Raw genomic sequence first — 57,671 nt, forward strand, 5'->3', positions numbered from 1 at the left:
TCTTCTGCCAGTAGCCGTTCAATGATCTTTACTTTTTCTATCGGATCAATTTTGCTTTTCCTAGACATAGAAATACCCCCAAGTAGGTTTTATATTTCATTGTCCTACTTGGGGGTAGCATATCATTTCCAAATGGAAAGCAGGGGCGGCTTTTTGTCTGTAATCCGCTATCTTTCACTCGCTGACAGCTACACTGACAGCATTCACACACGAGCGTAAAACGAAAAAAATGATGACGAGCATCGCTTTTCCGTAGCTCCGTTTCGCACCTTATGCTAGTATTGGATCCGGAATTGCATGCATGTCTGAATGCATGCGTGAATTACTCATGTAATGAAAGGTGATGCCATCATGGCTTATACCTATATGCTCCGGTGCTTCGGTGGTTCTCTGTACACCGGATGGACGAATGATCTCGTGAAGCGGCTTGCAGCACACAGTTCTGGAAAAGGCGCTCGGTATACCCGAAGCCACCGTCCGGTTTCCCTAGCCTACTTCGAGTGCAGTGCCACAAAGGAGGATGCCATGCGCCGTGAATATCAGATCAAGCAGCTTACCCGGAAGGAAAAGGAAGCGTTGATCGCCGCTCTCCCAGACGACATTCTTCAGCAGATCGAAGCAATCAACACCCAATTACCTTCTCAAGATTAACAAATTAACAATCAAAATTTATTTGACTTCTCCGCCGAGAATCGCATCGACAGCAGCTTTTGTGACCTTGTATCCGTTCTCCATGGAGGTCGGGAAGATATCGAACGTCTCCGCAGAGTCTCCGGTAGGCGCCTTTTCATCACCCCAAAGGGTTCCAGGTGTATTTCCGCTCATGAAGGCATCCGTGTTGACGGAATCACGGATAATCAGGAAACGGTCGAGGAGTCCATAGCGGTCAGCCACATCTGCCAGCGCCACATCCTCCATCTCGGTCGTTGCGTACGGATCCGGGCAATCATAGGTCTTCGCAATCAGGATCGCATTGGCATGATCGTACTTTCCCTTCCAATAGTTATCTCCGGTGACTGTCGTGCCTTTCAGGACCTTCGGATCTCTGACCGCCCAGTCTGCGTCATCAAACTCATCCTTCATGAACTTCCGGGTCTGGTCAGTTGTCTCCAGCTTGACGTCCTTGGTCACTTCATAGACCTGATCTGTGAGGGCTGTGTTCAAATGCTTGAATGCAGAGCCATCGTAGCTTGCGTCATGGTACCAGGTCGTCTCGCTGTCAGAATTCGTCATCTCACGAATATCCGCCTTATGCCCGAGATCATAGTCAACTGCGGAAGTAATGATAAATACATCGCCCATCGTTCCGTACTCGATTGCGGAGCCTGCGCAACCAACGCTGATGATATAGGTATCAGAGAAGTCAAAGCGTGAATCATTCAGAATAGAAGTCAGACTGGTCGCGGCATTCACCTTACCCATCCCAGTGACATAAAGCGCCACGCCGTCTTTGACATAGAGCTTGGAGCCGCTGAGGCTTCCGGCAATATCATAAGCCTCTCCGCCTTCGCAGTATTCCTTGTAAAGAAGTTCACCCTCTCCTACCTTTCCGTCATCCAGGGTTCCGATCTCAAACTTTGGAAGCAGAAGAACCTTGATCTTTTCCTGCCCTGCGACAGCCTGGGCCGTAAACGGATTCTCCGTTTCCTCAGCATTTGCATTTGCCTCTGTCCCTGCTGCCTCCGTCGTCAGTTCTGTGCTCTCGGCCATCACGGACATCTGCGTCAGGCCAAGTGTCATCCCCAGCACCATCATAGCAGCCAGAAGTCTCTTTTTCATTCAGCTCTCCTCCCATTCCTTGTTGTCATTATGAACCTGTCATCGAGCTACAAATTACATGGTTCACATCATAATGTTTTGCAGAATCGGAGTCAATGCCAAAATAATTTTCTTGTCAAAAAACTTTATTTCTGTTGTATTCTGGAATGTGCCGTATTTTTTGCGTATTTTATGTTTTGAAAGCTCTGACCTGAACACGTCAATCCTTCCAGCATGACGACATTACGGCATTTTTTCTTTGTATATGTAACAACATCACAGAACTCCTCCTGCCCGGATGCTATAATAACCTCACAAAGCAGAAAACAACCCAGTCAACCGTCCCTCCCGGAACGGTCAGACCATCAGGCTCCGCCTGCAGGCGCCGCGTCCAGCGGCTCCCAGTGGCGGGTTCCATCAATATGAAGGAGGATTCACAGATGTCTGTTATCAATATCACTCAGAATACCTATCAGCAGGAAGTACTGAACAACGAGAAGCCCGTTCTTCTGGACTTCTGGGCGCCCTGGTGCGGATACTGCCGCAGAATCGCCCCTGCGTTCGACAAAATCGCAGAAGAGTATGCTGACACACTTGTCGCTGCAAAAGTGAATATCGACGATGAGCCAGGTCTTGCAGAGGCAGAGAAGGTCGAGGTTATCCCGACGCTCATTCTCTACAAGGGAGGTAAGGCAGTTGACTCTATCGTGGCTCCGGATTCAAAAGCTGCGATCGACCGGTTCCTCAAGGAAGCGCTTTCCAAATAACAGGAGGTCTGGAACATGAGTGAGAAGCATCTATATGATATGGTGGTGGTCGGCGGGGGCCCCGCCGGTTATACGACTGCCCTGTATGCGGCCAGAGCCGGCCTGGATGTCGTCGTACTCGAGAAGCTCTCTGCCGGCGGCCAGATGGCACTGACAACCCAGATTGATAACTATCCCGGCTTTGACGAAGGCGTTGATGGCTTTGAACTTGCCGAGAAGATGCAAAGACAGGCGGAACGATTCGGAAGCAAAAGCGAGTTTGCGGATGTGACCGGAATGGATCTGACTAGAAATCCATATGTGATTCAGACTGAGGATGGGGAATTCCATGCCCGGACGGTTGTCATCGCAACCGGCGCGGATCCCAGAGAACTTGGACTTCCAGGAGAAAAAGCGCTCGTTGGAAAAGGACTCGCTTACTGTGCGTCATGTGATGGCATGTTCTATAAAGACAAGGATGTTGCGGTTGTCGGCGGGGGCAATACGGCCGCTGCCGACGCACTTCTCCTGAGCCGTATTGCCAGAACAGTCACACTGATCCACCGCAGAGATACGCTCCGCGCCACAAAGGTCTACCATGAGCCGCTGATGAAGGCGGAAAATGTGAACTTTGTCTGGAACAGCACGGTCACAGAGCTTCTGCACAATGAAAAACTGACCGGTCTCCGTCTGAAAAATGTCCAGACCGGTGCGCTTAGTACGCTCTCGTGTGACGGCGTCTTTGTCAGCATTGGCCGGAAGCCCTCGACATCCTTTGTGAAGGGACAGCTTGCGCTCGATCCGGGCGGCTACATCATCGCCGGAGAGAATACCCAGACCAGCGTCCCCGGTGTCTTTGCCGTCGGAGATGTCCGGACCAAGTCTGTCCGTCAGATCGTGACGGCAGTAGCGGACGGGGCTGTGGCTGTTCACATGGCAGAAGAATATCTGGCTTCCCTGAAGCCTTGAGAATAAAGCATCCACATCACCGTACGAACCTGGAGCTGACATCGCTGTGAGTCCTGCCAGGCAGCTGCAGATAATTCCATCATACACTTACCCCGGCCAGAATAGAAAGGACAGATGCGGGAGGCGAGGAGCAGACAGCGAAAAACACTCCGCGGTACATCGGCCGGGGCAAGCGGCAGCTTGCGACAGAGCATCCTTCTCGATCAGCAGTAAAACTGAATTTGTTCAAAATATTGAATCCACTTTTGAAATACAATCTGATGCTGTGACTCTATGATGCGCATGATATTCCTTAGAGTCTTAGCCGGAATATCTGAATTGTTGTTTGCCAGAAGACACTTGCCTGTTCGGGTAAGCCATATCTTCGTTGCATTTGGCTGCGGGCTGCCCTCTGCCACGTGAACGTGTACCGGTTCAAGCGGATCATTTTCATTGGACCAAAAATACACCCAATACGATCCGATTTTAAAAACCTGAGGCATTCTGAAATCCCCCATCTTTGGCAAATTCGATAATCAGATTAGCTGAATTTTCAATTATTCTCTGGTATCTGGCAATATCCTCCTGCGTAAATCCAAAGACGTCTTCCCACCTATATTCAGGCAAGAAACAGGTCGCGTGATGAAATCCATCTTTGGCATCCGCTTTTTCAACATATACCTTTACTTTGCCTTGTTCTAATATCTGCGAGTGAACAATCTCGGTTCCATCATCCAAAGTTAAAAATGGATACATCACTGTTACCACCTCCATATATTCTCCAGAATGATTGTTCTGCCTGAATTATACAAATGAATTTATATAAACTCAAGAAAGCAACTGCTCTTACGAGCTGATATGGTTCAGATGGTTCAGAATAAGATTGTATTCACGCTTGTCGCTGTAATCATACAGCTTCCTTGTAGTATCTAATCCGTGTGGCTCTTCTGCCCAGATTTAAAGCTGTCATTCACGTTACCGCCCAGCAATGACCGGGGTGATGACTTTTTACAACAAAAACAAAAAGCTGAAAACCTTGAAAAATACAAGGCTTTCAGCTTCACTAAAAGCAGGGGATGAGAGAATCGAACTCCCGCCAAAGGTTTTGGAGACCCCTATCATACCATTTGACCAATCCCCTATCACGCCAACAAGCCTCACGGCTTTACGGCGACTTTTTATTTATAACATAGCAAGCTCTCAGATGTCAAGTATCGAGTTTTGACTGGACTTGTCCAAAAAACCTTCAAAATTTTTTGTTCTTTCATGATTCCCTCTTCCCAATCTGAATGATCTATGCTATATTGATTTTACGCAATATAATTTATATCAACTATAAGACAACTGATTTCACAGACTTTTTAATGGCTTTTCTGCAATGCAGAGAAAGGGGAACGTTATGAGCATCTATGATTACACCGTTACAGACCGCAGTGGTAACGAGGTTTCGCTGAAGCAGTTCGAAGGAAAGGTTCTCATCATTGTCAACACAGCAACCGGCTGCGGATTTACGCCGCACTACAAGCCACTGGAGGAAATGTACGAAAAGTACCATGATCAGGGTCTGGAGATTCTGGACATCCCCTGCAATCAGTTTGCAGACCAGACGCCCGGCTCAGATGATGAAGTGCACTCCATACACAATTTGATCAGATGCACAAGTCCGATGTCAATGGTCCGAATGCGCTTCCGCTCTACACCTACCTCAAGAGCTGCCAGCCGTTCCAGGGCTTCGGCAAGGGTCCGAAGGCACTGATGATGAGCACAATGCTCAAGAAGATCGACAAAGATTACAAGAACAATCCGGATATCAAATGGAACTTCACAAAATTCATCGTAGATCGCACGGGAAAAGTCACAGCACGCTTTGAACCGACCCAGAGCATGGAGGATGTCGAAAAATATGTCACTTCGCTTCTTTGAAAACAGCTGCTGCGTCCGGCATCACAAACCTCTGCCCGGCCAAGGAAAGACAATGCCCCTGTTTCAAAATATGCCGGGGATATAAATAAAAAAGGAAATAAAAAAGAGACCGCCGCAACGGTCTCTTTTTCGTGGAGACGGTAGGACTCGAACCTATGACCTACTACACGTCAAGCAGTTGCTCTCCCAGCTGAGCTACGTCTCCTTATGACTTCCTCGCCCTTTCGGCAAATCAGTACCTTCTTACTATGCCACAGACGGGGAATAATTGCAAGCTTTTTTTACACAAAAGATACAGCTTTCCCGATTTTTTTGACGCTGCTTCCGAAGGAAAGCGTTCCACTGACCTCGAATGTTCCTGGCGTGTAGAGTGTGCCCTCGATTTTTCGGACAAGCGTGGTGACAGCCTTCTCCGCGATTTCCTCCAGGTTCACTCTGCAGCTTGTCAGCTGCAGGCCGGAAAGATGATCCGGTAAAAAGTCTTCAAACCCGGCCAGAGAAACATCCTTCGGAACCGTCAGTCCATCCTGCTGAAGACGTGCCGCAAAGCAGCTGGCAGATGTATCGGTGCTGCAGAGATATGCCGTCGGCATGTCTTCTCTGTCGATATTGAAATATCGCTCCGGGTTGAAATCCCCGGTCTTCGGATCGCGGTCGTCGAGAACATAAGCCGGATTCACCTGCACGCCGTGTGCCATCAGTGACTTGATGTATCCTAAAAACCGGTCATCAACCGCATCTGTCAGAGTCCGCGTTCCGATAAACCCAATCTTCCTGTGTCCCATCGAAAACAGATAGTTGGTCAGCTGATACGCCATCCGGAGGTTGTCCGTAACGATGCTGTCCTTGCCATCCCCGATTCCCGGCGCATCAAGAAACAGATACGGAACCTTTGTTGCATCTACCATGGCCTTTCCGTACTTCTCACGGAACGATCCGAGAAATATGACGCCTCGTACCTGTCCGCCCTGAATCAATCCGGGAACCCTGCTTCCATCCTGTTCTTTCTCACTGACGACCTCCAGAACCGGAAGGTTTCCTCTGTCTCTTGCCTTTCTGGAGAGTTCCTGGAAGTATGCCCAGTAATAGGACTGTCTTCCGCTGAAAAGATTCTCCGGCACAACCACACCGATCGTATAGCTCTTCTTCTGGCCGGGAGCCACCATTGTCTTCTGGTAACCCATGTCCGCCGCAAGCTTTCTGATCTCATCACGCTTTCGCTCGCTGACACCCTTCTGCCCTGAAAGAGCCTTCGATACGGTTACTGTGCTGACTCCTGTCCTCTTTGCAATATCTGAGAGACGAACTGCCTTTCCCATGATGCCTTCTTTCTGTCTCCTGAAAATTTCCCCATATTCCCGGAAAATTATAAACCGCTACATAGTGATACTATGAAATCGGCTGATCACTGTCAAGAATAATTATGTACTGTTTGTGTATTTTGTGTATATTCAGACCTCTCCGCTTTATATATCGCCTGTCCGGAGTATGCATCCTGTCGGACATTCATTATTGTTTTATGACATCACAGGCGTTCACACCACCCGATGCTCACTTCAGTTTCACAATCGTCACGCCTGTGTCTCCTTCTCCATACTCGCCGAGCCGGTAAGACTGCACATGCTTGTTTTTTCGCAGGAAGTTCTGCACACCGGCGCGCAGCGCCCCTGTGCCCTTGCCGTGGACGACCCGCACCTCATCCAGGTGAGCGATCGCGGCATCGTCGAGGTACTTATCCAGGACGGAGACCGCCTCGTCCACCGTCATGCCGAGAAGATTGATCTCCGGCGAGACGCTCACAGACTTTGAGATTCGTACCTTCCCTGTAGCTGTATGCTCATACGACGGTCCCTTGATCGATACCTCATCGAGCAGTTCGATATCCTTCACATTGACAACCGAGTGCAGAATGCCCATCTGCACATCGATATTTCCCGATTTGTCCGGGAGTGATCGCACGATGCCCTTCAGGTTCAGCGACAGGACCTTCACCGAGTCGCCCACCTGCAGCTTTCTCGCATCGACTGCCTTGTGCGGCGTCTTCTCCTTCTCCTTTTTGCGGGAAGACTCCATCTTGTCCATTTTCCCGCGAAGGGCCGTCCGCCTGCGCTCCATGTCCCGGGCGGATATGGCGTTGCCGCTCATCTTGTTGAACGCGCGGATGGTCTCATCCGCATACTGCTTCGTGTCCCGCAGCAGATCGGCAGCCTGCTGTCTCGCCTTCTCCAGAATCTTATCCTTCGATTCCGCAAGCTTCTTCTCCTGCTCCTCCAGCGAACGTCTCAGCCGTCGGATCTCCGCCTGGTCCTTCGTCATCGCGCTCTCCGCCTTCTCCATGGAGACCCGGCGGCTCTCAAGGTCGGAGATCACGCTCTCGAAGCTCTCCTGCTCATCGGCTATCCGGCCCTTCGCATCCTCAATGATCTCGTCCGGAAGTCCTAGGCGCTTTGATATGGCGAAGGCATTGCTCTTCCCGGGCACGCCGATCAGCAGCCGGTAGGTCGGTCGCAGTGTCGCCACATCGAACTCGCAGCAGGCATTCTCCACGCCATCTGTGGACAGTGCATAGATCTTGACCTCGCTGTAGTGCGTCGTCGCGACCGTCCGGATGCCCCGGCTGTGCAGGTGCGCCAGGATGGAAATGGCCAGCGCCGCCCCCTCCTCCGGGTCTGTCCCGGCGCCAAGCTCATCGAAGAGCACAAGACTTTTCTCGTCTGCCGCCTCCCAGAAAGAGACGATGTTCGTCATGTGGCTTGAGAACGTCGACAGGCTTTGCTCAATCGACTGCTCATCTCCGATATCCGCATAGATCTCGGTGAACATTGAGAGCCTGGAATGCTCCTTCGCCGGGATATGGAGCCCGGACAACCCCATGATTTCCAGAAGCCCGATGGTCTTCAGGCTGACCGTCTTTCCGCCGGTGTTCGGTCCCGAGATCACCAGCTGGTCAAAGTCTTCCCCCAGCCGGATGTCGACCGGAACGACCCGCCTGCGGTCAATCAGCGGATGGCGTGCCCGGCGAATGTCCACGATCCCCTGTTCATTAAAATCCGGCTGCGTGGCGTTCATTTTCTTGGCAAGGACAGCCCGCGCAAAGATGAAGTCCAGCTCCGACAAAATCTGAATATCGGAAATGAGAGCGTCGCTCTGCTCCGCCGCCTTTTCGCTGAGCTCCTGAAGGATCTTCTCGATCTCCTTCTTCTCCTCCGCCTCGAGTGTCCGGATATCGTTGTTCAGCTTCACGACCGCCATCGGCTCGACGAAAATCGTCTGGCCGGATGCGCTCTGGTCGTGGATCATGCCCGGAACCTGGGAGCGGTACTCCGACCGGACCGGGAGGCAGTATCGGCCGTCCCGCTGGGTGATGACCGCATCCTGCAGAAATGCGCGGGCGGGTCCGTTCACCATCTGCTGCAGCTGAGAATGGATCCGCTCCTCCGACAGGCTGATCTGACGGCGGATCCTGCGAAGATTCACGGACGCATCGTCTGCAATCTCGTCCTCTGACAAGATGCAGCGGCGGATCTCCCGCACAAGCGACGGCACCGGCTCCAGATCGCAGAACAGCTCCGTCAGTGAATCCTTCTCCGGCTGATCGGCCTCCTCCCCGGATTCTCTCCGGCCTGCTCCCGCTCCGGCTTCTTCTGCCGCCATCTGGCGGTTCTTAGTCCAGTGTGCCGCCCCGTCCTCGACAACCGCCGGCTCCGGCTTCTTCTCGGATGGCTTGTCCTCCCAGGACTTCACCCTGGCTGCGGTCTCCAGAAGCTTTGCGATGTCCAGCAACTCTGTGATACTCAGGCTCCCGCCAATCTGAAGTCTTGCAATGTCTGCACGCATGTCCTTCACACCGGAAAAGCTCACGCTACCCTTTTCATAGATTCTGCGCAGGGCGTCCGCCGTCTCGGTCTGCATCCGCTGCACCTCTTGGAGATCCTGTGAAGGCAGGAGCGCCTGGCACTTCTGTCTGCCCGGGAAAGAGCCCGCGCAGGCCACCAGCATCTCTCTAATCTTCGGATATTCCAGAATTCTCAACGCTTTTTCGTTCATCTTGCTCCTCGTTCCGCTGCCACCGGATGGCAGTACGGCAGCACAGCCTGTCTCCACTGCCCATGTCCTCTTCCGCCGGCTCTTTCAACTGTTTTACGTAAATGGATTTTATCACATTATGAAATGCGCGCCAAAGGTATGCTATAATGTGACTGTTGTTTTCATTGCAGCAGATTTCCAGCATAATCACTTGAATTGTGGCACAGAAGGAAGAATTTTAGAAAGAAGTTTTCAGGATGAAATACATTCAATCATTTCAGGAAGGCGACCATATCGGCGATGTCTATCTCTGCAAGCACAGGCAGTGCGCGACCTCTCGGAACGGGAAAAGCTACGAGAACGTCACGCTCCAGGACAAAACCGGAACCATCGACTGCAAGGTCTGGGATCCGGGAGCTGCCGGCATCGAGGATTTCAAGCCGCTCGACTATGTCTATATCACGGGGGAAGTGACCAGCTTCAACAACAGCCTGCAGCTGAACATCAAGCGTGCCCGCCCGGCATCTGCAAACGAATACAAGGCTTCGGATTATCTCCCTGTCAGTGAGAAGGATCCGGAACAGATGTATCAGAAGCTCATGGCTTCTCTCGATGGGGTGAAGAACCCCTGGCTGAAGCAGCTCATCGCCAAATACTTCGGGGATGAGAACTTCAAGGCTGCCTTCATGAAGCACTCTGCCGCCAAGTCTGTCCACCACGGCTTTGTCGGCGGACTCCTTGAGCACACCTTGTCAGTTGTCACCATGTGCGAATTTTTCTGCACGCAGTATCCGTACCTCAACCATGACCTGCTGATCACGGCAGCCGCATTTCACGATGTCGGCAAGCTGAAGGAAATCTCTTCCTTTCCGGAGAACGACTACACCGACGACGGTCAGCTTCTGGGGCATATCGTGATGGGCAGCGAGCTGGTCGGCTACGGCTGCCGGACAATCAAGGGCTTCCCGCACCGCCTTCAGAGCGAACTGCAGCACTGCATCCTCGCCCACCATGGAGAACTGGAATACGGGAGTCCGAAAAAGCCGGCACTTCCCGAGGCGCTGGCACTCAACCTCGCGGACAATGCGGACGCGCGCCTTGAGACCATGAAGGAGCTCATGAAGACCGATGAGTCCTCCACCGCGCCAGGCGGCTGGCTCGGCTTCAACCGGCTGTTTGATTCGAACGTCAGAGCTTCCGGCGAGTGGTAACAGGCCGGGCTTATCCGGCGGATGATTGACAAACGAAGTCCTGCGGTGGACATACGGATAATAAGAGAAAGGAGAGGGACCGCTGCCCCTCTCCTTTCTCTTTTCGTATTGATCTATATGTTAAATCCAATTGTCGGCCTTGCATCCGTTCAACGAAACGATTTGTTCCGACGGATTGCCTGCATATGCTTCTTCAGCCCTGTTCTCCGTGGAACACACCATACTGCGCACGGCAGAGTACCTTCGCATAGCCATTGGCGTAGGTATCGTCGCTCGGTGCCGGCGGGCAGGTCAGCTCGAAGCCTGCCTTCTTCTCGAACAGCATCGCGCAGTCCGAGCCGCCGAACAGGAAGTATCCGAGCTCGTCGCCCTTCTTGATCTTCGCACCGGGAACGACTCCCTCTGCAAAATGAACACTCGACACCTGTCCCTGACCGACGGTGAAGACTGCAACGAGACCGTACTTGTCTGTCTCGATCAGCACACAGCCTCTGGTCTCGTATGCCTGCCAGCCCGCAAAGCAGGACTCCAGAACATACATCTGACGATCCGGCTCCCAGGTCGTGATGCCGCCGACCGCATTCGGATTCTTAATCACATAGGTAGCGATGACCGTCCCGGAAACCGGGCAGTGCGCCCTGTGATAATCGTCAAAATTGAAGAACGTGTGGGTCAGCATTCCGCCGTAGAAGTGCTTCGCATACGGCGCACCTGCCTCCCCGAGCAGCTTCTCCACACTGTAGAAAGTCGATGTCTTGATGACAACCCCATGCTCATCCGTCACATCCGGCGAGAAGAAACGTCCCTTTTCGTCGATCTCCCAGGTTCCCTGCGGAAGCGAGTCACCCGGAGCCGCGACAACCGAATCATCCTTCGCGCCTGCAAGCGGCCTGGACTCATCTGCGTTCTTCAGTCTCCTTGAGAAGAACTGGTTGAAGGTATGCCAGTTGGACGGATCCTCAAACCACCCCTGATCCAGATGCCAGCTCGGATCCTTGTAGAGCATCTCGTAATACTCCGGCTTCCAGGATTCCTCGGTATCGAGAAACTGCTTGAGCGCATTGTTATAGTGGCGAAGCCACACATAGATGGGTTCCAGAAACTGAACCGATGGTCTGAATTCCAGCTCTCCCTCCAGCTCCTTCAGCGGTCTGTCGAGCAGGAAATAGATATACAGGCAGCTCTGATCGACCTTCGTTACAAACCGTTCGTAGCGCTCTTCCGGCAGGAAGGTCCACGGCATCGCCGTCAGGGTAAAGTCGATATAGTCATAGAATTCGTCAAGGCTGCGGACCGGATTTGTCCCGTGATCCGGGTTTTCCTTCTCCGCCAGCGCAATCGACTTTTCGACAAGACGCTTCAGGCGTCCGTCTCTGTCCAGCAGTTCCATCAGTTCCAACGTCACTTCAGCATGGTTTTTCATAATTACAGATATCGACCTCTCTTCTGACCAGACTCGCAGGCGGACACAATCCGCTGCTGTTATATTCTGCAGGACTTCCTGCTGCTGCCTCGAATCCCCGGAAATGAGCCTCCCGTTTTTCCTCATGACAGCGAACCGATTTAATATACCACATATGTCAAGCCCCTGAAAGAGAGCGGACATAAAATCTTCTGTAACCCGGGATTTTTCAAAAATCTGCCTGAGAAACAGTCCAAACCGTCAAAGGGAGGATCTGAGAACTGCCATCAGGAGCGGGTGCTGGCGGGCTTCCACAGTCCGCACGATTACAAGGCTGGCCCGGAAACTGACAAATCAGATCAGGCTGAAACGCCCTCTTCTCTCCGCCTTCAGCGCACTGGAGAAGAACACCTTCATCACGCGGATCAGGGCACCCGTGTCATGGACACCTGCCGTCTCATACGGCGAGTGCATGGCCAGCTGCGGCAGACCGATGTCAACCGTATTAACGGAGACATGTGCATTCGAGATATTGCCAAGTGTGGATCCGCCCACCATGTCTGACCGGTTCGTGAAATCCTGGCAGGTTTCTCCTGCCGTCTCCGCGATCGCGCGGAACAGCGCCGCAGAATATGCGTCTGTCGTGTACTTCTGGTTGGCGCTGTACTTGATAACGATGCCATGGTTCATCCTCGGCCGGTTGACCGGGTCTGCCTTGCCTTCCGCGTTCGGGTGCACCGCATGAGCGTTGTCAGCAGAAACCATGAAGCTCGATGCCAGCTTTCTTCTCTGGTCCTCCTCTGTCAGGCCGAGCTCCTGCCCGATCCGTGCCAGCGTGTCTTGAAGGAATGTGGAATCTGCTCCCTGCTTCGTCCCGCTGCCGACCTCCTCATTGTCAAAGACTGCCAGCACAGGGATCGCGAAGCCTGATTCCTGAGAAGCATCTTCGGATACATCTTCGGATATCGTTGCAGCATCGGCTGCGTCCGGGGCGCCGCCAGCCTTCTCTCCCGACTCGACAAACCCCATCAGATCGCCATAGGTACACTGCAGATCGTCCAGGTGCCCCGACGAGACGAACTCTCTGTTTGCACCCCAGATCGTCCCCGGCACCCGGGCATAGAGAAACAGGTCATCCCCCGCAATCTGTTCCTTCGGAACCCCGGCTGCCTCCGCGATCAGCTCCGCAAATGCTCCTTCGGCTGTCTCATCTCCCAGCACCGGGAGCACATCTGTCTGAACATTGTAATGCATCCCGTCGTTGGCCTCGCGGTTCATATGGATGGCGACATTCGGGATCATGACCAGATCGCGGTCGATGTTCACAAGCTTCGTCCGGAAATGATTTCCTTCCTTAATTATTATGCGTCCTGCGACGGACAGCGGACGGTCAAACCACGGTGCGATCAGCATACCGCCGTACCGCTCCACATTCAGACGAACGTAAGCCCCGGCTGACTTCATTTCCGGATTTGCCTTGATCCGAAATGCCGGACTGTCGCTGTGCGAGGCTGCAATCATGTACCCGGTAAAATCCGCCACTTCCCTTCCGTCTTTCCGCTCGGGAATCCGGAACGCGATCAGGGACGAATCATTGCGGGTTACAAAGTATTTTCCGCCGGCCTCCAGGCCCCAGCTTTCCTCCTCAGGGCACTCCCTGTATCCGTGCTTCTCCAGAATCTGCCGGATACTGTCGACTGTGTGGAATGCTGTCGGGCACTGACCGATAAACGCCAGCAGCTTCCTGGTTATTTTTTCATCTGAGGTCATCTTTTCTCCTGCCTTTCTTCCTTTCTTCTTCGCCTCTGCGCGGTTGTTGTTTCTACTTCTTCAAGACACATGAGTCATCTTTCAGCGGGTATCTGTTTCATGCTCACGCGCTTTCCCCAGTATACACCCTTTCCGTCTCTCAGCATCCCTCACTGCTTTTCGCCCCTTTCAGATGTCCTGTATTTATCATTGCTTTTTGCTTTTTGCTTTTTGCTCTTTGCTTTTTTCTCTTTGCTTGTTTCTGACTCTTTGTTTTTGCTCTTTAATCTATGCTCTTTGCTTTTTGTCAAAGTACCGCCTGGTTTGTTTTGCTGTATTTACTGTTTTTCAGCCGGACATACGAAATTTTTGGTTGACACCTTCTTTGTTTCCCCATAAAATAAGCCCTATCAGACGAAGGCGTCCCGCACAAGCGGGGCGCCTGTTGTTTTTCTCCAGCAAAGGCGCTGTCGGTCTGCTCTCCAGCAGGCTGCGGCGCTTTTTTCATTGCAGGAGGAACAAGAACAAGGAGGAGGGAACTTATGGAATACAGTATGACTACCGTAATATGGGTGCTCGTCGGCGCAGCCCTGGTCTACTTCATGCAGGCGGGCTTTGCCCTCTGCGAGGCCGGCCTCACAAGAGCCAAGAACACCGGCAATATCCTGATGAAGAACATGATGGACTTCTGTATCGGGACACCCTGTTTCTGGCTCGTCGGCTTCGGTCTGATGTTCGGCGGAACCGGCGCCATCATCGGACACCTCGATCCGATGATCCTCGGAAGCTACACTGCCGAGAACAGCGTTGTGCCGCAGACCATGCCGCTCTGGGCATATGTGATCTTCCAGACCGTCTTCTGCGCAACCGCTGCGACCATCGTTTCCGGATCGATGGCTGAGCGCACAAACTTCAAGGCATACTGTGTATACTCTGCCGTCATCTCGCTGATTGTCTATCCGATCAGCGGCCACTGGATCTGGGGCGGTGGCTGGCTCTCGACGCTCGGCTTCCATGACTTTGCAGGTTCCACCTGCGTCCACATGGTCGGCGGCCTCATCGCCTGCCTCGGCGCATGGATGCTGGGCCCCCGCATCGGCAAATACGACAAGAACGGCAAGGCAAGGGCAATCCCCGGTCACAACATGACGGCGGCCGCGCTCGGTGTCTTCATCCTCTGGTTCTGCTGGTTCGGTTTCAACGGCGCCTCGACCGTTGCCATGGATTCCGATGCTGCCGCTGTCACTGCTTCTCTTGTATTCGTCAACACTAACCTGGCTGCCGCTGTCGCAACTGTGGTCGCGATGATCTTCACCTGGATCCGCTATGGCAAGCCTGACGTATCGATGACCTTCAATGCAGCGCTTGCAGGTCTTGTTGCCATCACAGCGCCCTGCGACTGTGTCTCTCCGCTCGGAGCCTTCTTCATCGGTCTCATCTCCGGCATTCTGGTCGTCCTGAGCGTCGAATTCTTCGATAACATCGCCAAGATCGACGATCCGGTCGGTGCTGTATCCGTACATATGGTCAATGGCATCTGGGGTACCATCGCTGTCGGCCTGTTCTCCACCGGCGACGACGGGGTCGGCAAGGGTCTCTTTTATGGCGGCGGCTTCCATCAGCTCGGTGTACAGCTCCTCGGCTTCATTTCCGTTGCCGTCTATGTGCTGATTGTCATGTTCATCGCCTTCAAGATCATCGACAAAACCATCGGGCTCCGTGTACCGGCACAGGTCGAGATTGACGGCCTTGATGTCCACGAGCATGGGCTGACAAGCGCTTACTCCGGCTTCGCCATCACAGATGTCACCGATATGGATGTCAACCCGAACGACAACACAGAGCTTGGCGAGGATGACTATGAAAAGGCAAGCGATGCACAGATCAATGCCGCTGTGAAGGTTACCCGCGAAGCACCGCTCGTCTCGTCCCTTGACACCGGTATCCACAAGGTCAGCATCATCTGCCGTCTGGCGAAGTTTGATGCCCTCAAGAAGGCCCTCAACGAGCTCGGCGTGACCGGCATGACCATGTACCAGGTTATGAGCAGCGGCATTGAGCGCGGCTCGTCCGAGCGCTATCGTGGTGCGGTCGTCGACTCGACCCTGATCCCGAAGGTCAAGGTAGAGGTCGTTGTCGGATCGATCCCGGTCGACAAAGTCATTGAAACCGCCAAGAAAGTCCTCTACACCGGCCGCATCGGCGATGGCAAGATCTTCGTCTACAACGTTGCGAAGGTCGTCAAGGTCCGCACCGGCGAGGAAGACCTCTCCGCTCTGAAAGATGTCGAATAAGTCCCAGTCGCAATGAGAAAGCTCCTGCAGCGTGTTGTTGCAGGGGCTTTCTCTGGGAAATGAAGATTGAAGAAACAGGTGTGCCTGTCAGCTGAAATATCTTGCAAGTCCTTCCATCAGGTACATGCCGGCAACGGCACCCTGGTCTTCCACACCTTTTGCGCGGGCTGCGAAGACGGCTGCCTTTCCATACTTCGGCGTCATCTCCTTGGTCGCCTCCACGCCCTCTTTGGCACCCTCGACTGCGGCATCCATGACAGCCTTCATGCCGCCGCCCTCCTCCAGTGCCTTCTTTCCTGCCTCAGCTGCCTTCGAGACAGAATCATAGATTGTCCGATCGCCAGGCTGGCACTTTCCTCTCTTCTGGATCCCTGCCGCGAAGCCTTCCAGAAATGCAGCCAGATCCTTTACGTCCATCTCCGGCTTATCCCCGACCGCTTTTCCGCCATACATAACGCCGGTGCTCATCAGGGTTCCCATTGTCGACGGGACAAGTCCCTGCATCTTCATGGCCGCCTTCATCAGCGTCTTCGCAACGCTGGACTCCTGCATCTGATCCTTGATCAGGCCTGGAAGGGCCCCGTAGCCCTTGCTCATGGTCAGGCCGAGATCCCCGTCGCCCATGGCTGCGTCCATCTCACAGAGATGATCCTTCTGTTCCTCAAAAATATCTGCCACTCCCTGAAAAAGCGCCGGGAGATCGCTCACGCGTACTGTGTCCATATTTCCAAGCTCCTTGTCTTCGCCCGTCTCCGCCGGTCTGCCTGCGCCTGCCGCCAGGCGTTTTTTCTGTCCGGCCTATTTGTCTGACAGGTCCATCCAGTCAACACCCGCTGGCTGGACAGCCCTGCGGTTTAATCGTTATACCTGCGTGTAGAACGGCGTATGAACCGGCATGTCAATCCACTGCTTCATCTCCTCGTCTGCAACCTTGCAGATCGAAATCGAGGCACCGGCCATCTCCATGGAGGTCGCATACTCGCCGACAAATGTACGGTAAACCTTGATGCCTTTCTCCTTCAGAATATCCTCCACATCCCCTGTCAGGATATAGAGCTCTTCCTGGGAGGTTGCCCCGAGGCCGTTGATCAGGACACAGACCTCCTCACCGGATGCAACCGACATATCGCCGAGGATTTCCTTCATGGACTCCTCCGCCAGCTCTCTGGAGGTCTTGACCGGTCCGTTCCAGACGCCCGGCTCGCCATGGATGCCCATACCGAACGCCATCTCATTGTCGCCGAGGGTGAAGTTGCTGTGGCCAAGCTCCGGGATGATGCAGGGCGTCAGGGCAAAGCCGACTGTGCGGGTGTTATCCTTGGCCTTCTGCGCTGCAGCCAGCACCTCGTCAAGCGTACCCATCTGAGCTGCCTTCGCGCCTGCGCACTTGTACATGAAGAAGATACCCGCGACACCACGGCGCGCATCCGGATTCTTGTTGGACAGCACGTCGTCTGCGCCGACGATGCTGCGGGTCTGAATGTCATCCATTTCCAGCATCTCAGAAGCCATATCGAAGTTCATGATATCCCCGGTATAGTTGCCGTACAGAAACAGGATGCCCGCTCCTGATTCGACTTCCTTCGATATGTTGTAGATCTGCTCCGCCGATGGAGACTGGAAGACCGATCCGACACCGCATCCATCCAGCATGTTCTCGCCGACATAGCCAAGGAACAGCGGAAGATGCCCTGTGCCGCCGCCGGTGATGATGGCAACCTTGCCCTCCTTCTTCTGCGCGGTGCAGTAGCAGCGAAGGTCATCCTCCACGTATTTGACCATATCAGGATGTGCCTGATAGATGCCATGCAACATGTCGTCTGTATAGTTTTCCGGTTTGTTGATAATCTTTTTCATGTCATTCTCCTTCCAGGCCACTTTCAAAGCCCGTCTTGCCGTCCTTCCTGTTTTTCCGCCTTCCGGCCAAAGCCGGAGACTTAGCTGTTCTTCTGCATTTCTCTCTTCTGCATAACCTTGTCCAGAATCAGAGCCGCCACCAGCAGGCATCCGTTCACCAGCGTCTTCAGCGTATCCGGAGCGTGCATGATCGTAAATGCATTTGCGATCAGCTGCAGCAGCACGATGGAGAAGGTCACGCCTGCGACCGTCCCGCCGCCGCCGTCCGGGTTGATCCCGCCCAGAACAACGATCAGTAGGCTCAGAAGCGTGTAAGTTGAGCCGTTCGACGACTTCGCCGAGTTCAGATGCGACGTGATGATGATGCCGGATATTCCCCCGAGAATACCGGACATCGTGTGCGCGAGAATCGTCGTCCGGAGCGTATTGATACCGGAATACCGTGCCGCCTGCTTGTTCGACCCGAGGAAATAAACCTCATGCCCGAAGACTGTGTGCTTCATGATGAACGCGACCACAATCAGCACACCGATGAATATGAACAGAACGTAAGGGATTGACCCGAAGGAACCGTTCGCAATGTTCTTGAAGCTGTCGGACATGCCGTTGATGGCCGGTCCTCCGGTGATAGCAAGTGCCAGACCTGAGTACACCTCAAGGCCGCACAGCGTCACGAGCATGGCTGGAATATCGAGCGAGCCGATGATCAGCCCGTTCAGCGCGCCGCAGCCTGCGCCAACGGCGACCGAAGCCAGGCAGGCCAGCGGAATCGGGACTCCCGCACTCTTGATCAGCAGTGCGCAGACCACGCCTCCCAGGTTCATGATCCCGACCAGCGACAGATCGATCCCTCCGGCGATCATGCAGACCATCATGCCGAATGACAACACGCCGTATTCCGGGAACTGGAAGATCATTGACCGGAAATTGTTGACGGAATAGTACACCGGTCCTTTCAGGACCGCCATCAGAATCAGCACAAATACCATCATCAGCATGAGGACTTTGATATGGTCATTCAGCTTTTTTGATGCTGTTTTTTTCTTCATCTCCAGACCCTCCTCACGCCTGACTCATTTTCATGGAGCGCTTTGTCTGCCATGAAGTGATGATCGTGCCAAGAAGCAGCACGATGCCAACTACGAACCGCTGCCAGCTGGTCGGGATACCCAGCATATTCAGGTTATTCTGAACCAGCGTGATCAGAATCACGCTCAGGACAACACCGCCGACTCCGCCGTGTCCGCCCGTGATGCGGACGCCGCCGATGACGCAGGCTGCAATCGTGATCATCTCGTCGCCCATCAGCGCGGAGGTCGTCGCCGAATGCATCAGGATGTTATAGATCATCGCTGCCACCCCGACGAACACGCCCGACCAGACGTAGGCTGCGAACTGAAGCTTTTTCACATTAAACCCTGCGACGCGGGCTGCCGTCTTGTTTCCGCCGATGACATAGAGCCCTCTCCCGAGCATCGTATACTTCAGCATCCACGCGATCAGAAGACAGACGATGATCGGCACCAGAACCAGGATATTCAGCACATACTGGAAACCAGTCTTCGGCGAGGTGTAGGTGATCAGATTCGTGTTGTAGATCGCCTGGAGGCTGGACGGAAGCACCGTGAACTCACGTGTTCCGAGGATCGTGACCACGCCGCCCGATGCGATGGAGCTGGTCGCCAGCGTTGCGATCAGCGGAGGCAGATTCAGGATCGCGACCAGAAAACCGTTCAGAAGCCCGAACGCCAGGCCGATCAGGATTGCCAGACCGAACGCAAACCACGCGTTGTCGATCGGCGCCACCCGGTTGATGATATACATCGGGACGTACATCGCGACACATCCGATTGCCGGAAATGAAACATCGATTCCTCCCGATATAATGACAATCATTTCACAGAGTGCGAAGCACATCGTGAAGATGGCCGCCCTCATCGTATTGAGAACCGTTGCAAAGTCCCAGAAAGCAGGCTGGCGGATCCCGACGATCAGGCTGAACACGGCAATGATATAGACCAGAATCATTTGGTTGCTGGTCAGCCAAGCATGTTTCTTTTTACTGTTCATAATCTCCTCCTGACCGGCACTTTACAGGCTGAGCTTGTCAATCTTGTTGTCGGTGACAAGCCGTACCTTTCCTTTGTTCATGATCACGATCTTGTTGCAGTTCTGAAGAAGCTCCGGAAGATCATCGGATATAATGATGATTCCGATTCCCTGCTTCGCAAGCCCTCTCAGAATCTCGTGGATCTCTGCCTTCGCGCCGACGTCGACACCGACGGTCGGCCCGTTGAGGATGAACAGCCTCGGATGTGTATTCAGCCACTTGGCGATGACAACCTTCTGCGCATTGCCGCCGGAAAGCGTCCGGACCGGCGGATCAATCGAAGGCGCCGCGATGGATAGATCCTTCAGCCATCTCTCTGAGGCTTCCCGCATCTCCTTCTCATTCAGACTCATGCCGTGGAAATAATCGCGGATGGAACTGGCGATCGTGTTGTCCTCGATCGAACGTTCCATGAAGAGTCCCTGTGTCAGTCTGTCTTCCGGGACATAACCGATCTTGTTCTTGATCGCATCCGCTACGGAGTGGATCTCAATCTTCTTTCCGTTCATGTAGATATCGCCCGATTCCGGCGGCGTGATGCCGAACAGCGCTTCGCCGATCTCGCCTCGCCCGGATCCAAGCAGACCGGTCAGACCCAGGATGTCTCCCTTGTTCATGCTGAAGCTGACGTCCTCAAAACGGCCCTTCAGCGTCAGATGGTCGACACGGAAAACCTCCTCGTCGGACAGCTCCGGATCATACTTGGTCTCGACCAGATCCCTGCCTGTCATATCCTTCATGAAACGGGCATCATTGTATTCGGATATTTTTCCGCTTGATATGTACTTTCCGTTTCTCAGAATCGTAAGGCTGTCCGCGATCTGGTAGATCTCATCCAGCTTATGATTGACGATCATGATCGCGATGCCCTTTTTCTTCAGCCCTCTGAGAACCTCCCAGAGCTTTCCGACCTCCTTCTCGGTCAGAGCTGTCGTCGGTTCGTCAAGAATCAGCAGCTTCGCGTCGTTGACAATCGCCCTGCAGATGGCAACCATCTGCTTGCCGGCAACCGGCAGCTGCTCCAGCGGCATATCCGGGTCCAGCTCCGCGCCGACCTGCGCCATGCCCCGCTCCGCGATCTGGTGAATCTCCTTCCAGTTCACAAATTTCTTCCGGTCCTTGACCTCCCCGTTCAGCGCGATGTTCTCCGCGACTGTCAGGTTCGGAAATACCGCAAAGTCCTGATAGATGACCTGGATACCGCGGTTGATGGCATCGATGGGCTTCATGTGCTCCACCTTCTCGCCATTGATCCAGATCTCACCCTCGTCCGGCTCATGAACCCCGGAGATCGCCTTGATCAGCGTGGACTTACCGCAGCCGTTCTCACCGGCCAGGCAGTGGATCTCGCCCTCCCTAATCTCCAGGTCAACGCCTCTGAGCGCATGGACGCCGCCGAAAGACTTCTTGATCCCCTTAAGTTTCAGAAATACCTTGTTCTCTTCATTTCCCATATTCTGACCAGGTCTTTCCTTTTTTACTGAAGAAACCCCATACGGTTTCTGAACCGTATGGGGTTTCAGACTCATTCATGCATTCGTGACTCCTGAAACCGCCTGCGGCTGATCAGAAGTTATAGTCTTTCATGTTGTCCTTCGTGACGTCGACACGAGCGTTTCCATAGTAGACACCGTCCTTATTGACGTTCTCGACGGTCTCATAACCGCTTGCTGCGAGATGCATTGTGCTGTCGTCAACCGTTCCGTCAAGCTCTGCGATGGCCATGCAGATCATCGCCTTGCCGGCCTCTGCCGGATCCCATACGGAGAAGGAAGCGATTGTCCCGTCCTCTACGTACTGCTGAGCGATCGATGTCATGGACGTTCCGACAATCGCAACCTTTCCTGCAAGTCCAAGTTCCTCAACTGCCTGTGCCGCGCCGACAACATCGGTGGAAGCGGAACCCTCAATTGCGGTGATGTCCGGATTTGCGGTCAGAAGCTCCTTCGTCTGGTTATAGGAAGAAGTCGTGTCATCACCTGTCTCATAGCGGCCGACACACTCCATATCCGGATATTCCTTCTCCTGAAGAGCCTTGGCTGCGTCGCACCACTCGTTATGGGATACAGAAGTGAGCGCACCGACAAACTGAATGTACTTTCCCTTGCCGCCTGTCAGCTCTCCGAGCTCTTTCATGAAGTTCTCGCCATAATCCGCATTCTGGAAAGCCTCGACATCGACATCCCGGACGCTTGCGTCCATGGAAGCTGCCTCATGTGTGATGACCTTGATGCCCTGATCCTTTGCCTTCTGAAGAACAGGAGCCAGTGCCTCTGAATCAAACGGGACCACGCAGATTGCATCCCAGTCCTCTGCGAGAAGTCCTTCGACATAGGAAGCCTGATCTGCACCCTCTGCAGAGCCGCCGTAGACGACATTGCTTCCGGTTTCCTTATTGTATTCGTCGACACCATCCTGCATTCTCTGGAACCATGCGATGTTGGTCATCTTCGGGACAACCGCGATCTTGTACTGCGTCCCCTTCGCTCCGATCAGATCACCCTCAGCCTCTGTTCCGGCCTCTGTGGAAGCTTCCGTCTCTCCCGCGAATGCCGGCGCCGCGAGCAGCGATGCTGCCATGGCAGCTGATGCCAGAACACTGACGACCTTATTGAACTTCATATCCGAATCCTCCTTTTGTTTAGTAAACGTTCTCGACGTTTTGCTTGTTGTTCATACAATACATCCACTCAAATAGATTGTCAATATGTTCAGACATGAAATTTATTGTTTAATTTTGTTTACTATGGTCAGCTATCTTTTTGATATTTCGTGAATATAACGGCCATGTTTCGAACACATTGAAGGAGTCACCCATTCTGAGCATAACAAAACCGGAACAGCGTTCCGTTTTTGTTTACTAAATATAATTCATTTTCAGCTTCGCACGCTTCTGCGCTCGACCAGTTTTCCGGTCACCAGCGTTTTCACCGGATCGAGCTGCGGATTCTCAATCCGGTTCAGAATCCCTCTGACCGCCTCATATCCGATAAACCGCCGCTGGACATGGATCGTCGTGAGCGTCGGAGAGCTCACCGCCGCATACGGGATATCATCAAATCCGATGACAGATACCTCCTCGGGTACACGGATCCCTCTCTCCCGAAGCGCTGTTATGGCTCCAAGCGCGATGATGTCATTCACCGCAAAGAAACACTCCGGAAGCTCTTTTGTCCCGCTGGCATCCAGATCTCGAAGCATGTCTGCCCGTGCCCCCTTCATGTCCGGGCGCAGCCGGTGCTCCGGTCCCCAGAAGGAAAAGCCGAGTGATTCCAGACTCCTGAAAAAAAACCTGTTCCGGATCTCAAAGTTTTCGAAGGGAATGCTGCTGGTCAGCAGGCCGATCTTCGAAAACCCCCGCTGTTTCAGAAAGTTCAACGCAATCCATACATTCTCCTCGTTGTTCATACAGAGGCAGGGGTAGTTATAATTCGGAACCGGATTGTCGATCACAAGAAATGGAATCCGGATTGAAGCGATGTCTCCGTACATCGACGGCGAGATTTCCGAGGCAATCAAAATCGCGCCGGAATAACTGTCATAGCTCATTGCCTCCAGCTCTTCCCTCAGATCGCCTGATATGTTGACAATGGACAGGCCATAGCCCTCATTCTTCAGATTTTTCTCTATTGCATCGATAATTGCCGATATAAATCCCTGGTTTTCCTCAACCAGATAACCGCTGCCCCGATACTGAATGAGCAAAATACGATTACGCAGAACGACTTTTCTGCGCTTCGGCGAATACCCATACCGCTCAACCGCCTCCAGCACCTTCGCTCTGGTCTGCTCGCTGATATCGCCCTTATCGTTCAACACCATCGATATGGTTGCAGGGGAGACCCCGATCTCCCCTGCCAGCTCTCTGATTGTCATCGCTGTGCACCGCCTGTCTCTGCTGCGTCATTCGCTCCGGGCGCTCCCGGCATGTTTCCGGCCTTTCAGCATTCCGGCCCCGGCGCCCTTTCGGAAAGCTTTCACGGCCAGCCGCCTTTCCGCGTTTTCCGCTTCCGTTCCCGTCCTGTCTTTCCACCCAGTAAGCTAACTCGAATTCAGACAGCGGTCAACCATCAGTTTATTCACCCTTCATACCGGCGGACCTTTCAGCCACCGGGATGCCGGTTTTCAGCTTTCCGACGAGACAGCTTCTCTGCCGTCAATCCAGACCTTCCGCACCTTCAGAGATTTGTCAAGTGCTACCATATCTGCGCGCTTTCCGGCCCGGATCGAGCCGATCTCATGATCCATCCGGATCGCCCGCGCAGGCGTACTGCTGGCTGCAAGAACCGCTTCCTCCAGCGGCATGCCAAAGTCCACGACACGGCGGACGCCCTCCATCAGGGATATGACAGACCCGGCGATGGTGTTCGTCCCCTTCAGCATTGCTCTTCCGTTCCGAAGCGTGATCATCTGGCCGCCGAACGGATAATCTCCCTCCGGCATTCCGGTGCACCGGAGCGAATCGGACACCAGAACCAGATTCCTTCCGAACAGCTTCTCGGCCATTCTCATGACAGAGGGCTCTACATGCATGCCGTCACAGATCAGCTCTGCCGTCGCCCCGGCATCGTACGCTGCCGCAATCAGCCCCGGCTTTCTGTGGTGGATCGGCTGCATCGCATTGAACAGGTGCGTGACATGGCTGGCTCCGGCAAAAAAGGCCCGCATCGCTGTATCGTAATCGGCCATTGTATGTCCAAGCGAGACCGCGCAGAGCCTCGACGCTTCCCGCACAAATGCAATTCCGCCCTCGGTCTCCGGCGCCATGGTTACCAGGCGGACTGTCCCGCCCGCTGCCTCGTTGAGCCGTTTGAGCATCTCCACATCCGGAACATGGATGTTCTCCGGATTCTGCGCGCCGCGCTTCTCCATGCAGACAAACGGTCCCTCCAGATGAACGCCGACGGAGCGTGCGCCATCCTCCGGTCTTCTGAAATGACTGATCGTCCGGCACGCCTCTTTCAGCTCCGGTTCCTTGAGCGTCATTGTTGTCGGGCACCAGCTCGTCACGCCATTCTGCGCGTAGAAGCGGCTCATTGTCTGCATTTCCGCGTCGTCTCCGTCACTGGCATCTGCGCCCATCGCCGCGTGGGTGTGGATGTCCACCAGTCCGGGGATGATATAAAAACCGCTGTAGTCCAGAACATCCTCTGCCCCCTTGCCCCGCGCTCCGGGCCGTCCGTTCTCCTCCGTGCAGCCGGAGCCCGTATTCTGCATGGATGACGGCTTCATCCCCGGGGTGAAGATGCTGAACCGCTCATCAAACTCCAGCGTCCCACTCTGGAACGCCGACCCGATCAGGATATGATCACTGTATAATTTCATTGCGCGCCCTCCATTTCCGAAAGCGCCTCCTCATCCGCCACCAGGACAAAATCAGGATGGAGCTGCAGCACCGACGCCGGAACCTGCGGTACAACCGGTCCGCAGAGGGCTTCCTTCAGGATGCCTGCCTTGCTCTTTCCGCTGACAACCATCAGCACGCGGCGCGCCTTCATGATGCCCGCAACGCCCATGGTGTATGCAAAGCGCGGCACTTCCTCCTCCGAGGAGAAGAACCGCTTGTTGGCCTGGATGGTGGAGTCGGTCAGCGCAACCTTGTGTGTGCCGGCCGGAAAGAAGTCCTCCGGCTCGTTGAACCCGATATGTCCGTCCGGTCCCAGCCCGAGCAGCTGCAGATCCGTCCGCCCGGTCTTTTCCATCACTGCGTCGTATTCCGCGCAGGCCTTCTGCGCATCCGCCTGCTTTCCATCCGGGAAATGCGTATTCTCCGGCCTGATGTTAACCCGGTCAAACAGGTGATGGTGCATGAACCATACGTAGCTCTGATCGCTCGTGATGTCCAGTCCGCAATACTCATCCAGGTTGACCGTCCGGACCCCGGAGAAATCCAGCGCTCCGTCCTTATACATCTTCACCAGCTCGTCATAGGTACCGACCGGACTCGAACCCGTTGCCAGGCCGAGGACACAGTCCGGCTTCAGAATCACCTCCGAAGCGATAATCTCAGCCGCCCGGCGGCTCATTTCACAATAGTCTTTTGCACGAATGATTCTCATATCTTCTCTCCTGTCTCCTTGCCGTCTTCTGACACTGGTGTCATCCGGCGCATCTGTGTCTGCGTCCTTCTCAGTACCCGGATCTTCTCTGCGCAGGCTTCCGGCGTACTGTCCTCCGCCGCTCAGCGTCCCTGCCGTTTTCTCTGCATCTTCTGAAAATGCAGATACGCCCCGATCATGCCTGCATCATTGCCCTGCCGCGCCATCGTCAGCTCTGTTTCCTGTGCAATGGAAGGGATCAGATACCTGTCCAGTGCGCTCCGGATCCTCGGGTACAGATATTCCTTCTGCGCCATCACGCCCCCTCCAAGCACGACAACCTCCGGGTTGAGAACATAGCATATATTCGCGATGCCTTTTCCAAGGATATCACACATGCGGTCAATCTCGCTGACACAAATCGGATCTCCTTCCCTGGCCGCCTCGAAAATATGCTGCCCTGTCCAGATCCTGCTCACATCATCCGGCGCGGTTGTATCCCCACCTGCTGCATGCCCGTCGGCTTTATCCCCACCGGCTGTATCCTCATTAGCTGTATCCCTGTCCGTTTTCTCCTGAAGCTTCTGCTCCGCAATCCGTCTCAAAAGAACGCTCATGGCACCGAGGCGCTCAAACTGTCCGCCTTCCAGATTCATGTAGCCGATCTCACAGCCGCTGCCGGAATGTCCATGGTAAACATCGCCCTTCCATACAAAGCAGCCTCCGATTCCGGTTCCGACTGTCAGACAGAGCACGCTGTCTCTGCCCCTCGCGGCCCCAAGGACAGCCTCCGACAGACCGGCGCAGTTGACATCATTCTCGATCTCACAGGGCAGGCCTGTCTTCTCCTCAATGATGGTCTTGAACTCCGTTCCGGCATAGTCCGGAATGTTGGGGCCAGAGTAGAAAATCCGCCCCCTCCCGGTGTCCACCATCCCTGCGGAGGAAATGCAGACCCCGTCTGCCTTTTCTCCGCCCGATGTGAAGGATGAGATAATCTCCAGGACCTTTTCCACGATCCCCGTTCCGCCAAGCCAGGCTTCAGTCGGCCGCTTTCCTTTCTCCAGAAAGCGAGCGGTCTTTCCTTCCATCAGGCCGTACTTGATGTCCGTCCCTCCAATATCGATGGTAATGAATCTGTCCATAGTCATCCTCACACTGCGCGCTGCTGCCGCTTACAGGTACTTCGCCCTTGCGTCCCGGATCATCCCGGCCGCCTCCTCAACAGTCTGTTCATCCTCCGGAGCAAGAGAAGAAAGCGGACGCCTGACATCGCCGATGTCCAGTTTCTCATTGCGGCGCAGAATCTCCTTGATCACAGCATACATATTGCCATGCGCTGAGCACATCTTGTAAATCACGGCATCGACAGCGTACTGGATGGCTCTTGCCTCCGCAATCTTCCCCTCCTTCAGCAGTGCGTCCATCTTCAGGAAAAGCTCCGGCATGACGCCATATGTACCTCCGATGGCGCCTTCCGCACCGATCACGCGGCCGCTGATAAACTGCTCGTCCGGACCGTTGAATATGATATAGTCATCCCCCGCCTGCTGCCTGAACATCTGGATATCCTGCACCGGCATGGAAGAATTCTTCACTCCGATGACACGCGGATTCTTTCTCATTTCCGCAAACAAAGACGGTGTCAGCGCCACGCCCGCCAGCTGCGGGATGTTGTAGATCACAAAATCGGTGTTCGGCGCCGCCGCGCTGATGTCATTCCAGTACTGAGCAATTGAATATTCCGGCAGATGAAAATAGATCGGCGGAATGGCCGCGATGGCATCGACTCCCAGGCTCTCCGCGTGCGCCGCCAGCTCCTGACTGTCCTTTGTATTGTTGCAGGCTACGTGGCAGATCACGGTCAATTTTCCCTTCGCAACGCTCATCACGTTCTCAAGAATCGTCTTACGATCCCGGACACTCAGGTAGATGCACTCTCCCGAAGAGCCATTGACATAGACGCCCTTCACACCCTTGTCAATGTGGTACTGCGTCAGCCTTCTGACAGCCTCCGGACTGACATTGCCCTCCTTGTCATAGCATGCGTAAAATGCAGGGATCACACCCTTATACTTGTCAAGATTTCTCATGTTTTAAGCTCCTCCGTATACTTTTTTATCCGTTCCCAAACGCAGCACAAACGTACCGGAAGGATTTCCCGGCACGTTCTGCTCCTCTGTTCTTCAGCCCTTCACCGCGCCAAGCGCGATGCCCTGCGTGAAGTATTTCTGGAATATGATGAAGACTGTCAGAATCGGCGCCGCCGCAAGTGTCGCACCGGCCATGATCAGGCCGAAGTCCGTCGCGTTCTCCGCCTGGATCTTCGCAATACCAAGCGAAATGGTGAGATTCTGATTGCTGTTCACCATGATCAACTGCATGAAATAGTCATTCCATGTGTTGATGAAAGTAAAAATCGCAAGCGCCCCGATCCCCGGCTTTACCATCGGCGTTACAATCTGGGTGAATGTCCTTGCCTCGCTTGCTCCGTCCACGCGCGCGGCCTCGAGCATCTCCCCGGGGACACCCTCTGAAAACTGCTTCATGAGGAAGACCCCGAACGGCCAGCCGACGGTGGGGATGATGATCGCCCAGATGTTATCATACAGATGAAGCGCCGACATCTCACGGATCAGCGGAATCAGTATAACCTGCTTGGGCAGCGCCATCGCGCACACGATCAGTGTAAACAATAATTTCTTTCCTGTGAAGCGTTTCTTTGCAAGTGCATATCCTGCCATTGTCGCGGTGATGCAGGTCAGAATCATCGCCATGACGGCGATGAAGACCGTGTTGAACAGCCACCGGAACGCTGCCGGCGCCTTCGGCCCGAAGAAACCGAACAGATGGTCAACACTTCTCTTTGCGAAAAGCTTCTGAAAATTCGTCAGGACCCACTGCTTTGGAAACCAGTCCGGCGTCGTTGCGTTGATGGACGCATTCGTTTTGAAAGCGCCCGTCACAATCCAGTACAGTGGAAAGATAAAGAAGATTGCCAGCACGATCAGGATGATCAGCGAGATGACCTTGTATGGCGTTATTTTTTTAATACCGGAATTTTCCATCGTCACCCCTCACTTTTCTCTCGCAAACCGGAACTGCAGCGCTGACAGCACCGCGATGAAGATTGCCAGCACGACACCCATCGCGTTCGCATATCCGTAGCGGTAGCGCTTGAAGCACATGTAGTAAATGTAGTACATGATCGTATCGGTGGAGTGGTTCGGCCCGCCGGATGTCAGCAGCTGGATCAGCGCAAAGCACTGGAAGCTGTTGATGGTCGTGATAACCAGAACATAGAGGGTGGTCGGCCTGATCTGCGGCCACTTGATCTTCCAGAATACCTGATGATTCGTTGCGCCATCCACCTCTGCCGCCTCAATCAGAGACTGGTCAACATTGCCAAGCGCGGAGACATACAGGACGATCGGCTGTCCGACGGATGTCGTCAGCAGAATCAGGATGATACAGCCAAGCGCGTACTTCGAATCCCCCAGCCAGTTGATGTTCTTTGAAAGGATCCCTGTCTTCGTCCCGACATAATTCAGAACGCCGTAGTAGTTGTTGAAAATCCATTTCCAGACAACGGTGACAGCGACGGAGCCGGTGACAACCGGAAGATAGAAGATACAGCGGAAGGCCGAGAGCGCCCACCCCTTCATCTGGTAGATCACCGAGGCGATCCACAGCGAAAACACACACACAATCGGAACCGAGACGACGACGATGATCAGTGTGTTGACCAGCGCCTTCAGGAACACAGGATCCTTCCAGAGCTCCACATAGTTTCCAAATCCGATAAAGACATCCTTCACATCCTTGCCCATCGTCGAGTCGAAGAAGCTTGTGTAGACGCAGAGCACCATCGGGAGGATGACAAAACCGACGAAGAAGACAAGACTGGGGGCCAGAAATGTATATGCCACCCTTGTCTCTCTCCTTGCCAGTACCTTGCTTCTTGACTGAGCCTTGGTTGTACCAGCCACAGCGAATTCCTCTCTTTCTCATTGGAAGCGCCCACCTTCCGAAGGAAGCGGGCGCCAAAGATACTGACAAATTGACCGGCAGATTCGCCTGCCCTTCCGCCTTATGCCTTTGCGGCCTCGTTGGCGGTCTTCTGGAACGCGGTCAGCTCACTCTGGATGTCTGCGCCGTTCCCGATGTTCTGAAGCATATTCCACCATGCGGTACGAGCCTCTGTCCAGCCCGGGACGACCTGATAATAGTCTCCCATCGCCGGCATGAACTTCTCGGTGAACATGGTCATGGTATCCGCGATATCGGTTCCGTCATAGACACCGGTCATCTTCGTGTGTACCGGGAAGAAGGAAGAAACCTTGACACTCTCCTTTGCCTGATCCGGATCGTTGCAGATGAAACGGATGAATTCCTTGGAAGCCGCGATCTTGTCCGCATCGCCGTTGTCAAAGATACCGAAGCCCCAGATACCGCCGCAGAGCTTTGCCGCGGAGCCGTCCTCGGTCGGGAACTGCATCGGGATGATGTTGTCGCCGTTGTTGGTCTTTCCTGCCTCGCCGTTGTCGGTATTGTTCTGCTGCGCTGCATTCCAGCAGAAGGAAACCGCAAGTGTTCCGTTTCTGAAGAGCTGGATCTCATCGCCGCCGACCAGAGACGCATCGAAGTTGATGCCCTTCTGATCAACCAAGGCCTGGAGAGCCTTGGCATTCTCCGGACTGTCGACGGTGTACTCGGTGTGCTCTGCATTCGTGAATGTTCCGCCGTACAGATTGTTCACCAGTGCTCTTGTTCCCTGATCGCCGCCCTGCCCTGCGCAGTAGACAGCCGCTACATTCTCCTGGCCACTGTCATAGACTGCCTGGACAGCCTTGAAGAAGTTTTCCGTCGACCAGGTGTGGTTGTCGATATCAAGATACTGAAGGGCATCCGCATTTTTGAAAATGGTCTCATTGACCGCCATGCAGTGCGCGACCATGCAGAGCGGATACTCGTAATACTTGCCGTCGCTGCTCTTGCAGGCTGCCGAAACATTCTCGTACAGATCCGAGGAAGCATCGTCTGCGAACAGATCTGAGAGATCCACCATCAGCCCTCTTGCGCCCCAGTTTGCGACCAGTCTCTCAGGCCCCTCCAGCACCAGATCCGGTGCCTGTCCGCCTTCGATCGCGGTGTTGACCTGGTCATCGCCGTTCGTGTAGTCCAGGTACTCAACTGTGACGTTGACGTTCGGATACTTCTCGTTGAAAGCCTTGATCAGGCCATCCACGTTCTCGCTGTTGCCATATCCGCCGACCGGATAGGTCCAGAGTGTGATATCCGCCGCAAGATCTGACGACGCCGCTCCTTCTGTCTCTCCTGCGAATGCCGTCATTCCCATGCTCATCGCCATGACCGCCGCCACCGCAAGTGCCGTTGCTCTTCTTTTCATAGATGCTATCCTCCTTGAAATGCTGCGCTTTTGCGCCTTTCATTGATTCCTTAATGTGGTTATTCCTGCTGTTCTCTCGCCAGTGTCTCGAGCGCCTCCGCGAAGGGCTTCGCAATCAGCTGAGGCCTGGTAATGATGGAACCGACGACCACCGTAAACGCGCCAAGCTCAATCACCCGCCTCGCCTTCTCCGGCGTGTTGATGTTGCCCTCGGCAATCACTCTGGCATGCCGGACACCCGCAATGATGTCTCTGAGTATCTTGAAATCATCTGCGGCGATCTTGTCGCCTGCGCTCTCCGGTGTATATCCGACCATCGTACAGCCGACAAAGTCAAACCCGAGCTCATCGGCGTGAATGGCTTCTGCCACCGTGGAACAGTCCGCCATCAGCAGCAGTCCCGGGTGTGTCTCCCGGATCTCTGCATAAAACTCATCCAGCGTCTTTCCGCCCGGACGGAGCCGGTCTGTCGCATCCAGCGCGATAATCTCCGGCTTCACCTCCATCAGCTCATCAATCTCTCTCATGGTCGGCGTGATGTAGATACCGCTGTCCTCGTAATCCCTCTTGACGATTCCGATAATCGGAAGATCGACAATTCTCTGAATTTCAGCAATATCTTCCTTTGTGTTCGCCCGGATCCCGCGCGCCCCGGCCATCTTTGCCGCCAGCGCCATCCGACCCATGATAAACGATGAATGAAGTGGTTCGTTCGGAAGCGCCTGGCAGGAAACAATCAGCCTTCCCTTCAGTGCCTCAACCTTCGCATTCATTCGCTTTCCCTCCTTGACTGCACTATAGCATATATAAAATAATTTTCAACATATTTTCTATTATGAAAATTATATTCTCCATTTCTGACAATTCTGCCTCTCTCCGTTTGTGCAATCTGTTTGACGAGAGCTGCTTTACCCCTGTTCCCGGCTCCGGGGCCGGACGACAGGCCTGCAAAAAGGCCGATCGCCTTCAAAAAAAGACTGCCGGGGATCCGTCAGCCGGATCCTCGGCAGTCTGAACTTCAGAACAGTTTTTCGACAACTGCCTTTGATGTTCTGCGGTTGTTTTCGGCGGATTCCCTTCGCGTCTTCTGGTAATAGGCCTGAAACAGAATATCGATGATGTGGAGCTGGCTCATCTTCGCTCCCATGGAACCGCCCTCTAGCGGTCCTTCATTGGACCCGCAGATCAGCACGACATCCGCGTACTCTGTGAGCGGAGATTTCAGGAAACGGGTGATCACAATGATTCTCGCCCCGGCCTCCTTCGCGATCTTCGCCACATAGACATTGTCCTTCGTCGCTCCCGAGTAGGATATGAAAAACAGCAGGTCTTCTGCGTCTGCCATGGATGCCGCCATGGCCTGCATGTGCGGATCCGTGATGGTGCGCACCTTCGGTGTGATCCGGAGGAACTTGTTGCGCGCTTCCTCCGCCGCAAGCAGGCTGTCACCGATCCCGAAAAACTGGACACTGCGGGACCGGATCATCAGATCCACTGCCGCATTGACTGTCTCCGGGCGCAGCAGCGCATTCGTCTCCCGGATGGCATTGATATGAGTCTGCAGGATATCCGCGAACATCTGTCCTGTCGCAACCTTGCCGTTCCCGTCTGCAGACCCCTCATCAGACTCCGGCTCCTCCGGCGTCGTGCTCAGAGAAAGCTTCATCTTGAATTCCTGATATCCCTTCGCTCCGACCTTCCGGCAGAACCGGTGGATGCTCGCCTCCGCGACACCGCATTCCTCCGCGAGCTCCGTGATCGACATGAACAGAACGCCGCCCGGCTTTTTCAGGATATAGTCGGCAATCTTCCGCTCCGTCTTCGTGTACTGGTTGTATGAAAGGCTGATCTCCGTCAGCAGGCTGGATCCTTGCATATGGTTCTTCCTCGTGGCAGTTTCCCCCTCACCCGGCCAGTCCGCCTCATCCTTCATCTGTCGGATCAGCTTCCGGCGCCCTTGCCGGATGAAAATATCATCTTCAGTATAGCACCTTCTGCCGCCGCTCCGCATCAGAACAGCTCCGGTTCCGCCTCCAGCACCATTCTGCACCGCCGCGGTCTTTTTTCACTTCCCGCACCAGAACGGCCTGTCAGCCTGCCGCCATCACCATACTGCGGATATACTTCTTCACCGCCTTCGACGCATACCGGCTGTAATGCTTGAGATCATAGCCGCCCCGTCTTTTCTGAAACCCTCTTCCATCCTTGCGCGGCCGGTCAAGGCCTCTCCTCTCCAGATACTCTCCTGCGTCAATGTATATGTCCGGAAAGTTCTTCTTCAGCGCACGGTTCATGTAATGCATGTTTCCTCTTGAATAGGGCTTCCGCTCGGCAGCCGGGAATATGCTTGCCACATAGAACTTCCGGTTCGGATAGGCACGCATCCATTTCTGATACTCCTTTACGACCCTCTTCGCGTTGCTTGAAACCCGGGAGCAGCCATTGCAGCCAAAGTTCAGGACGATCTTTGCATTCGGATAGGTCTTCAGCGCGTCGCGAAGATATTTCCCAAGCTGTCCGCAACGGCTGTAGTTTTTGTTGTATCGAAGTTCGCCGATCGATGCTCCATCGCGATAGATCAGCCCATCCCGCTTGTCCTTCACATGGTGGAGATCGTAAAACCATGTCCTGGAATCTCCGACATACAGGATAATATCACTCCGTTTCCTGTCAACCGACGGCCTTCTGTAAGCCGGATCCTTGTAATTTGCCTCTGCAACCCCTGAAAAGAGCAGGCAGACAGCCATCAGCATCACAGCGCACAGAACCGGCCGGAGCTTAGCGAGCCTGCCTCCGGATATCCCTTCCTGTTTCATCACCCACCTGTTTCTTTCCATCCTCATCCCACGCTTTCCTGCCACCTGTTATTTTCACTCAAGTTTCGGCCATTATGCAGGCATTTATTTGAACAACTTCAATCCTGCAACGCAGCCCGCCGGTCGTCAAGCCCCGCATGTCATCGATCAGTCACCGCGCTTCTGGCTGCATATTCCCGGAACGGCTGCGCAATCCGCCTCCATTTCCCGGAGAAATGCCCCCACAGCGTCTGTGACAACCTCCAGGTGACGGTCATAGCAGTGATCATCGCCCGGCACCGGCACCAGTCTGGCATTATGGTACCGTCTGGCCGCATCCTCGGCATACCTGTATGGAACCGTCTCATCCTCGGTCCCGTGGATGATCAGCACCGGTTTCCGAAACCCATCGATTGCCTGCTCGACCGGAAGGACTCTTCCGGTTCGAACATAATTGCCTGTCACATACTTTCCCTCTGTGATCTTCACACGATCCGGAATGAACGCGGGATCGAACTTCTCCGCAAAGACCTCCCCCTTCCGGCAGGCATCCCGGATCATAATCGCCGGGGAAAGGGGGATAATCGCCTTCAGCTGATCTTCCTTGAGCGCTGCGGCAAGCATCACTGCGAGCCCGCCCTGTGAATGGCCGGTCAGATACAGACTGCCGGCAAACGGAAGGCTCCGGGCATAATCGATGATGTACAGAAGCTCTCCCACCCACTCCAGCAGGTTGTGATTCAGAAAGTCTCCATCCGTTTTCCCATGTCCGTAAAGCTCCACCCGGAGCGCCGCGGCTCCTGCCTGCAGGACAGCCTGCGTCACCGCAGTGATGTGGCGCTCCTCCATGTGTCCCGTCAGGCCATGAACGACAATCACCAGCGGAATCCGCACAGCTCCTGGCTGCATCACCTTCTCAACTGTCCGGTCACCCGGAATCGCCAGCTTCGCGTGGATCCGAAACCCATCCTTGTCAATGTAGAATTCTTTTTCGTCCATGACGTTTAAACCAGTCCCATCACAAATACAATTCCGAACAGCATCGGCAGAATCCAGGTCAGATAGAAGCGCATCCAGCCCCTGACCTTCAGCCCCTTCCCGGTATTCGCCTCTGCCATAAATGCCTTCCAGCCCCAGCCGGCCTTCCTTGTGCAGAAGATGCAGAACGTCAGAGAGCCAAGCGGCAGCACCAGGTTCGAGACGATGAAATCCTCCAGGTCCATGAAGGTCGAGCTGCCGCCCATCGGATGCACGCCCGCAAGCAGATTCGGCCCGAAGGCACAGGGTGTCGCCAGCAGAAGCATCAGGGCACCGTTCAGAAGGCTGGCCTTCTTCCTGCTGAAGCCCGTTAAATCCATGAACATCGCAATGATGTTTTCAAATACCCCGATCACGGTCGAGAACGCCGCAAATGTCATGAATACAAAGAACAGTGCGCCCCACAGGCGTCCCATCGCCATATGGTTGAATATATTCGGCAGTGTCTTGAAGATCAGCGCCGGTCCTGAATCCGGGCGTACACCGTATGCAAAGCAGGCCGGAAAGATGATCAGACCGGAGGTAAATGCTACAAAGGTGTCCAGCGCTGCGACGTTGACAGACTCTCCCAGAAGTGCATGATCCTTCCCGATATAGCTCCCGAAGATCGCCATTCCGCCCATGCCGATCGACAGGGTGAAGAACGCCTGGTTCATCGCATTCTGGATCACATTCCAGATGCCGGCGCGGCGGATTTCCGCCATGTTCGGCGTCAGGTAAAACAGTAGACCTTCCCGTCCTCCCTGCATAAAGATGGAGTGAACCGCCAGCACGACCATGATCAGCAGAAGCGCGATCATCATCCCCTTCGTAATCTTCTCCACCCCTTTCTGAAGCCCGAGACTCAGGATGAAGAATCCGATGATGACCGAGACCGCCATGAAGCCCCACTGCCTCAGAGGGCTTGCCATCATCTGGTCGAACTGTTCCGACACGCCCTCGGCATCGAGTCCCTCGAACGTCCCCGTAGCCGTTGCGAAGAAGTACTGCAGCATCCATCCGCAGACGACCGTATAAAACATCATCAGAATATAGTTGCCTGCAAATGCAGCATATCCGTGGATATGCCACTTGCTGCCCTTCGGCTCCAGAACCTTGTACATCTTCACCGGACTCTTCTGTGCCGCCCGTCCCATTGCGAATTCCATCGTCATCACCGGCACACCCATCAGAAGCAGAAATACCAGATAAATCAGGACAAATGCGCCTCCGCCGTACTGCCCGACCAGCCACGGGAACTTCCATACATTCCCGATCCCGATAGCGCAGCCCGCCGACAGCAGGATAAAGCCCAGCCGGCTTCCAAGATGTTCTCTTTGATTCTCCATGATGTCAAAACGCTCCTCAAGCAAAATATACAAGAAACTGTTCTTGTCAACTGTCAGATTGGTCAATTATACAACAGTTTTCCATTCTTGTCCCGGAATCATCAGTTGAGCCTTGAACTTCATGACCCAAATTCATGATCCGAAATCCATGTACCGGAAACAGTTGAAATCCTTGCCCGTGGGGATATGATGATATGAGTGTCTAAAGTACCTTTTGCCACTCATTTATGATTACACGTGGTTTCGCTGCTCTTAAGCTCCCACCACGCTGCCACATTCGGCATTCTCATACATCTGAGGAGACAACACCATGACCTACGATTACCCTTCATACTACAGCCAGTTTCACTGCATCGGCGGAAGCTGCCCCGACAGCTGCTGCATCGGCTGGGAAGTAGACATCGATGAGGAGACCTGCGACTACTACAAGTCCCTGAAAGGACCCTTCGGAGACAGACTTCGCGCCCACATCAAAGAGGACGGAACCGACCGGTACTTCCCCCTGTGCGAAGACGGCCGATGTCCATTTCTGAACCGGGAGAACCTCTGCGACATCATCACGCAGCTTGGAGAGGAGAGCCTCGCGCAGGTCTGCATGGAATATCCGAGGTACTTTCTCGAGGAGGGCGGATTTGAGCAGATCGACCTGTCCCTGTCCTGCATGGAACTGGGGCGGATCTTCTTTGAAGACCCCGATCCCATCGAATACATCCGTGAGGAAATGCCCGACACGGATGCAGACGCAGAGCCCATACCGGATACGGCACCGGATGGCCGCCTGGCGCATGTTCTCGATATCCGGGACGACTGCATCGCCATCCTGGAAGATAGAAGCCGCACACTGGCCGATCGTTTTCTTGAAGTTCTGCGCCTGTATGGCCCGGGATACAGTCACAGTGAAAGTCCGGACGCGCAGAACAGCCCGAAGAATACAGCCTGCGGCGGAGATCAGACAGACGGTTTCCGGCTGACTCGTCTCCCGGCACTGCCGGAGCAGATGTCCCGGCTGGAGATTCTGGACGACCGGTGGACCGACATGCTCGCCGGGATGAACCGGCAGGTCTCTGAACTTCCGGATGGATCGCTTCCGGATGTCACGATCCCGGAATTCATCGGGCAGCCTCTCCTGTGGGAGGAGCTGTCGCAAAGCACTCATGGAAAACTGACGGTCTGGTTTGAAAAGCTCGGCTGCTACTTCTGCTTCCGCTATATCACCGACTCTTACTTCCAGCCAGCCCAATATACAGATGCTGAAAAGGTGGCATCCGCCATCCATTTTTGTGCAAAATCCGTCTGCTTTCTGTATCTGATGTGCATCTCCAGATACCTCAAAAACGGCAAACACTTCGAAATCCAGGACGTCATCGATCTCGCCCATCTCTACTCCAGAGAAGTCGAGCACAGCGACGAGAATGTAGAATATCTGAAAAACTGCTGAATCACCCGATGATAAGCGGACGCCGTCAAAAAAGGAGTGGCAAACATGCCACTCCTTTCCGTTTTATCCTGTTCTGTTCAGCCGCTGACTCTGAGCATCTCAGCCAAAGTATCTCTTCAGCAGTCCGGCGAATGCACGGCCATGTCTTGCCTCATCGCGAGCCATCTCATGGACAGTGTCATGGATTGCGTCAAGGTTCAGTGCCTTCGCTCTCTTCGCCAGATCCGTCTTGCCTGCGGTCGCGCCGTTCTCAGCATCCACTCTCAGCTGAAGATTCTTCTTGGTGGAGTCTGTTACCACCTCACCGAGCAGCTCTGCGAATCTGGATGCATGATCAGCTTCCTCAAATGCTGCCTGACGATAGTACATGCCGATCTCCGGATAGCCCTCACGCATCGCGACACGGCTCATTGCCAGGTACATGCCAACCTCAGAGCACTCACCGTTGAAGTTCGCACGAAGATCTTCCTTGATGTCATCCGGTACATCGGAAGCAACACCGACAACATGCTCAGCTGCCCATGTCATCTCCTCTTCCTGCTTTCTGAACTTGGAAGCCGGAGCGCCGCAGACCGGGCACTTCTCCGGTGCAGTCTCACCCTCATAAACGTAACCACAGACATTACATACCCACTTTGCCATAATTCAAAATCCTCCTGATTATCCACTGTTTTCCCCGGTTCATGCCGGGAAGTCAACCTCTGTTTCCTGAATTGCTGTCTTCCTGTCAGATGTCTCCGCTGAGCTGAGCTTTTCTTTTTCTTCTTTCTTCAGGCATTCGCCGCAGACCCCGTAGAACAGGATGCTGCAATCCTCAATCCGCCCGTCAAACTGATCTGCTGCCAGCAGTTTGATCTTGCTGCAGTCGATAAAATCATTCATATCGAGTACATTCCCGCAGCACCTGCAGATAAAGTGATTGTGCGGATGCGTGTCACCGTCGTAGTGTTCCGCCCCTGTTCCTGTTGTGATCTTCTTGGCTTCCCCAAGCTCAACCAGCAGCGACAGATTCCGGTAAACCGTCCCGAGACTGATATTCGGATAAACATTCCGGATATCCTTGTAGATCATGTCCGCCGTCGGGTGATCTTTCCGGTGCCGAAGATTCTCGGCGATCGCGTCTCTCTGACGACTATGCTTCAGCCCTGCCATATGTCACATCCTTTCCTTCGTAACGATCATTCCTTTGAATCAGGAATCATTATCATTACTGAAGTTAATATAGCCCTCCCTCAGTCATTTGTCAACACCTATTTTTAAGAATCTTTATCTGATCATCCGCCCGAGCAGGTTATACTGCGCAAAGACCGGCACAATCACAAGTGACACCGTCGATATGATTTTGATGAAGATATCCAGGCAGGGCCCGACCGTATCCTTCAGCGGGTCTCCGACCGTGTCACCGACAACTGCCGCGTCATGTGCGGGCGTATTCTTCGCTGCCCCCTTAACGCCGCCGATTTCGATGTACTTCTTGCCGTTGTCCCATGCACCGCCCGCATTCCCGCAATAGATAGCAATCATGATGGCACTCAGCGTTGCCCCGATAATCAGCCCGCCGACAAACTGCGGCCCGAACAGGAAGCCGCAGGCAACCGGTACCAGGATCGCGAGAAATGAAGGCAGCTTCATCTCCCCGATCGCCCCTTTGGAGGAGATGCTGATGCAGGTCCGGTAGTCCGGCTTCTCGGTTCCATTCAGAATTCCGGGACGCTGCCGGAACTGGCGCCGGACTTCATCAACCATCTTTCCGGCCGCCTTTGCGACCGCATCGATCAACATGCCCGAGAACAGGTACGGCAGCGCAGCACCTGCGACAGCGCCGGCCAGCACCATCGGCTGCATCATATTGAGAACCAGATCTGTCCCGGCGTCGTTGAACGAGTACAGATACGAAATCATCAGCGCCATGGCTGCCAGGGCACCGGACCCGATCGCGAACCCTTTCCCGATCGCTGCCGTCGTATTGCCGACAGCGTCAAGCGTATCCGTAATCCGTCGGACATCCGGATCCAGGCCGCTCATTTCCGCGATGCCGCCTGCATTGTCGGAGATCGGCCCGTATGTATCGACCGAAACGGTCGCGGTGACAAATGACAGCATCCCCATCGCCGACATCGCAATGCCGTACATCCCGCAGACCGCGTAGCTGATCACAATCGCTGCCGCAAGGATGATGCAGGGTGCCATACAGGAACGCATCCCGAGCGCCATCCCGGATGTGATGGTCAGCGCCGGTCCCTCCTTCGAGGCATTCGCCAGCTTCTGCGTCGGCTTGTATGCCGCAGAAGTATAATATTCCGCCAGCATCCCGATCACAACGCCCGCCGCAATCCCGGCTGCCGAGGCAACCCACGGCGACAGCGCGCCGGCAGAAAACCCAAGCGCCGCTTCGAGAACCGTCATATCCTCATTTCGGAAAAGGAAAAAAGAGACCAGAAGCCCGAGCAAGATGGTCGCGCCTGCCGCCACATAGGTCGCCCCGTTCAGATCCCGGTGCGGATCAGCGGACATTTTTTTCTTGAAGAGCAGGCTTGCGATCCCGATGCAGCAGGAAATGAGTCCCACGGACACAAAGATCAGCGGAAACAGAATGCACTTGTCCAGCTGCTGCCTGGTCATGCCGGTGCCGAGTGCCTCAGACTGCAGGAACATGTGGTAGGCCAGAATGATGCCCGAGCAGATCGCCCCGACATAGCTCTCCAGCAGATCGGAACCTAGTCCTGCGACATCCCCGACGTTATCGCCTACATTGTCCGCGATCGTCGCCGGATTGCGCGGGTCATCCTCCGCAATATGCGCCTCCGTTTTTCCGACAAGATCGGCGCCCATGTCTGCCGCCTTGGTGTAGATCCCGCCGCCGACACGGTTGAACATCGCAACGATCGAGCAGCCCAGCGCGTAGCCGGACAACGTCATGGTAAATGGAATGAACCGAAGTCCCAGAAAGTTGACATGGGAAGCCTCCGTAACATGAAGCTGTCCCATGCCGAGGCCAAAGATAAGATAGACGAAGAACAATCCGAGAAGGGCAAATCCGCCGACACAGAGTCCCATGACGGAGCCGCCGCGAAATGCAACCTTCACGGTCGCGCCAATGTCCTTTGTCGATCTGGCGCGCTCCGATACGCGGACATTGGCATAGGTGGCTATCTTCATGCCGATAAAACCGGCCAGGCTCGACATCGCTGCCCCGATCGCCAGGGCAGCGCCAGCCTGCCACATCGTGAGGATCCCGATCACGGCCGCCACGATGACAATCACGAAAAACAGAACCTTGTACTCATACGATATAAACGCAGCTGCTCCCGCCCGGATGGCAGACGCAATCTCCCGCATCTGCCCGTCCCCCTCCGGCAGCTTTTTCACCCCGAAGAAATTGAACACCGCAAAACATAACGCCAGAATCGATGCAAACAAGACGAGAATCATCAGCAGCTGCATAAGCACACCTCCGTTCAGTTTTCATATACTGCTTTTCATTCTTCGATCCGGTAACCATTTCTTTCATTCTAACATCCGCAAATATACGATGCCCTCGAAAAGCTGAACAAAATTTAGTCTGATTTATTATCCATTCTGCTAAATTAAGAGGAGCGCAAAAAGAGCCCGGCAGGCTGCATCACCATGCAGTCTGCCGGGTTCTTTCTTATAATCAGAACGATAATCAGGATTTACGCTCATCCACGATATTCTGCGCACCAGCACAGAAACTGTCCATTGTAATATCCCCAGCTATGTACTTTTGAAACAGCGTTCCCATACTCTTAATTCCGCTCATCGGGTTATCCGTAAGATACCGCGGAAGCAGTTCATAAGTGTTGACATAAGACCGGATCGCTTCAATATCCGGGATATCCAGCCTGCCTTTCCTTAGAATATCGAGTCTTGCCGGAGCCCTGTGAACGCAGTTGCTGTAATATTCCGCCCCTTCATCGCTTGTAATATATCGGATAAATGCCTTTGCGGCTTCCTTCCGAACGGAAGAATGGTTAATCGCAAGCTGCCAGGTCGCAATGATCGTCCTTTTCTCATAGAATGACGGAATATTGCTGACATGGATGCCCTTTCCGGAATATTTTCCGGAATTCAGAAATATATTCATCGCTCCGCTGTACATATAGACGCATCCGTACCTGCCATCGATGAATTTCTGTTCCATCTGATCATACTGATCCAGCATCTGATCTTCCGGTGTCTGACCATTTTCCAAAAGCTCCTTCAGGTATTGAACCGCTGCCCGGCTGTTTTCATCGTCCCAGTCCAGATAATTGCCGCCAAACAGATTGACTGTCTGGAAAAGATCATTGTATGCATAGGACTGTTCCCACGCTGAGCCGTAAGCATATCGGTTCCTTCCATAATCGTATTCCAGAAAATGATCATACCGGTCCTTCGATCCCAGATCGGAAACCCCGGCTTCTTCCAAAAACTCCTGATTGACCCACAACATCATGATGTCCAGCATGTAAGGAGCGGAATACACCGTACCATTATAAGTGCAGACCTTTTGAAAATATGACTCCGGAAAGCTGCTTCTGATATCCTCTGGCAGCACATCGTCTCCCAGTGGCTCCAGGTATCCCTTCGGGATGAACTCCGATGCCATTTCGTCATTGATTGCAATCAGATCGATGTCCTGATTACCGGATGTCAGAAGGTTCGATATCTGCGCTTCCCTGCTTTCTGCATCCTGGGCGGTCGCTTTCAGATGGATCTTAATTCCCAGCTTTTTCTCTGCCTGCTCAACAAAATCCTGGAACTCTTTTACAGATGCGTCCGGAGTCAGGATTGTCAGTTCCCGCCCTGTTTCTGTTGTTTCCGTGGTTTCTGTTATCCCTGAATCATTTTCCATTCGGAACCTGCTCCGTTCAGATTGTCGGAAAACCAGAAAGACCACGAAACAGGAAACCAGCACAAGGACAATGGCAAGTCCTGTCTTTCCTTTCATATTTTTCACCTCTTCGGCCCGCAGGATTCGCGAAGAACGCTCTATATCATGGCTCCGGCAGGCTTACCTTGGCCATCTGTCCTCCACTCCTGGAAGCTCCGGGAACGGCTCATGCGGGAGCTGCTGGTACCAGTATGCAACCGACGCGACGTCATCCTGTCTTTCAAACAGCCCCCTGTAACCGACGCCAATCTGCTGGATCGTCACGCGGATATCCTTGCTGAATGCAATCGGGTCCTCGATGTGCCACCTGTAAAACCCCCGCTGCGGCATGGTATCATCGTTGTGATACAGGTTGTGCTCCGTGTCATGGCTGGAGTAATACGGATAGCCCAGATAAGGCGTGCAGTACTGCTGCTCAACTGTTTTTCCATTCTCCTGTCTCGCAAAGCTCCAGGAGCCGCCGAAATAATCCTCTGTACCAGTTCCGCAGATCGTCGGGTACTCCCGGTCACCATCCAGGTAGAACTTGACCTCTCCTTCTCCGTACCAGTATCGCTCCAGCGTAGTCAGTGCCAGATAGGTTCCGACATACTGTCCTCTTCCCTTCACTCCGTCCAGAATGGTGTAATCAATACCCTTCTGGGTGATTTTCTCCCTGCGCCACTGTGCATGAAAATAGAGCGCATCCTCCGGGAGGGCTTCCACAAGGCTGTAGTCCACCTGGTAGAAAAAGGCCGGAATCGGGTTTTTATGCTGATTTTCCAGCTCAATCCGGGCACTCTTCCTGAACGGCATCTGGAAATAACAGTTCAGCCCCCGGTTCGGCACCACCGCGATCGGCAGAGAATTGACCATGCAGGCTCTTCCGAACCCGCAGCAGAAGAAATCCCCAAGTGGTACCTCCACAGACGGAAGTGTCTCATCATCCCAGTAAAAGCGGAGCACCAGATCCCGCAAGACAAAACAATCTGCATCTGTCGTTTTGTAAGGCACGGTGATCCAGATGTGCCGAATGATGCCGGGACCTTCAATTGCCGCAAGATTCACCCTCGCGCCGGAAGGGATATCATGCAGGCAGGGTGCCCCCTTCCGGGACGGTCCAAGCCCGCTAGCCGCCATGCCGCCCCTGCCCTTCTCTCCGGTTGGGTTTTCTGCATTGATCGACCGGCTTTCCATATGTTGATCCAGAAACAAGTTTCCGAGTGATGTATATCCGCTCATGCCTTCACGCCTCCTGCCATAATCCCATCCATGATCTGCTTCTCGAAGATTGCGACGAACAATATGATCGGCATCAGAATGATCCAGCCCATCGCCGATGTCAGATCCCAGGGTACGCCATACATATTATCACGAAGAGGAAGCTGGACGATAGCGACCGACAACACCTGAATATGATTTGAGTAGTACAAAGGTGTAAAGAAATTATTCAGACATGAGATAAAGTTGATGATGCAGACGGTTGCGATCGCCGGCTTCATCAGCGGCAGTATAATATACCGCATGCGCTGCCAGAATCCCGCTCCGTCAATCGCTGCAGCCTCCTCCAGTACAACCGGAATCCCCCCGACAAACCCTCTCAGAATCAGAATCGTGAACGGAACAATGCTGCTGATATACAGGATGATCAGTCCCGGATAGGTGTCAAACAGCCCGACTTTTCTCATGAATTCATACAGCGGCCTTGCCGTGACCACCTCCGGAATCAGCATCGTTGCAACAATGAACAGAAACGCCAGATTGACGCCCTTCCTGTCCCTGAACCGATAAAACCCGTAGGCTCCGAGGATGCAGATGAAGGTTCCCACGATCAACGTAACTCCGATGATAATGATTGTGTTCCGGATCTTTTCAAGCAGGCCGACATGGCTCACCAGGAACTGGTAGCTCTCAAGTGACGGGTGCTTCGGAAGGTATTCAATGGGGGATTTGAACAATTCCCCGGGCGGAGTAATCGAGGATATGAATATCCAGTAGACCGGCATCAGAACGACAAATGCAATCAGCGCAAAGACAACCCAGCGGATGATACAGATTCCGATCTTTCCGGATGTTCCGTTACTGATCCTTTTTATTTTCATGGCTGCTCCTTTTATGTCTCAAACTTTTTACTTCCAGTAATTCTCATATTGATGAGTGAGAAGGCCATCATGATCAGGAACAATACAACCGCCATGGCAGATGCATACCCGATGTTCAGATTCGTGAATGCCTCTGTCGTGATTCGGTACGCTATCAGCGCCGTATCTTCCCCTGGTCCTCCGGAAGTCATCGAATAGACAAGGTCAAATGAAGTCAGCCTCCACAGTGTGAATGGAATACAGAGTGTCGCCACCCCCTTTGCGATCAGCGGCAGAGTGATTTTCGTAAAGCACTGTCTGGCGGAAGCGCCGTCAACCTTTGCTGCCTCATACAGATCCCCTGATATGAACTGCAGGTTCGACAATACCAGAATCGCAAAGAACGGAAGATCCTTCCAGAGATCCACCGCAATCACAGCTGCTCTCGCAGACCCCCTGTAGATCAGCCAGTTATACTGAAAGCTCGGGACAATCCTTCGGATCAGATCATTGATCAGGCCATAGTCGTTATTGAACGCCCACTTTGCGGCCATACCTGCGACGACAGAGGGCATTGCCCAGGGAATCAGGACAATCGTCCGGAGGAACCTCTGCCCTTTGAACTTCATGTTCAGCGCCATCGCAAGCAGCACACCCAGTGTAATATGAAAAAACATCGAGACAAAGACAAAGATAACCGTAAACTGGATCGAGATCAGTACCTTCGGATCATGAAACATCCGGATATAATTCTCAAACCCGCAGAACACATTCTTTCCGGCAAGGAGCCGTATGTCAAAAAAGCTGTCCCTGATTGTCTTTGTGACCGGATATATCGTTGTAAATGCCCTCAGGATGACAACCGGAAGCACCAGCAGCCATGGAAGGAGAGCCATCGCCTTCGATTTGCTTCTGTACATGTGATATTTCCTTCCTCCTCAGACAACAGCCGGGGGCAGGATTTTCTGCCACCGGCTGTATGAAGATTTTACTGGTACTCCTCTACGTATCCCTGTGCCTGGGAGAGGAAGTCATCGATCGAGATCTCATCTCTCATATAGGACTGGAAGATCGTTCCCATCGCACTGATGAACTCCATTGTCTGCGGCAGCATCGGCCTTCCCTGTACGTTGCACTCCTTTGCGTATTCCGCGTACATCTTCTTGACAGGATTGGAATCCGGAACAATTTCCTCCGCCAGATCCGCCCTTGCCGGATAACGGTCAAAATACTTGTAGCTTGCCTCCATCCCGTCTTTCCCGGTCATGTACTGAAGGAATTTGACCGCAGCGTCCTTGTGTTCGGATGCGGCATTCAGGACATAGCTCCAGGAGTCTGTAAAGATGGATCTGCTTCCGTCCTCCGCGAAGGACGGAACCATCGCCATATGGATCTTGTCATCTCCGAGCATATCCGCATTCGCATAGTCGGTTCCAGTTCCCCACATAAACCAGCAGCCGTATTTTCCATCGATTGCCTTCGGATTCATCTGCTCATACTTGTCAGGAAGCTGGTCAAGAGAGGTATAACCCTTCTGGACAAGCTCATGAAGGAATTCCATCGCCTCCTTGTTGTGCGGATTTGTCCAGTCGTAGTAATCTCCGCCAAACATATTGACAAACTGTGCAATCTCATTGAATACATATGTTTTTTCCCATGATCCGCCATATCCGAACCGACCGTTTCCGGAAACAGCTTCCATATACTTCATGAAATCATCCTTTGTGTCGATCGACTTGATGCCGACTTCATCCATAATCTGCTGGTTGACCCAGAATGCCAGGTAACCGGTATAAGACGGGACACCGATGACCTGGCCGTCCACGTTCGTAATCATCTGGTCGACATAGCCTTTAGCGAACTTGTCGCGGACGTCGTCCGTCATCACTGTGTCATTCAGTCCCTCCAGCCATCCGGAATTTTTGAATGTCGTACTCATCTCATCGTTGATCTCGATGATATCAACCGATGAGTCTCCGGTCGACAGCATGGTCGTAACCTTCTGCTGTCTCGTGTCAGAGTCTGTAGGTGCCGCAATGACATTAATCTTCAGCCCTGTTCCGCTCTCCACATCACTTAGCCAGTCCTTGAATTCCGGATCTGTCGTCTGGATGGAATACAGTGTGAGATCATAGTCTCCTGACGCTTCTGTCGACTCTGCCATTGCCGGAACCGCTCCACAGCCAAGCGCCATTCCTGCACTTAATGCCAGACTGAGCATTCTCCCTGTTCTTCTTTTCATCTCGTTTCCTCCTTCTCAAAAAGAACTTTTTTCCGATGCATGTACAATACCGGATTTCCCGCCTGGCTGAAATGCAATTTGTTTATGTGTTTTTATAATCCGTTTTAGACTTTGTATAAACATCTTGAAATCATCGTGGATACAGATAAGATGAATGCAGGATCGAAACGTACTCTGAGATAAACAATGAAGGGAGCTTCACAATGAAAGATCAAATGGCCTCTTTCAGAAGGACTGTTTGCAAAAGTTTTTCTTCCTATCATTCAAAAATCCTGCTTTCACTTCTGTTCTGCGGCCTTATCCCACTCGTCGGAACATCATTTCTTCTGATCCACACGATCCGGAGCGGGAAAGAGCAGATTCTGGATGCCGTATACCAGTCCGATACTCAGCTGACCATGGAGATTGACAACCGCATAGGCCAGATCCAGTCTGTCATCGATTCTGTCCAGTACAGTATGTATGCCATCTCACAGACTCCCGCAGATATGCAGGAGAAAACAGAAGTGTCCAGCGTACGGAATACCCTGAGCCTGTACCAGTCTACCTTCAACCTGCTTCACATCTTCGCATTTCTCCCATCTGAGAATATGATCTCCAATGAGGGAATCTATTTCCTTCCCCTGGATGAACTGGACCGTTTTGGAATCAGCAGCAGTACGCCGACTTCCTCCACCTTCTGGTTCTACCAAAAGCATATTCCGCTGCCCTATGTCCTGAACATTGACAAGAAAGACTATCACTCAATCGGCGCCGGATACATTCTGAGGGATCAAGTCAGCAAGGATATCCAGTATGCCTTTCTGGTCTACATGAATCCGGATGAACTGAGCTCCATCCTGTCCGGTTCATTCTCTGATGTCCGCATCCAAAGTTTTATAATGACGCCTGCGGGTCAGATCACTGCCTCCTCGGTTTCCGCTTCCGATGGCCAGATGGCAGATTCGTCTATCATTGCCTCTCTGCAGGAGACATCCGGCTCTTCTGTCAGAGTCCGGATGAATAGCGGAACAATCACCAGAATCTCCCCGCTTTCAAACGGATGGTTTCATGTAACAACCATCCGGAGTTCCTACGTTAATGAAAACCTGAAAGCAACATTGTTCTCCATCAGTCTGATTCTGTTCCTGACGGTTGCCTCGATTCTTCTGGTTTCTGCATTCCTGTCTCAATCTCTGACCTCCCGAGTCAGCCTGCTCTCGAAGGCCATGCGGGAATATAACCCGGCGGTCGGACTCTCTAAGAAAACGCAGACAGCACTTGGCTTCCGGAAGCCTTCCGGCATGCTTGACGAAATCGATGAGCTGAGTCACACCTTTCTCCGTATGGATGATTCGATACAGTCCAGCCTGGCATCTATCATGGAGCTGTCCCTGTCCGGAGAGCGTCTCCGTTACAAGCTGCTTCTGGCACAGATTAATCCGCATTTTCTGTATAACATTCTTGGCACCATCCAGGTCTGCATTCATACCGGGAAGCCGGGCATCGCCGACCAGATGATTGCGGAGCTTTCCCAGTTTTACCGGCTCGCTCTTCGAAGGTCTACAGAAATGATCCGGATCAGAGACGAGCTTGAGATCGCCCGCCTCTACCTGGAACTTGAGAAAGCTTGTCATAATGGCCAGCTGACATGGCAATTTCACTTAGAGGATGGGATCGAGAATTACTATATCTGCAAATTTACGCTCCAGCCCTTCCTTGAAAACTGTATTCACTACGGGTACTCTGAAGCAGACAAATGTGTATCCATCACGCTCTCTGCAGTCTATCTGGACGACAAGGTTCAGATCACCATCCAGGATGCCGGATCCGGAATGTCTAAGGAAAAACTGCAGCAGCTTCGTGCAGTCATCGAATCCAGGAGTGTGGATTATTCAAAGAATTTTGGTATTGGGAGCGTCAGTTGGAGAATCTCGAGTCCCTCCTATGGAAACGGTACACTGAAGATTGATTCAGCCCCTGGCGAAGGAACAATTGTGACAATCACAATTGACCAGATAGAGGAGTATTCAGAATGAGCCGGAATGTAATCATCATAGATGACAACCAGTTTGCAATAGAGGGCATCCTGTCCCAGATTAACTGGCCAAGCCTTAACGCTGAGATAAAAGGGACCTTCAACGACGGGTATTCCGCAATCGAATATGCCCAGTCGCACGACATCGACCTTGTGATCTCCGATATCGAAATGCCCGGTATCAGCGGAATTGAACTTTGCTCCAGGCTGATCCAGATCAAGCCAGATATCAGAATGATTCTGATCAGTGCATTTGACAAATTTGACTATGCAAAAAAAGCCATCCGCATCGGAGTCGTCGATTATATTGAGAAGCCGATCTCCTATCCATATCTTAGTGAAAAGCTTGCCTCCGTCTTTCGTTCCATGGATCAGGAGGACAGGACGCGTACCATCGTAGAGCAGAGCAAGCCCTTGATTCAGGAGAAGCTGATCTCCGACCTGATCGGTTTCTCCGGCGCCGAGGCGGAGGAACGGCTGTCCAGATATTCCCGGTATCTGAGTCTTGACTTCAACTATTCCAGCTACTGTGTTCTCAAAATACGGATAGAGAATGCTGATTCCATCGAAAAAGACTTCGGCGTGCAGCGGTATCAGATGGACGTCATCTCTATCGAGGAATCCGCCCGCAAATCCGGCTCTGTTTTTGACTGGTTCTACTGCTACCACACGTATGACGCGGTGTACTGTATCATCGGACAGAATACAAACAGCACCGAACACTTTCTGACCGTCATTCACAAGTTTGCTGACATCATCACCACAAATTCAGACGCAACTGCGGAGTTGAATATCGGAATCGGGACCATCGTTCCCCGCATCTCCATGCTTCATGAATCAGCTGAGAACGCGGAAGGCGCCCTGAAGTACCGTTTTTGCTTTCCGCATGACACAATCTATGATGCATATGACACGGAGAAGCACTCTTTCTCCTTCTTCCCTGAAAACGGACGCGACACCTCGGAGCTGTTCCAGCTGATCGCGTCCAAGAATACGGCTCAGATTCGTGTCTGGCTGCGTGATTACTTCGATGCGCTGGCAAAGGAGTGCACAGTCAAGAACATCCTGTTCTCGCGCATCCACATCCTAATCGGCGACATCATCCACTTCTGCTACGAGGTCAACATCGATATCTCCGATATGGAGGAGGACATAACAAAGCTATATCGCCGCTTTGACCGGATCCACGACTATAACGAATTATTTGAGTGGATGTGCGGTTTCTGCCTGAAGGTCGGGCGCTGCCTCGATACCTCAACAGAGTCCTACCACGAGCATATCTGTTCACAGGCATCTCAGTTTATCAGCGAAAACTACAGTGACAACACTCTTTCGCTCTCTGATATCGCCCGGCATGTCGGCATAAGCAGTGCCTATCTCAGCGCACTCTATAAAAAGGTGTACGGAAAGAACATCTTTGACACCATCACAAGCCTGAGACTTGAGAAAGCATGCCAGCTGCTTCAGCAGTCCACGCTCCCGCTGAAGGAAATCAGTATCCGCTGCGGCTACAACAACCAGTATTACTTCAGCAACAGCTTCAAGAAGAAGTACGGTCAGTCACCCTCCCTGTACAGAAAAGCGGAAAACAATTAATTCAATCCGCCTCTGTCACAGCCTCAGTCTGACTCTCCGCCGAAAGAGTGCTTTCAACCTGCTGCTGTACTTTTGCAGCCTCTTCCTTGCTCAGGCTGATATTCTCCGTGATGACATTCCAGATATCGGAGCTCTCAAACCCGAGCACCCAGGCCGCTGTTCCGGCGAGATCATACTGCGGGATCAGCCGGACCTTTGCCGCAATCGAGTCGGCATCCTCGATCCAGATCTGGCAGCGGACACCGTCATTCGTCGTCCAGTCTGCGTAATGCTGGAAAGCCGAAGCATCAAATGCAGGTGTAACATTCCAGCTCTGGAGCGTCTTCCGGACGCCGGCCATGGACAGCACCTCGCTGGTGGTGGTCTGGGAGCCGCCCTCTCCGCTGGATGTATACCAGATTCTGGTGTAGAACGGGATTGCGGAAATCAGCTTTTCAGCCGGAACTCCCTGGCTGATGCTCTCCTCAATTGCGCGCTGCTCATAAGGTAGAGAAGCAACCGAGCCTGCATCTGAGCCGGAGTAGTGTTCATCATACCCCATGTTGATGAGATAGTCCGCCACTGTTGCAAGCTCCTTCCGATTCATCCACTGGTTGAAATCATAGGGCGGCTTGATGTCGACCGACAAGACAAGCTTGTTCAACCGGCATTCGATGGAGAGCTCCCGGACAAACTGTACATAGGCAAGCGCATCCGCCTCCTCCATGTATTCAAAGTCGAGGTTGATGCCGTCAAGTCCCAGCTTCAGGGCATCATCGACAAGTGCACCAATCGTATTCCTTCTTGAGGCTGTCGAAGCCAGAACGGCGGAGGTGTCCATCTCACTCGAGAAATCTGATACCAGCCCCCAGACCTGCAGTCCTTTTTTGTGGGCGGCCTTCACATACTTTTTCGATCCGATTGAGGAGATGTTACCATCATTGTCCGTCAGGGAAAACCAGGTCGGTGAGATCACGTTGACACCTGACATCTGCGCGGTCATATCGGACAAGGTATCGTTTCCATCCTTCGAGGACACCTGATGCCAGACCAATGTCACCTTTCCATCCATCGTGATAGACGGGTATTCCTGCGCCGGAATATCCGTCGTGACATTCTCTGTCATCGGTTCAGCCATCCGTCCGGACTTCACATAGCCGATGTAGCCGTCCTTCGTCAATACCTTCATCCAATGGGAAAGCTGATCCAGAACAAATACCTTGTCGCCCTTGGCAAGCGTTGTCAGGATCGGGCTTTTGATACCGCCCCTGTAGCGGACAGCCGCCTCCTTGACCGACTTCGCCGTAAGCTGTTCTCCCCATTTGTACCGGATCAGGACATGACCGCCATCCTTGTTTCCCTTCTTCCATATGTACTCCACCTGAGTATACTTCTGGAGGAAATCAGCGCTTACATAGAGGCCTGTCGTGTTTCCACCGCTGCTCTCCTGTGCGTCCTGCGTGACGCGCTCGCTCCCGGTAATCCGGTTGTCATCCGGGCGCAGAATAATCACCCGGTCATAGGTTCCCTCACTGACAGGGTCCGTCGTCCGGACGCCGTCAATAACACTGTAGGACGAGGCGTTCACCGGGATCTCAAACTCCTGAGTTGCCGTTGTAAACAGCATCCTGGTTGTTCCTTCATCCCAGTAGAACCGTCCGTTCAACGTATCGCGCACAATATTATAAGGAAGATAGAGTGCACCATCCTTCACAATCGCGCGCTCATTGACCAGCTGGTCCCCCAGAATGAGCGCTGCTTCGTCCTGCTGCATCTGCCCGAAGTAGTCTTCATCGGACATCTTCCTGTTGGTCGGCGTATTCCGCACAATCAGGATACCGGCTCCAAAGCAAAGCAGGGCAAGGAAAAGTGCGGCCAGAGTCTTCCGGCTTCCCCTGCCGCCCCTTCTTCGGTCCGTACTGCTGCCGGCCGTTATATCTGCCTTGTCCAGCCTTCGGACCTCTGGTCTTTGTCCGGCTGTGGATTCTTTATGATCCGTTTTTTTCACACCCGACTGCTTCTCATTCAATTCCGATTTATTCATGGCTGTTATCCTTACGGCTGATTTTCCTATTCCTGCAGGGCTGGCTTCACCTTCCCGTTCTCTTTCACCGCTACAGCTGACAGTTCTGCATCGCTTCCGTTCCTGATACGGGTGGCTTACCATAATCTGTACGCACAGATGTGATGTTCAGGCTTGTAGATTCAACCGTAAGTATAGCAACCTTTCAGATTCGAGTCGACATCAAACATTCTTAAGATCCCCGGCAGACTCTGCCACACAGCGGGGAAATGGCCGTCTTCCTGTTTCCGTATCTTTTTCAGAATACTCTCCCGGACCAGGCATGAATTCCTGAATCCGAAGTTACGTTCTTCCGAATCCTTTCAGGGTGTTCTGGCCTGTGTCTGCCTGCGGTTTCCTGCCATTTTTCTGGTCAGTCCTGTACCTGATTTTGTCTTTCTGTCTCCTCATATTGTGGTTCGTCTGTCTTCGGTGCAGTCCCCTGTTATCTGCACCAACCCGCATAAGTTCTCCTCCTGCAGCGGTATCTGTCCGCTCCGACGCGGTTGAGATCAATGCGGCTGATCCGGTGTCCTGCCGGATCAGGGATAAAATCCATCATGTAGCTGACTCTTTCCCGCAGGCAGCAGGAGGCAGCCTCCCATGGCTCCATGCTCTTTCCCTCAAGGCTGATTCTGCAGCCTTCCAGATAATAGTCACGGAGCATACTGCCCAGTACATCATCCTGCTTGTTCTGTCTGCTTCGTGTTTTTTGTTGCTGTACTTTCATACACTCTTCCTCCTTGCCGGCGGAGGTGCAGATAATGAAAATAAATGTGATGTATCATTCCGCTTCTGCCGGCACTTGCAGCCTGTTGCATGCTGAAAACAGTTCTCTATCCTGCAAAGCAACGGCTGGTCTTCCAGTTATGCGCGGAGGACGTGAGATATAACAGATCTGTGTCAGATAAGACGGTTGGACTGCCGGATGGCTGCCCGAATGGTGGTGCGGAGCTCCTTGACATAAGCCACATCCTTTTGCACAGTCTCATGATACAATGGCACCTTATGCTGTGCAACCACATTGATGTAACATTGAGAAATTGGCAGTATGGTTCATTTTTTTAACCTTGAAGAAGAGCTTTTGCCTCCATTTTCCTCAAAAAATCAGGGAATGCCGGAGGACAGCATTCCCTGATTTCATCAAAATCGCATATAAAGAAAGATGTTACATAATTTCTGTTGCTTCATGTTGCATAGTACAAACATGCGCATGCATATCTCGATCCATCCTCACCTGCAAAATCTCGCCGCACCGGCTTCTCAGATCGTCCGAAGCTGCTGTACAGCCTGCCTGTTCACAATGGTTTTCATGTGCTCACGGAAAAATTCATCCGTTCCGTTTGTGAAATCCATCGGGAGACCATATTCCGACAGGATATTGCAGATCTGATTAAACCGCTCCGGCTGCGTATCCTCCTTGCGGATCAGCAGATAATACTCACCGTCATCCGGATTGCGGTAGAGGGTGTTGCGCCCCTTGTAATCCGGTCCGATATTCTTTGAAGCACGGATAATGTTCTCAAGCGAATGGAACATATAGAAACGCGTAAACCCGTACAGCTCTTCTTCAGTCATCGTCCCGTTCGGGCCGCCCTGTTCTTTGCTGTCAGCGCTCTTTCCATCGCCCGATACCGGGACAGCAGGCGCTTCCTTTCTACGCACAATCGCCGTCCCGCTGATCACCGGCTGCGCGGACGGCTTCCCGTCTTTCTCCTCATCCAGTGTGCCGTCTCCATCGAACAGCTCCTTCAGACGCTTCAGAATATCATCCGCTGCCGGCATATCCTTCGCCAGGCTGCTGAAGGAGTAGTCATCCCCGGACGGATCTCCTGTAAAATGAGCGAACCGGGAGTCTATCTCCTCCGGATTTTTAACCTTCGTGATGATCAGGGTAAGGTTTCCGCCGGAGTCCGGCGTCGCCTCAATCATCAGCGGTGCATTGTCCAGGCGGAAGCCGCAGTGATTCAAGGCTTCCTTCATCATGTCGCGGAACAGGGTACGTGCCTTTCCGCTTCCATATGTCAGCTCGGAGATCCGGATATCCCTTGCCTTCAGATCCTCGGGTGTCAGCGTACAGCGTATCTGATTGTCATTGATCTTCTCTATCTTCATTCAATTCCCCTCAGTTCATTCCCCTCTGCTGTCATCCGGCCTCCTGCAGATGTTACTGTGCCTGCGCCTCGAGATATGCGTTCAGGCGCTCAAGCAGAAGATCTGGATCAATCCCATGTACCATCGCCGCCTCTTCCAGCGACTCGCCCATGGATGCCGGACAGCCGATACAATACATGCCGCCGCCCATCAGAACGCCTGCCAGATTGACATCGACATTGATGATCTCTCCGATGGTCATATCCTTGGAAACCTTGCGTACTGCCTTCTTCTCAGCCGCAGCCTCTGTCGTATTCTCTGCTGCTGTATTCTTCACTTCCTCAGCCATGTTGTGACCTCCTTTTTTGTATACACGGATCGTAACACATCCGTTCTTTCAGCGAACTGAATCCCGTATCCACGATTATAGTATGCAGACTGCAAATACACAAGATATATTTTGCACAATCTAATTACATATGATAACCGATATTCTGTCATTCTCCTGCCCTGTCCGCTTCGCAGCTCTCCATACCGATTCCATAACCGATCCTTTCAGTGCCTCTGCTGCCTGCTCCTGTTTGTTCGTCTGTCTACCCGAAGTTATGCTTGTCTAAACCTTTTGCATGGTATTAGAATACAGAAAAGACTCAGGTAATGAGTCATGACTAAGTATACAAGGAGGTGTCACGATGGCTTATACAATCAGCGATGATTGCGTATCTTGCGGAACCTGTGCACCGGAGTGCCCGGTCAACGCAATCTCCGAGGGAGACGGCAAGTATGTAATCGATGCAGACGCATGTGTTGAGTGCGGAACCTGCGCAGAGGTTTGCCCGGTTGGTGCTCCGACTGCTCCATGATCGGCAGCGTTCTTACAGCATAACATCGGACATAAAGGGAAGTGCCGGCAGCTGTCAGCACTTCCCTTTTTTTTAACGGCCAGACTCCTTCGCACCGGAGTCTGGCCGTTCTGTTTCTTACAAGCTCTTACTCAAACGATTCCGGATCGACCGTGATCTTGATCGGCTCCAGCTTCCAGATGTCCCTGACATATTCCTGAATGGTTCTGTCTGAGGAGAACTTTCCGCTCGACGCCATATTCAGAATCGCGCTCTTCGCCCAGTCTCCCTGACTCTGATAATACTCGATGGCCTTCTTTCTCGCCGCATCATAGGACTTGAAGTCCGCCAGAATGAAGTACTGGTCCGCAGGTCCCTCCTTTGTGGTCAGCAGAGAGTCATACAGCTCGCGGAAGAGCTCCATATCCCCGCCCGAATACTTGCCGTTGATCAGCTCCATGAGCGTTGTACGGATATCCGGATCATTGTTGAAGTAGTAGGTCGGATCATAGTCATGGTTGTTCTCATGATCAATGACCTCCTGGGAGGACAGGCCGAAGATGAATGCATTCTCCTCTCCGACCTCCTGCACAATCTCAACGTTCGCGCCGTCCATCGTGCCGAGTGTCAGCGCGCCGTTCAGCATCAGCTTCATGTTCGAGGTTCCGGACGCTTCCTTGGAAGCAGTCGAAATCTGCTCGGAGATATCCGCTGCCGCGAAGATCAGCTCCGCGTTTGAGACACGGTAGTCCTCGATGAAGACCACCTTGATCTTGCCGTTGATCGACTGATCATTGTTGATCACATCCGCGACGGAATTGATCAGCTTGATCGTCAGCTTCGCCCGCCTGTAGCCGGCAGCCGCCTTCGCCCCGAAAATGAAGGTGACCGGATAGAACGGTCTCTCCGGATGCTCCTTCAGCTCGCGGTACAGGTACATGACATCCAGGATATTCATCAGCTGTCTCTTGTACTCATGGAGCCGCTTGACCTGCACATCGAAAACAGATCTCGGATCGACATCAATGCCGTTGTGCTCCTTGATGTACTTCGCCAGACGAACCTTGTTCTGGTACTTGATGTTCATGAACTCCTGCCGCGCCTTCTGGTCGTCAGCGTAGAGCTTCATCTTCGCAATCTGCGGAAGATCCGTGATCCACTCGTCCCCGATATGATCTGTCACCCAGTCCGCGAGAAGCTGGTTGCCGTGCAGAAGGAACCGGCGCTGCGTGATACCGTTCGTCTTGTTGTTGAACTTCTCCGGCATCATTTCGTAGAAATCCTTCAGCGTCTGCTTCTTCAGGATCTCCGTGTGCAGCTTAGCAACGCCGTTGACAGAGTAGCCCGCGACAATTGCCAGGTTCGCCATCCTTACCTGTCCGTCATAGATAACAGCCATCTTTGCGATCTTGTCCTGGTTGCCCGGGTACCGCTGCTGCACCTGCGCGATGAAGCGGCGGTTGATCTCCTCGACGATCTGATAGATACGCGGAAGAAGTCTCGAGAACAGCTCGATTGGCCACTTCTCAAGCGCCTCCGCCATGATGGTGTGGTTTGTGTAGGCGACTGTCTTCGTGGTGATCTCCCACGCCTCATCCCAGCCCAGGCCTTCCTCGTCAAGCAGAATGCGCATCAGCTCGGCGACAGCGACCGTCGGATGCGTATCGTTCATCTGGAAGGTTGCCTTCTCATAGAACTTGTGAATGTCGTTGTGCTTTCTCTTGTACTTTGCAACCGCCTCCTGAACAGACGCGGAGATGAAAAAGTACTGCTGCTTGAGCCGCAGCTCCTTGCCGGCATAGTGGTTGTCGTTC

At 53.2% G+C, this 57,671-nt stretch carries 49 protein-coding genes, 2 tRNA genes and 1 pseudogene (1 of these 52 running past the window's edge); 10 read left to right on the forward strand and 42 right to left on the reverse strand.

Features of this window, described 5'->3' with window-relative positions; genetic code table 11:
* Positions 1–351 precede the first annotated feature (351 nt).
* Entirely contained in the window at positions 352–651 is a 300-nt protein-coding gene (locus tag FYJ35_RS12135; protein WP_154526908.1) for a GIY-YIG nuclease family protein, read from the forward strand.
* 18 nt (positions 652–669) lie between these two features.
* Here the strand turns inward: FYJ35_RS12135 and FYJ35_RS12140 are convergent, their stop codons facing one another.
* Positions 670–1,779 carry a phosphorylase family protein gene (locus tag FYJ35_RS12140; protein WP_154526909.1) on the reverse strand — a complete coding sequence of 370 codons (1,110 nt, stop codon included), beginning with the start codon at positions 1,777–1,779 and terminating at the stop codon, positions 670–672.
* 419 nt (positions 1,780–2,198) lie between these two features.
* Between FYJ35_RS12140 and trxA the strand changes: the two genes are divergently transcribed.
* Positions 2,199–2,525 carry a thioredoxin gene (gene trxA / locus FYJ35_RS12145; RefSeq protein WP_154526911.1) on the forward strand — a complete coding sequence of 109 codons (327 nt, stop codon included), beginning with the start codon at positions 2,199–2,201 and terminating at the stop codon, positions 2,523–2,525.
* Between the two features lie 15 nt (positions 2,526–2,540).
* Positions 2,541–3,473 carry a thioredoxin-disulfide reductase gene (gene trxB / locus FYJ35_RS12150; RefSeq protein ID WP_154526913.1) on the forward strand — a complete coding sequence of 311 codons (933 nt, stop codon included), beginning with the start codon at positions 2,541–2,543 and terminating at the stop codon, positions 3,471–3,473.
* 203 nt (positions 3,474–3,676) lie between these two features.
* On the opposite strand, the gene FYJ35_RS15265 is transcribed toward trxB, so the two are convergent.
* From FYJ35_RS15265 to FYJ35_RS12165, 3 genes are all read right to left on the reverse strand, one after another.
* On the reverse strand, positions 3,677–3,970 hold the full coding sequence (locus FYJ35_RS15265) for a DUF4160 domain-containing protein (protein ID WP_321049782.1): 294 nt from the start codon (positions 3,968–3,970) through the stop codon (positions 3,677–3,679).
* A complete protein-coding gene (locus tag FYJ35_RS12160) occupies positions 3,939–4,226 on the reverse strand; it encodes a hypothetical protein (RefSeq protein WP_154526917.1) in 288 nt (95 codons plus the stop codon). The genes FYJ35_RS15265 and FYJ35_RS12160 overlap by 32 nt, the downstream gene beginning before the upstream one ends.
* A gap of 296 nt (positions 4,227–4,522) precedes the next feature.
* Positions 4,523–4,593: transfer RNA gene (locus FYJ35_RS12165), tRNA-Trp, on the reverse strand.
* Positions 4,594–4,851: 258 nt separating this feature from the next.
* Between FYJ35_RS12165 and FYJ35_RS12170 the strand changes: the two are divergent.
* Positions 4,852–5,375 (forward strand): annotated as a pseudogene (locus tag FYJ35_RS12170) (glutathione peroxidase).
* A gap of 132 nt (positions 5,376–5,507) precedes the next feature.
* Here the strand turns inward: FYJ35_RS12170 and FYJ35_RS12175 are convergent.
* From FYJ35_RS12175 to FYJ35_RS12185, 3 genes are all read right to left on the reverse strand, one after another.
* Positions 5,508–5,580, reverse strand: a tRNA-Val gene (locus FYJ35_RS12175).
* Between the two features lie 76 nt (positions 5,581–5,656).
* Entirely contained in the window at positions 5,657–6,694 is a 1,038-nt protein-coding gene (locus FYJ35_RS12180; protein WP_154526919.1) for a LacI family DNA-binding transcriptional regulator, read from the reverse strand.
* A 232-nt stretch (positions 6,695–6,926) separates the two neighbouring features.
* Positions 6,927–9,422 carry an endonuclease MutS2 gene (locus tag FYJ35_RS12185; protein ID WP_235906567.1) on the reverse strand — a complete coding sequence of 832 codons (2,496 nt, stop codon included), beginning with the start codon at positions 9,420–9,422 and terminating at the stop codon, positions 6,927–6,929.
* Positions 9,423–9,658: 236 nt separating this feature from the next.
* Between FYJ35_RS12185 and FYJ35_RS12190 the strand changes: the two genes are divergently transcribed.
* The gene (locus tag FYJ35_RS12190) at positions 9,659–10,612 is read left to right on the forward strand and encodes a 3'-5' exoribonuclease YhaM family protein (RefSeq protein ID WP_154526921.1); all 954 of its coding nucleotides are present in this window, start codon (positions 9,659–9,661) and stop codon (positions 10,610–10,612) included.
* 193 nt (positions 10,613–10,805) lie between these two features.
* Here the strand turns inward: FYJ35_RS12190 and FYJ35_RS12195 are convergent, their stop codons facing one another.
* The 3 genes from FYJ35_RS12195 to FYJ35_RS12205 form a co-directional block, all read right to left on the reverse strand.
* Positions 10,806–12,035, reverse strand: a complete 1,230-nt coding sequence (locus FYJ35_RS12195; protein WP_205839830.1) for a phosphatidylserine decarboxylase — start codon at positions 12,033–12,035, stop codon at positions 10,806–10,808.
* Between the two features lie 333 nt (positions 12,036–12,368).
* Positions 12,369–13,784, reverse strand: coding sequence for a M18 family aminopeptidase (locus tag FYJ35_RS12200; protein WP_154526925.1), 1,416 nt, complete (start codon positions 13,782–13,784; stop codon positions 12,369–12,371).
* A gap of 149 nt (positions 13,785–13,933) precedes the next feature.
* On the reverse strand, positions 13,934–14,074 hold the full coding sequence (locus tag FYJ35_RS12205; RefSeq protein WP_154526927.1) for a hypothetical protein: 141 nt from the start codon (positions 14,072–14,074) through the stop codon (positions 13,934–13,936).
* A gap of 231 nt (positions 14,075–14,305) precedes the next feature.
* Here FYJ35_RS12205 and FYJ35_RS12210 point away from each other — a divergent pair, with 231 nt between their 5' ends.
* The gene (locus tag FYJ35_RS12210) at positions 14,306–16,057 is read left to right on the forward strand and encodes an ammonium transporter (protein WP_154526928.1); all 1,752 of its coding nucleotides are present in this window, start codon (positions 14,306–14,308) and stop codon (positions 16,055–16,057) included.
* 87 nt (positions 16,058–16,144) lie between these two features.
* Here the strand turns inward: FYJ35_RS12210 and FYJ35_RS12215 are convergent, their stop codons facing one another.
* The 19 genes from FYJ35_RS12215 to FYJ35_RS12305 all read right to left on the reverse strand — a co-directional run bounded on the left by FYJ35_RS12215 (position 16,145) and on the right by FYJ35_RS12305 (position 36,633).
* Positions 16,145–16,780 carry a dihydroxyacetone kinase subunit L gene (locus tag FYJ35_RS12215; RefSeq protein WP_154526930.1) on the reverse strand — a complete coding sequence of 212 codons (636 nt, stop codon included), beginning with the start codon at positions 16,778–16,780 and terminating at the stop codon, positions 16,145–16,147.
* 138 nt (positions 16,781–16,918) lie between these two features.
* Positions 16,919–17,914: a dihydroxyacetone kinase subunit DhaK gene (locus tag FYJ35_RS12220; protein WP_154526932.1), complete on the reverse strand. Its 996-nt coding sequence runs from the start codon at positions 17,912–17,914 to the stop codon at positions 16,919–16,921.
* 80 nt (positions 17,915–17,994) lie between these two features.
* Positions 17,995–18,963, reverse strand: a complete 969-nt coding sequence (locus FYJ35_RS12225) for an ABC transporter permease (protein WP_154526934.1) — start codon at positions 18,961–18,963, stop codon at positions 17,995–17,997.
* Positions 18,964–18,976: 13 nt separating this feature from the next.
* The gene (locus tag FYJ35_RS12230) at positions 18,977–19,984 is read right to left on the reverse strand and encodes an ABC transporter permease (RefSeq protein WP_154526936.1); all 1,008 of its coding nucleotides are present in this window, start codon (positions 19,982–19,984) and stop codon (positions 18,977–18,979) included.
* A 21-nt stretch (positions 19,985–20,005) separates the two neighbouring features.
* The gene (locus FYJ35_RS12235; RefSeq protein WP_154527052.1) at positions 20,006–21,478 is read right to left on the reverse strand and encodes a sugar ABC transporter ATP-binding protein; all 1,473 of its coding nucleotides are present in this window, start codon (positions 21,476–21,478) and stop codon (positions 20,006–20,008) included.
* A gap of 112 nt (positions 21,479–21,590) precedes the next feature.
* The gene (locus tag FYJ35_RS12240; RefSeq protein ID WP_154526938.1) at positions 21,591–22,646 is read right to left on the reverse strand and encodes a substrate-binding domain-containing protein; all 1,056 of its coding nucleotides are present in this window, start codon (positions 22,644–22,646) and stop codon (positions 21,591–21,593) included.
* Between the two features lie 255 nt (positions 22,647–22,901).
* Entirely contained in the window at positions 22,902–23,900 is a 999-nt protein-coding gene (locus tag FYJ35_RS12245) for a LacI family DNA-binding transcriptional regulator (RefSeq protein ID WP_154526940.1), read from the reverse strand.
* A gap of 249 nt (positions 23,901–24,149) precedes the next feature.
* A complete protein-coding gene (gene nagA, locus FYJ35_RS12250; protein WP_154526942.1) occupies positions 24,150–25,349 on the reverse strand; it encodes an N-acetylglucosamine-6-phosphate deacetylase in 1,200 nt (399 codons plus the stop codon).
* Positions 25,346–26,083 (reverse strand): glucosamine-6-phosphate deaminase, encoded by a 738-nt coding sequence (nagB, locus tag FYJ35_RS12255; protein ID WP_154526944.1) that lies wholly within the window; start codon positions 26,081–26,083, stop codon positions 25,346–25,348. Before nagB ends, nagA begins: the two co-directional genes overlap by 4 nt.
* A 122-nt stretch (positions 26,084–26,205) precedes the next feature.
* Complete coding sequence (locus FYJ35_RS12260) at positions 26,206–27,207, reverse strand: ROK family protein (RefSeq protein ID WP_154526946.1); 1,002 nt, start codon at positions 27,205–27,207, stop codon at positions 26,206–26,208.
* 30 nt (positions 27,208–27,237) lie between these two features.
* The gene (locus tag FYJ35_RS12265; protein ID WP_154526948.1) at positions 27,238–28,155 is read right to left on the reverse strand and encodes a dihydrodipicolinate synthase family protein; all 918 of its coding nucleotides are present in this window, start codon (positions 28,153–28,155) and stop codon (positions 27,238–27,240) included.
* A 93-nt stretch (positions 28,156–28,248) separates the two neighbouring features.
* The gene (locus FYJ35_RS12270; protein ID WP_154526950.1) at positions 28,249–29,130 is read right to left on the reverse strand and encodes a carbohydrate ABC transporter permease; all 882 of its coding nucleotides are present in this window, start codon (positions 29,128–29,130) and stop codon (positions 28,249–28,251) included.
* Between the two features lie 9 nt (positions 29,131–29,139).
* Positions 29,140–30,051 carry a carbohydrate ABC transporter permease gene (locus FYJ35_RS12275; RefSeq protein WP_277066963.1) on the reverse strand — a complete coding sequence of 304 codons (912 nt, stop codon included), beginning with the start codon at positions 30,049–30,051 and terminating at the stop codon, positions 29,140–29,142.
* A 101-nt stretch (positions 30,052–30,152) separates the two neighbouring features.
* Entirely contained in the window at positions 30,153–31,472 is a 1,320-nt protein-coding gene (locus FYJ35_RS12280; protein WP_154526952.1) for an extracellular solute-binding protein, read from the reverse strand.
* Positions 31,473–31,531: 59 nt separating this feature from the next.
* Positions 31,532–32,245 carry an N-acetylmannosamine-6-phosphate 2-epimerase gene (locus FYJ35_RS12285; RefSeq protein WP_154526954.1) on the reverse strand — a complete coding sequence of 238 codons (714 nt, stop codon included), beginning with the start codon at positions 32,243–32,245 and terminating at the stop codon, positions 31,532–31,534.
* A gap of 245 nt (positions 32,246–32,490) precedes the next feature.
* A complete protein-coding gene (locus FYJ35_RS12290) occupies positions 32,491–33,522 on the reverse strand; it encodes a MurR/RpiR family transcriptional regulator (RefSeq protein ID WP_328597085.1) in 1,032 nt (343 codons plus the stop codon).
* 40 nt (positions 33,523–33,562) lie between these two features.
* Entirely contained in the window at positions 33,563–34,315 is a 753-nt protein-coding gene (locus tag FYJ35_RS12295; RefSeq protein ID WP_154526956.1) for a hypothetical protein, read from the reverse strand.
* A gap of 120 nt (positions 34,316–34,435) precedes the next feature.
* Positions 34,436–35,266 carry an alpha/beta hydrolase family protein gene (locus tag FYJ35_RS12300; protein WP_154526958.1) on the reverse strand — a complete coding sequence of 277 codons (831 nt, stop codon included), beginning with the start codon at positions 35,264–35,266 and terminating at the stop codon, positions 34,436–34,438.
* A gap of 5 nt (positions 35,267–35,271) precedes the next feature.
* A complete protein-coding gene (locus tag FYJ35_RS12305; protein WP_154526960.1) occupies positions 35,272–36,633 on the reverse strand; it encodes a sodium-dependent transporter in 1,362 nt (453 codons plus the stop codon).
* Positions 36,634–36,943: 310 nt separating this feature from the next.
* Here FYJ35_RS12305 and fliB point away from each other — a divergent pair, with 310 nt between their 5' ends.
* Complete coding sequence (gene fliB, locus FYJ35_RS12310; RefSeq protein ID WP_154526962.1) at positions 36,944–38,071, forward strand: flagellin lysine-N-methylase; 1,128 nt, start codon at positions 36,944–36,946, stop codon at positions 38,069–38,071.
* A 99-nt stretch (positions 38,072–38,170) separates the two neighbouring features.
* Here the strand turns inward: fliB and FYJ35_RS12315 are convergent, their stop codons facing one another.
* The 8 genes from FYJ35_RS12315 to FYJ35_RS12350 all read right to left on the reverse strand — a co-directional run bounded on the left by FYJ35_RS12315 (position 38,171) and on the right by FYJ35_RS12350 (position 47,267).
* Positions 38,171–38,713 carry an NADH peroxidase gene (locus FYJ35_RS12315; protein ID WP_154526964.1) on the reverse strand — a complete coding sequence of 181 codons (543 nt, stop codon included), beginning with the start codon at positions 38,711–38,713 and terminating at the stop codon, positions 38,171–38,173.
* A 39-nt stretch (positions 38,714–38,752) separates the two neighbouring features.
* Positions 38,753–39,223 (reverse strand): Fur family transcriptional regulator, encoded by a 471-nt coding sequence (locus tag FYJ35_RS12320; protein WP_154526966.1) that lies wholly within the window; start codon positions 39,221–39,223, stop codon positions 38,753–38,755.
* Between the two features lie 114 nt (positions 39,224–39,337).
* Entirely contained in the window at positions 39,338–41,515 is a 2,178-nt protein-coding gene (locus tag FYJ35_RS12325; protein ID WP_205839831.1) for a sodium-translocating pyrophosphatase, read from the reverse strand.
* Positions 41,516–41,738: 223 nt separating this feature from the next.
* The gene (locus tag FYJ35_RS12330; protein WP_154526968.1) at positions 41,739–43,022 is read right to left on the reverse strand and encodes an ABC transporter substrate-binding protein; all 1,284 of its coding nucleotides are present in this window, start codon (positions 43,020–43,022) and stop codon (positions 41,739–41,741) included.
* A 63-nt stretch (positions 43,023–43,085) separates the two neighbouring features.
* Positions 43,086–44,186 (reverse strand): glycoside hydrolase family 172 protein, encoded by a 1,101-nt coding sequence (locus tag FYJ35_RS12335; RefSeq protein ID WP_154526970.1) that lies wholly within the window; start codon positions 44,184–44,186, stop codon positions 43,086–43,088.
* Positions 44,183–45,046, reverse strand: coding sequence for a carbohydrate ABC transporter permease (locus FYJ35_RS12340; RefSeq protein ID WP_154526972.1), 864 nt, complete (start codon positions 45,044–45,046; stop codon positions 44,183–44,185). Before FYJ35_RS12340 ends, FYJ35_RS12335 begins: the two co-directional genes overlap by 4 nt.
* Before the next feature lie 11 nt (positions 45,047–45,057).
* Positions 45,058–45,945 (reverse strand): carbohydrate ABC transporter permease, encoded by an 888-nt coding sequence (locus tag FYJ35_RS12345; protein WP_154526974.1) that lies wholly within the window; start codon positions 45,943–45,945, stop codon positions 45,058–45,060.
* 68 nt (positions 45,946–46,013) lie between these two features.
* Positions 46,014–47,267, reverse strand: a complete 1,254-nt coding sequence (locus FYJ35_RS12350) for an ABC transporter substrate-binding protein (protein ID WP_154526976.1) — start codon at positions 47,265–47,267, stop codon at positions 46,014–46,016.
* Between the two features lie 203 nt (positions 47,268–47,470).
* On the opposite strand from FYJ35_RS12350, the gene FYJ35_RS12355 reads away from it, so the two are divergent.
* Both FYJ35_RS12355 and FYJ35_RS12360 read left to right on the forward strand, forming a co-directional pair.
* Complete coding sequence (locus FYJ35_RS12355; RefSeq protein ID WP_154526978.1) at positions 47,471–49,285, forward strand: sensor histidine kinase; 1,815 nt, start codon at positions 47,471–47,473, stop codon at positions 49,283–49,285.
* Positions 49,282–50,880, forward strand: coding sequence for a response regulator transcription factor (locus FYJ35_RS12360; RefSeq protein ID WP_154526980.1), 1,599 nt, complete (start codon positions 49,282–49,284; stop codon positions 50,878–50,880). Before FYJ35_RS12355 ends, FYJ35_RS12360 begins: the two co-directional genes overlap by 4 nt.
* Before the next feature lies 1 nt (position 50,881).
* Here the strand turns inward: FYJ35_RS12360 and FYJ35_RS12365 are convergent, their stop codons facing one another.
* The 4 genes from FYJ35_RS12365 to FYJ35_RS12380 form a co-directional block, all read right to left on the reverse strand.
* Complete coding sequence (locus tag FYJ35_RS12365; protein WP_205839832.1) at positions 50,882–52,903, reverse strand: glycosyl hydrolase family 18 protein; 2,022 nt, start codon at positions 52,901–52,903, stop codon at positions 50,882–50,884.
* A 463-nt stretch (positions 52,904–53,366) separates the two neighbouring features.
* Positions 53,367–53,651: a hypothetical protein gene (locus tag FYJ35_RS12370; RefSeq protein WP_154526984.1), complete on the reverse strand. Its 285-nt coding sequence runs from the start codon at positions 53,649–53,651 to the stop codon at positions 53,367–53,369.
* Between the two features lie 533 nt (positions 53,652–54,184).
* Complete coding sequence (locus FYJ35_RS12375; RefSeq protein WP_154526986.1) at positions 54,185–55,036, reverse strand: adaptor protein MecA; 852 nt, start codon at positions 55,034–55,036, stop codon at positions 54,185–54,187.
* Between the two features lie 52 nt (positions 55,037–55,088).
* Positions 55,089–55,277: a DUF1858 domain-containing protein gene (locus FYJ35_RS12380; protein ID WP_235906568.1), complete on the reverse strand. Its 189-nt coding sequence runs from the start codon at positions 55,275–55,277 to the stop codon at positions 55,089–55,091.
* A 430-nt stretch (positions 55,278–55,707) separates the two neighbouring features.
* On the opposite strand from FYJ35_RS12380, the gene FYJ35_RS12385 reads away from it, so the two are divergent.
* Positions 55,708–55,878, forward strand: coding sequence for a DUF362 domain-containing protein (locus FYJ35_RS12385; protein WP_154526990.1), 171 nt, complete (start codon positions 55,708–55,710; stop codon positions 55,876–55,878).
* Positions 55,879–56,005: 127 nt separating this feature from the next.
* Here FYJ35_RS12385 and FYJ35_RS12390 read toward each other — a convergent pair whose 3' ends face one another.
* Positions 56,006–57,671, reverse strand: partial view of a glycogen/starch/alpha-glucan phosphorylase gene (locus FYJ35_RS12390; protein WP_154526992.1) — the 3' portion only. It continues 809 nt past the right edge of the window; 1,666 of the gene's 2,475 nt are visible here — the last part of the coding sequence; its start codon lies beyond the right edge, outside the window; the stop codon is at positions 56,006–56,008.

It is taken from the genome of Porcincola intestinalis (genome assembly GCF_009696445.1).
GTDB classification, from domain to species: domain Bacteria; phylum Bacillota; class Clostridia; order Lachnospirales; family Lachnospiraceae; genus Porcincola; species Porcincola intestinalis.

Excerpts from the sequence above, each read along its gene's own strand:
- FYJ35_RS12190 (WP_154526921.1), top strand. The coding sequence starts at position 9,659 with ATGAAATACATTCAATCATTTCAGGAAGGCGACCATATCGGCGATGTC.
- nagA (WP_154526942.1), bottom strand. The coding sequence starts at position 25,349 with ATGAAATTATACAGTGATCATATCCTGATCGGGTCGGCGTTCCAGAGT.
- fliB (WP_154526962.1), top strand. The coding sequence starts at position 36,944 with ATGACCTACGATTACCCTTCATACTACAGCCAGTTTCACTGCATCGGC.
- FYJ35_RS12160 (WP_154526917.1), bottom strand. The coding sequence starts at position 4,226 with ATGGAGGTGGTAACAGTGATGTATCCATTTTTAACTTTGGATGATGGA.
- FYJ35_RS12320 (WP_154526966.1), bottom strand. The coding sequence starts at position 39,223 with ATGGCAGGGCTGAAGCATAGTCGTCAGAGAGACGCGATCGCCGAGAAT.
- FYJ35_RS12335 (WP_154526970.1), bottom strand. The coding sequence starts at position 44,186 with ATGAGCGGATATACATCACTCGGAAACTTGTTTCTGGATCAACATATG.
- FYJ35_RS12135 (WP_154526908.1), top strand. The coding sequence starts at position 352 with ATGGCTTATACCTATATGCTCCGGTGCTTCGGTGGTTCTCTGTACACC.
- FYJ35_RS12265 (WP_154526948.1), bottom strand. The coding sequence starts at position 28,155 with ATGAGAAATCTTGACAAGTATAAGGGTGTGATCCCTGCATTTTACGCA.
- FYJ35_RS12345 (WP_154526974.1), bottom strand. The coding sequence starts at position 45,945 with ATGTACAGAAGCAAATCGAAGGCGATGGCTCTCCTTCCATGGCTGCTG.
- FYJ35_RS12195 (WP_205839830.1), bottom strand. The coding sequence starts at position 12,035 with ATGAAAAACCATGCTGAAGTGACGTTGGAACTGATGGAACTGCTGGAC.
- FYJ35_RS12300 (WP_154526958.1), bottom strand. The coding sequence starts at position 35,266 with ATGGACGAAAAAGAATTCTACATTGACAAGGATGGGTTTCGGATCCAC.
- FYJ35_RS12235 (WP_154527052.1), bottom strand. The coding sequence starts at position 21,478 with ATGGGAAATGAAGAGAACAAGGTATTTCTGAAACTTAAGGGGATCAAG.
- FYJ35_RS12180 (WP_154526919.1), bottom strand. The coding sequence starts at position 6,694 with ATGGGAAAGGCAGTTCGTCTCTCAGATATTGCAAAGAGGACAGGAGTC.
- FYJ35_RS12350 (WP_154526976.1), bottom strand. The coding sequence starts at position 47,267 with ATGAAAAGAAGAACAGGGAGAATGCTCAGTCTGGCATTAAGTGCAGGA.
- FYJ35_RS12185 (WP_235906567.1), bottom strand. The coding sequence starts at position 9,422 with ATGAACGAAAAAGCGTTGAGAATTCTGGAATATCCGAAGATTAGAGAG.
- FYJ35_RS12260 (WP_154526946.1), bottom strand. The coding sequence starts at position 27,207 with ATGGACAGATTCATTACCATCGATATTGGAGGGACGGACATCAAGTAC.
- FYJ35_RS12370 (WP_154526984.1), bottom strand. The coding sequence starts at position 53,651 with ATGAAAGTACAGCAACAAAAAACACGAAGCAGACAGAACAAGCAGGAT.
- FYJ35_RS12355 (WP_154526978.1), top strand. The coding sequence starts at position 47,471 with ATGAAAGATCAAATGGCCTCTTTCAGAAGGACTGTTTGCAAAAGTTTT.
- FYJ35_RS12210 (WP_154526928.1), top strand. The coding sequence starts at position 14,306 with ATGGAATACAGTATGACTACCGTAATATGGGTGCTCGTCGGCGCAGCC.
- FYJ35_RS12365 (WP_205839832.1), bottom strand. The coding sequence starts at position 52,903 with ATGAATAAATCGGAATTGAATGAGAAGCAGTCGGGTGTGAAAAAAACG.
- FYJ35_RS12385 (WP_154526990.1), top strand. The coding sequence starts at position 55,708 with ATGGCTTATACAATCAGCGATGATTGCGTATCTTGCGGAACCTGTGCA.
- trxB (WP_154526913.1), top strand. The coding sequence starts at position 2,541 with ATGAGTGAGAAGCATCTATATGATATGGTGGTGGTCGGCGGGGGCCCC.
- FYJ35_RS12380 (WP_235906568.1), bottom strand. The coding sequence starts at position 55,277 with ATGACCATCGGAGAGATCATCAATGTCGATGTCAATCTGGCAGGCGTT.
- trxA (WP_154526911.1), top strand. The coding sequence starts at position 2,199 with ATGTCTGTTATCAATATCACTCAGAATACCTATCAGCAGGAAGTACTG.
- FYJ35_RS12285 (WP_154526954.1), bottom strand. The coding sequence starts at position 32,245 with ATGAATGCGAAGGTTGAGGCACTGAAGGGAAGGCTGATTGTTTCCTGC.
- FYJ35_RS12295 (WP_154526956.1), bottom strand. The coding sequence starts at position 34,315 with ATGAGGATGGAAAGAAACAGGTGGGTGATGAAACAGGAAGGGATATCC.
- FYJ35_RS12280 (WP_154526952.1), bottom strand. The coding sequence starts at position 31,472 with ATGAAAAGAAGAGCAACGGCACTTGCGGTGGCGGCGGTCATGGCGATG.
- FYJ35_RS12375 (WP_154526986.1), bottom strand. The coding sequence starts at position 55,036 with ATGAAGATAGAGAAGATCAATGACAATCAGATACGCTGTACGCTGACA.
- FYJ35_RS12270 (WP_154526950.1), bottom strand. The coding sequence starts at position 29,130 with ATGGAAAATTCCGGTATTAAAAAAATAACGCCATACAAGGTCATCTCG.
- FYJ35_RS12245 (WP_154526940.1), bottom strand. The coding sequence starts at position 23,900 with ATGACAATCAGAGAGCTGGCAGGGGAGATCGGGGTCTCCCCTGCAACC.
- FYJ35_RS12340 (WP_154526972.1), bottom strand. The coding sequence starts at position 45,046 with ATGAAAATAAAAAGGATCAGTAACGGAACATCCGGAAAGATCGGAATC.
- FYJ35_RS12220 (WP_154526932.1), bottom strand. The coding sequence starts at position 17,914 with ATGAAAAAGATTATCAACAAACCGGAAAACTATACAGACGACATGTTG.
- FYJ35_RS12215 (WP_154526930.1), bottom strand. The coding sequence starts at position 16,780 with ATGGACACAGTACGCGTGAGCGATCTCCCGGCGCTTTTTCAGGGAGTG.
- FYJ35_RS12360 (WP_154526980.1), top strand. The coding sequence starts at position 49,282 with ATGAGCCGGAATGTAATCATCATAGATGACAACCAGTTTGCAATAGAG.
- nagB (WP_154526944.1), bottom strand. The coding sequence starts at position 26,083 with ATGAGAATCATTCGTGCAAAAGACTATTGTGAAATGAGCCGCCGGGCG.
- FYJ35_RS15265 (WP_321049782.1), bottom strand. The coding sequence starts at position 3,970 with ATGGGGGATTTCAGAATGCCTCAGGTTTTTAAAATCGGATCGTATTGG.
- FYJ35_RS12325 (WP_205839831.1), bottom strand. The coding sequence starts at position 41,515 with ATGCAGCTGCTGATGATTCTCGTCTTGTTTGCATCGATTCTGGCGTTA.
- FYJ35_RS12315 (WP_154526964.1), bottom strand. The coding sequence starts at position 38,713 with ATGGCAAAGTGGGTATGTAATGTCTGTGGTTACGTTTATGAGGGTGAG.
- FYJ35_RS12240 (WP_154526938.1), bottom strand. The coding sequence starts at position 22,646 with ATGAAGTTCAATAAGGTCGTCAGTGTTCTGGCATCAGCTGCCATGGCA.
- FYJ35_RS12305 (WP_154526960.1), bottom strand. The coding sequence starts at position 36,633 with ATGGAGAATCAAAGAGAACATCTTGGAAGCCGGCTGGGCTTTATCCTG.
- FYJ35_RS12140 (WP_154526909.1), bottom strand. The coding sequence starts at position 1,779 with ATGAAAAAGAGACTTCTGGCTGCTATGATGGTGCTGGGGATGACACTT.
- FYJ35_RS12225 (WP_154526934.1), bottom strand. The coding sequence starts at position 18,963 with ATGAAGAAAAAAACAGCATCAAAAAAGCTGAATGACCATATCAAAGTC.
- FYJ35_RS12200 (WP_154526925.1), bottom strand. The coding sequence starts at position 13,784 with ATGACCTCAGATGAAAAAATAACCAGGAAGCTGCTGGCGTTTATCGGT.
- FYJ35_RS12230 (WP_154526936.1), bottom strand. The coding sequence starts at position 19,984 with ATGAACAGTAAAAAGAAACATGCTTGGCTGACCAGCAACCAAATGATT.
- FYJ35_RS12330 (WP_154526968.1), bottom strand. The coding sequence starts at position 43,022 with ATGAAAGGAAAGACAGGACTTGCCATTGTCCTTGTGCTGGTTTCCTGT.